Origin of the sequence: Sphingobium scionense (genome assembly GCF_014197035.1) — a bacterium.
Classification (GTDB): Bacteria; Pseudomonadota; Alphaproteobacteria; order Sphingomonadales; family Sphingomonadaceae; genus Sphingobium; species Sphingobium scionense.
In genome coordinates this window covers 1-56219 of record NZ_JACIEU010000002.1, presented here as the reverse complement: position 1 = coordinate 56219, position 56219 = coordinate 1, and the positions used below count along the sequence as shown (strand labels likewise).

The window sequence follows — 56219 nt, the reverse complement described above, 5'->3', positions numbered from 1 at the left end:
ATCGACCGGCGGGCTGGCAGGATCGGCGACGGCGGGATTAGGCGCAGGCTGAGCCGCCTGCGCGAACGCAGTGCCGGCGGTGCAAAGCGCCAGGGGCAAGAGACACAGCCCTGCGGCGCGCGGATCAACGGGAAAGCGGCGCCCTGTCCGCAAGCCATGGGTCATGCGACCGGTCTAGACCAAGTCGGGGCGATTATGCCAGCCAAGAGATGGCGATGGCCCGATGGTCAGAAGGCGGTGTTCAGCCGATCCAGCAGTGCGCGGGCCGGACTGTCGACCAGTGGCGCGTCCGGGGACAGCATCCGCTCCTCCAGCCGGGCGACCCGTCCATAAAGTTCCTGGCTCGCCTCGATCAGCGCACGGGCGGCGAAGGGGAAATCGCCCGCAATGCCCGATTCCGTCGCGGTGGCGCGGCCGAGGCGATATTTTTCCTCGACAACCTCCGCGTCGTTGATCTCGCCGCGCTGCCAGGCGCGCTGGCTGAGCAACCAGGCAATGATGTGCATCAGCCGGGTCGTGACCTTGAGCGATTCGCAGGCGAAGGATACGCGGCGCAGCGGATCGTCCGCCGCAAACTGTCCGGCCTCGCCCGCGTCGAAATAGGAGCGGGCCTCGTCCGCCATCACCATCGCCTCCATATAGAGGCCATCGACGAGGCGGCGATGAAGGCCAGGATCAAGGGCGGCTGCGTTGCGCATAGGCCTAGCTGACATATCGCGGTGCGATTGTCAGGGCCGTGAAACGCGCCGGAAGCCCGCCTGTCCCATTTGGGATCGCTTTACGCCGCTGCCACGCATTATTGCGACGCAGCGGGCGCATCAGGCGATGATGTCCGGGACCAGCGCATCTTCCAGCGCGGCAATCTCGTCGCGCAGGCGCAGCTTGCGCTTCTTGAGGCGCGCGACCTGCATCTGGTCCCCCGCCCCGCCGTCGACCAGCGCGGCAATGGCGGCATCGAGATCCCGATGCTCGACCCGCAGCAGCTCCAACCGGCGCATAATGTCTTCGCGGCTCACCAAGCCCCCGCCTTCCGAACCCACCATAGCCTCTCCTGATAGCCCGGCGCGGACGCGCGGGCCATCGCAATTTTACCGACGGCCCATCGCAAAGCGCGAATCATCGCGAGACAGGTCCGCCGAATCATGATCTACTTCGTCATCCATCACCCTCGTAAGGAGAATGTCATGGAAAATTCCCACATTTCAGCTCTTTCCGCAAAGCACGCCGGTCTCGAGGCCCGAATCAAGGCCGAGACGAGTCGACCGATGCCCGACGATATTCTCGTCGCCTCGCTGAAAAAGCAGAAATTGCGGGTGAAGGAAGAAATGGGCGGTCGCCACTAAGCCCTCTTCTTCCAGGAAAAGGCCGGGGCCGGATCACCGGACCGGCCATTTTCCTGCCAGCGGGACGCACAGCATCGATCCAGCCGGAACCCCGGCCAGATTTTCGACATAGTGCAACGGATGACGCCTAGCTGGGGAAGATGACCTGACGATGACAGGGGCCACCCCGAGCCGGATCAGCGGGCATGAAAAAGCCCCGCGCGGCGAACCGGCGGGGCCTTATCAGCATTCCATCATCAGCAAGGTTCAACGACGCGTGATCGAACTCGTCCGCAGATAGTCCGGCAGCGCCTGACGCGACACGCCCTTGGCCACAGGCTTACGCGCCAGTTGCGGATCGATCGGTGCATCGAAAGCGACACCGATCTTGTCATCGCGCGACCAGGCGACAGCCCCTTCGACGGCGCCGACGCCGCGCAATTCGAGGCAGAGACGCGTCCCCGCGGGGATGGCGCGTTCGCAATCCGCCATCAGGCCGGTGGCCGACAGATTGCGCACACGCGCCTTGCCCAGATCGACACCGTCCGGCGTGCTGAGGCTGGTGAGCAGGAACAGACTGTCGCGCGGCGCGGAACGAGCCGGTCCCCGATCAGAATTCCCCGTTACCTTGTCCATGACTATTCCCGCAAAATGACACTTGGCCAACAGGATAGTCATGCGACGTGGAGAAAGGGTTAATCGTCGCGGGAGACTTTTTCCTGACGCTCGTGCCGCTCCTGCGCCTCGACCGTCATGGTCGCGATCGGGCGGGCTTCCAGCCGGCCCAGCGAGATCGGCTCGCCGGTGACTTCGCAATAGCCATATTCGCCTTCGTCGATACGGCGGAGCGCCGCGTCGATCTTGGAGATCAGCTTGCGCTGGCGGTCGCGGGTGCGCAGTTCGATCGACCAGTCGGTCTCGCTCGACGCGCGGTCGTTGAGGTCGGGTTCACGCAGCGGCTCATTCTGCAGCACCGCCAGCGTGCCTTCCGCTTCCGACAATATCTGTTTCTTCCAGTCCCAGAGACGCTGCCGGAAATATTCCTGCTGCAGGGGGTTCATGAATTCTTCGTCAGCCGACGGACGATAATCGTCCGGGAGTGTTACGGTCGATTTTGGCGGCTTCACACCGTCTTTATCGGAATTCAGTACCGATGCCATCTGGCTCTCCGACTCGAGAGGCCCCGGCGCTGTAAGTTCCGGGCGCCCATGACTTTTGTTTGAGCGCGCCTCATAGCCACCACGACGAGGCGATACAAGCGGGCAATGCGCACCCCGGCGCATGCGCCCGACCGCTGGGCGCACGCGAAAGGTGCATCGCGACTCCATCCGGGTTTTCCCCGAGCCACCCCTCGTCATCTTCATGCAGGCTGCCATGAGCGTACCACAATGACACGTTAACTATCCCGATTGACTCAAACGCCCGGTTTTTCTGAACTTTGACACCATCAACATGGTTAATGCTCTTGCAGTTAACGCTTTATTTTGCGTTGTTATGCAGTAGGGAATGGCTCGGTTCACGCTACGGAAGGTCCGCTGGCGGGAATGGGATAACAGGACTAGAGAAGATCCTATGTCGGTTCGGATGGCTTTGGCAAAATTGTGCGCCTGCACTTGCGGCGGCGCCATCATTGGCGGGGGCGCCGTCCATGTGGCGGAAAATGCGCGCCCGGCAACGGTCTACAGCACCAAGAGCGTGAAGGCCAAGCCGCGCCAGCGCGTCCTGGCCACCGCCAAGCGCCCGCCGGCCAAGAAGCCCGCACCGATCCGCGTGACCGTGACCACGCCCTCGCCCCCCATCCCCCTGCCCCCGCCGCCGGTTCAGGCCGCCCTGCCGCTTATGGCTGGTGGCCCCGCGCCGACTCCGGTGCCGGTTGGCGGCAGCGGCGGCTTTGGCGGCAGCAGCGGCTTCATCGGTGGCTTCTTTGGTGGCGGCAGCAGCGGCGGCGGCACGGTGGTTATCTCCACCACAGGTTCGACCGGCTCGAGCGGCTCCGGCGCGCCGACTCCTCCAACCTCGACGACCAGCGGATCGGATTCCCCGACCCCGCCGGGTGGAACCACCACCACAACGTCGACATCGACATCCACCTCGACATCGACGTCCAGTTCGACGTCCACGTCGACATCCTCTTCATCGGGGGCGACGTCGACCTCTACGTCCAGTTCGACCTCGACCGGGTCGTCGAGCTTCGGCAGCACGTCGACAAGCAGTTCCACCAGCAGCTCGACGTCCTCCTCGACCTCGTCGGGGACATCTTCGGGGACGCCGCCCGGCCCGCCGCCGCCGACCGACGTGCCGGCGCCACCTATGGTGCTGCTGTTCGGTGCCGGCGCCGCCGCCCTGCTGGTCCGCAAGCGGCTGGCCGATCGCAATGCCGAACTGTCGATCGAGGGCCATGGCCCGGCCCGGCCGATCCCGATCATCCGCACCGGCAATATCTGATAGCGAACAAAAAAGGGCGGCCCAGGGGCCGCCCTTTTTCCTTTTCCATGCCGGCCCGCTCAACTGCGGGCGATGATCTTCTCGATCTCGGCCACGGGATGATTGGCCAGATCCTTGGCAATTTCGCCGACCAGCCGGTCCTGCACTTCCTTGTGATAATGTTTGCGCATCTCGCCCAGCGCGGTCGGCGGGGCGACGATGATCAGCTTTTCATATTCCTGGGCGAAGGCGCGGCGTTTCAGCAGGTCTGCCGCCTCTGCCGCGAAACGCTGCTCTTCCAGCTCGTGAAAATTATTCTCCCCCATCGTGCCCGATGCCGTGCCGGTCGACGACGCCCGGCCAGCCTTGTCGGATGCCTGCGCCAGATGGGCGGGATTATCCTGCTGCCTGACCGATTCCGCCTCCAGATTGGGATATTGCGCATCGCCCTTGTTGCGGAAGAACAGCAGCTTGCGGCCATCGGCCACCAGCACCATCGCATCATGATCGATCTGCATCATCGTCTCCTTGGCTGTTTCGCTCAATATCGGACCAACGGTCGGCGAGGCGCAGGGTTGCATGGCCGGGGCCGCAGCGGCATAGGGCAGCGATGCACGACATCCGCTTCATCCGCGAAAATCCCGCCGCTTTCGACGCCGCACTGGCGCGCCGTGGCCTGGCCCCGCTGTCCGCCGACATATTGGCGCTGGACGAGAAGAGCCGCGCGCTCAAGACGGAGTTGCAGCAGGGGCAGGCCCGCCGCAACGAGGCGAGCAAGGCGATCGGCCAGGCGATGGCGGCCAAGGACATGGCAAAGGCCGAGGCGCTGAAGGCCGAGGTCGCGGCGCTGAAGGAAGGCACGCCGGCGCTGGAAGCGGCAGAGGCCGAGGTCGGCGCCACGCTCAATGCCATGCTGGCGGCGATCCCCAACCTGCCCGCCGACGATGTGCCGCAGGGCGAGGATGAAGCCGGCAATGTCGAGCTGAGCCGCTGGGGCAATATCCGCGAGTTCGATTTTACGGCCCAGGACCATGCCGATTTCGGCCCGGCGCTGGGACTGGATTTCGAGGGCGGCGCGGCGCTGTCAGGCGCGCGCTTCACCGCGCTGCGTGGCCAGATGGCGCGGCTGCACCGCGCGCTGGCGCAATATATGCTGGACACCCAGACCGGCACCAACGGCTATGAGGAAACCAATCCGCCGCTGCTGGTGCGCGACGAGGCCTTGTTCGGCACCGGCCAGTTGCCCAAATTCGCCGAGGATCTGTTCCGCACCACCGATGGCCGCTGGCTGATCCCGACCGCCGAAGTGTCGCTGACCAATCTGGTCGCCGAGCAGATCGTGCCGACCGACACCCTGCCGGTGCGTCTGACCGCACTGACCCCCTGTTTCCGGTCAGAGGCCGGATCGGCCGGGCGCGACACGCGCGGCTTCATCCGCCAGCATCAGTTCGAGAAGGTCGAACTGGTCGCGATCTGCGCACCCGAGGATTCGGACGCCGAGCATGAGCGGATGGTGCAGGCGGCCGAGGGCATTTTGCAGGCGCTGAACCTGCCCTATCGCAAGATGCTGCTGTGCAGCGGCGACATGGGCTTTGGCGCGCGCAAGACCTATGACCTGGAAGTCTGGCTGCCGAGCCAGGCGACCTATCGCGAGATCAGTTCCGTCTCCAACTGCGGCGATTTCCAGGCGCGGCGGATGAACGCCCGCTACAAGCCGGAGGGGGAGAAGGCGACCCGCTTCCTCCACACCCTCAACGGATCGGGCCTGGCGGTGGGGCGCACGCTGGTCGCGGTGCTGGAAAATTACCAGCAGGCCGACGGCAGCGTGATCGTGCCCGAGGTGCTGGCGCCCTATATGGGCGGCATCACGAAGCTGGAGCCGCGATAAGCAAGGGACTTAAGGGCGATGCGCATCCTCCTCACCAATGACGATGGCGTCCATGCGCCGGGGCTGAAGGTGCTGGAGGCGATCGCCCGCACCCTGTCCGACGATATCTGGATCGTCGCGCCCAGCGAAGAACAGTCCGGCGCGGGCCACAGCCTGACGCTGACCCGCCCGCTGCGCATCCGCAAGCATGGCGACAAACATTACAGCGTCACCGGCACGCCGACCGATGCGGTGATGATGGCAGTCGGCCATCTGATGAAGGAGGCGAAACCAGACCTGGTGCTGTCGGGCGTCAATCGCGGGGCCAACCTGGCCGAGGACGTGACCTATTCGGGCACCGTCGCGGCCGCGATGGAGGGCGCGATTTCCGGCATCAAGTCGATCGCGCTGAGCCAGGTCTATGCCCGTGAGGCGATGGGCGACGCGGTGCCCTTTGCCGCCGCCGAAGCCTGGGGCGAGCGGGTGCTGCGCCCGCTGATCGCGATGCCGGCCAGCCCGCGCCTGCTGTTCAACGTCAATTTTCCAGCGATCGACCCGGACAGGGTCAAGGGCGTGCGCGTCACCCGGCAGGGCTTCCATGACATCGACCGCACCAAGATCATCGAGGGGACCGACCCGCGCGGCTATCGCTATTACTGGTTTGGCCTCGGCCGTAGCGATTCCGCGCCCGAGGGGACCGATCTGGCGGCGATTGCAGAAGATTATATCGCGGTGACGCCACTCCATTATGATCTGACGCAGGATGGCGCGCTGGCGGCGACGGCGCAGGCATTTTCGGACTGATACTCGCTCCGGGGGGAGACCAAATGGCTGGACATGACAAGGGGCGGCGCTGGCTGCCCATGGCGCCGCTGCCGCTGCTGCTGGCGGGCTGTATCCCCGCCCCGGTGCAGGACAGCGCCCCCTATGCCGCGCCCCTGCCCCCTTCGGCGACCTCCATTCCGCCATCGCCCAGCATGCCGCCGCAGCCGGCCAAGCCCGAACCGCAGATGATCGAGCGCAAGCCGGTCTGGACGGCGCAGCAGGTGTCCGCGAACGCCCGAACCGTCACCGCCAGCAGCTACAGCGTGCAGCCTGGCGACACGCTACGCGGCGTCGGCAACCGCACCGGCGCAGGGTCGGAGGCGATCGCGCGGGCCAATGGCCTGCAGCCGCCCTATGCGCTGCGGCCGGGCCAGAGCCTGTCGATCCCCGGCGGCCGCTATCATGCGGTGGCGGAGGGCGAGACCGGCATCGCCATCGCCGTCGCTTACGGTGTGCGATGGAGCGACATTGTCGACATCAACGGCCTGACCGAACCCTATGTGCTGCGGCGCGGGCAACGGCTGCTGCTGCCTGGTGGCGAGATGCCGGCCGCGCCGGTGGCGACGCAGCCGGTCCGGGCGCCCGCATCCAGCCTGGAGCAGCGCGCCGCCGCCTTCCGCATCGACATCGACGATGTGCTGACCGGCGGCCAGCCGGCCGTCATCGAGGAAAAGCCGCGCACGGTGGCCAAGGCGCAGCCCCGCCCCCTGCCCTCCAATGTACCGATCGCCCAGCCCGATGGCTTTTCCGGCCAGTTCGCCTGGCCGCTGAAAGGCGCTATCCTCTCACGCTTCGGCCCGGGCGAAAGCGGCGCCAAGAATAACGGCATCGACATTGCCGCGCCGATCGGCACGCCGATCAGGGCGGCGGCCGACGGCGTCGTCGCCTATGCCGGCGACAGCATCGCGGTGTTCGGCGGCCTGGTCCTCATCACCCATGGCAGCGGCTGGGTCAGCGCCTATGGCCATGCCAACCGGATCGACGTGGTGCGCGGGCAGAAGGTGACCAAAGGTCAGGTGATTGGCCTGAGCGGCGACACCGGCTATGCCAGCAAGCCGAAGCTGCATTTCGAACTGCGCAAGGACCGGGTGCCGATCAATCCCATGACCCAGCTGCCCAGCCCATGAACATCCGCCGGCAAAGCCACGCCGCCCCGACCGCCGGCTTTCTGCGCCGGCAATCGTCGCTGCCGGTCTGGGCGGACCTGTGCTGGCGGGTGGTGCTGGTGTTCGGCCTGATCGCGCTGGTGCTGCTGATCCACTGGGTCGGGCGCGATGGCCTCAAGGACAATCTCGACAATCAGATCAGCTTCGTCGACGTCCTCTATTTTACCACGGTTACAGTCACGACCGTGGGCTATGGCGACATCGTGCCGGTCAGCCCGGAGGCGCGCCTGTTCGAGGCGTTGCTGGTGACACCGATCCGGCTGTTCGTCTGGGTCATTTTCCTGGGCACAGCCTATAATCTCTTCTTCCGCAACATCCTCTACAGGTGGCGCATGGCACGTATTCAGGCCGATCTGCACAATCATATCGTCGTCACCGGTTTCGGCACCAGCGGCCAGGAGGCGGTGAACGAACTGCTGGCGCGCGGCACCGACCCGCGCGAGATCGTGGTGATCGACGGCAGCGAAAAGGCGCTGGACCTGGCCGAGGGGCTGGGCTGCAACGTGCTGTGCGGCGACAGCACGCGCGACAAGACGCTGAAGGATGTCGCGATCCACCGCGCCCGCAGCATGATCGTGTCCGCCGGGCGCGACGACACGTCGATCCTGATCACGCTGACCGCCCGCCACCTGGCCCCGCGCCTGCCGATCAGCATCGTCGTGCGCAACGAGGATAATGAGCTGCCCGCGCGCCAGGCCGGCGCCACCACCGTCATCAATCCGGTCAGCTTTGCCGGGCTGCTGCTGGCGGGCAGCACCAGTGGCAAGCATATTGCCGATTACATGGCCGATCTCGCCGCATCGGGCGGCCGGGTGAAGCTGAACGAACGGCCTGTCCTGCCGCAGGAAATCGGGCAGCCTTTGTCCGCGATCGGCACCGGCCTTGGCCTGCGCATCTATCGCGGCGACCATCCGATCGGCTTCTGGGAAGACGGCGCGCGAGCGCTCCAGACCGGCGACTGCATCATCGAGATCGTGGAAGAAACGGACGCCAGAGCAAAACCCGACGATCAATAGGTTCAAACCAGCGACAGACCGAACATGTTTGTTGCGTCACAGCAACATATGGCAAAATTCGTGCTACCCACGGTGCAGCGCAGCATGAGGCAGATTGCCTTGCTGTCATAGAATGGCAACACTCCCCCTCAGGTCTGATTTCTGAGGGGTGAAATATGCGCTTGAAAGAGTTCCTGAAAACCGGCGTCCTGCTGTCCGCCTTCCTCCATAACGCACCGTCTTTCGCCCAATCCACCGCACCGCAGGCCGGTGATGCCGGGGCCATCATCGTTACCGGATCGCGCATTCGCCAAAATCCGCTGGATCAGGACAAGCCGATCGTCACCGTCGATCAGGAAGCGATCGCGCGGACCGGCCTCTCTTCCATCGCCGACGTGCTGCAGCGCATCCCGAGCGCCGCCGGCGGCCTCAATACCAAGGTCAACAATGCCGGCAATATCGGCGGTCCGCCCGACGGCACAGGCGTCAGCTCCGGCTCGGCCGAAGTCGATCTGCGCTATCTGGGCGCCAAGCGCACGCTGATCCTGGTCGATGGCATGCGCTATGTGAACGGGTCGGCGGCCGGCGGCATTCCCGCCTCGGTCGACCTCAATTCGATCCCCGCCAACATGATCGAACGGGTCGAGGTGCTGCAGTCGGGCGCCTCCCCGCTTTATGGTTCGGACGCAATCGCCGGCGTCGTCAACATCATCACCAAACAGTCGCAGAAGGGGCTCGACCTTTCGGCCCAGTTCGGCACCTATGAACAGGGCGATGGCGACACCTGGGACATCAATGCCAGCTATGGCGTCCAGAGCGAGCGCGTGTCGATCGTGTTCGGCGCCAATTATGTGAACCAGGGCAGCGTCGGCACCTCGGCCCGCTCGATCTCGCAATGGCCTACCCCCGGCGCTACCAGTTGCGCCGCCGGTGGCTGTTCCAGCGCGACGCCCAATGGCCGCTATGACGTGCTGGGCCAGAGCCTGACGCTCAGCAACCCGGTCATCGGCCGTGCCCCGGTGCTGTCGGACTATCGCAACTACAGCTCGGCGACCGACTCCTTCAACTTCCAGCCCTATAATTATCTGCTCACCCCGTCCGAGCGCTATGGCGGCTTCATCAATCTGAAGGCGGAACTGAGCGACAATATCAACCTGCGCACGCGCATGGTCTATCAGCATCGCGGATCGACCACGATCGCCGCGCCGCTGCCGCTGTTCATCGGACCGGATGCCGGCAACGGCAATCTGCTCGACACCATCTCGATCGATGCCAGCAACCCCTATAACCCGTTCGGCGTGACGCTCTCGTCCGGGGCGGACGGGTCGCCGGCCAATTATTCGACCGTCCGCCGCCGCTTCATCGAAGGCGGCCCGCGCACCTTCACCCAGAGCGTCGATACCATGACCATGGCCGCGACGCTGGACGGTTCCTTCGATGTCGGTTCGCGCACCTGGTATTGGGACGTCAACGGCATCTATGGCAGCAACAATGCGCACCAGACCTTCACCGGCAACCTGAACGCATCCAAGCTGGCCCAGGCGCTGGGTCCGGTCGGCAACTGCACCGGCGAATGCGTGCCGTTCAACATCTTCGGCGGCGCGGGATCGATCACCCAGGCCATGCTGGATTATGTGACGTTCGACGAGCATGACCGCAGCACCCAGGAATTGTGGGACGCCACCGCCAACCTGTCGGGCGAATTGTTCAACCTGCCCGGCGGCGCGGTCGCCTTCGCGGTCGGCTATGAACATCGTAACCAGCGGGCGAGCTACACCCCCGACCCGATCATCACGGCGGGCCTTGGCGCCGACGTGCCGACCAGCCCGGCGGCGGGCAGCTTCAATGTCGATGAAGTCTATGGCGAAATCCGCATCCCGATCCTCGCCGACGTGCCCTTCTTCCAGAAGCTGGAGCTGGACGGCGCGGTCCGCCATTCCAACTATAGCAGCTTTGGCAGCAACACGACCTTCACCGCGTCGGGCCTGTGGAAGCCGGTCAAGGATCTGCTGTTCCGCGGCGGCTATGCCGAAAGCCTGCGCGCGCCGAGCATCGGCGAACTCTATGCCGGCCGTTCGCGCACCGACGCGACGATCGACGACCCCTGCACCAGCGCACCGGGCGGCGCCTTCCAGACCAATGCCACGGTCCGCGCCAACTGTATCGCCAACGGCGTGCCGGCCAATGGCAGCTATGCCGAACCGACCGGCGGCCAGCTCGGCATCTTCTCACAGGGGTCGACCGCGCTGAAGCCGGAAACCGCCAAGACCTGGACGCTCGGCGGCGTCTACAGCCCGTCCTGGGCCCGCGGCAATTATGCCAGCACCCTGACGCTGGAGGTCAATTACTATAATATCAGCCTCAAGAACGCGATCGACTCGGTCCCGGCCTCGCTGACCCTGTCGCGCTGTGCCTATGAAGCCGATCCGGTGAGCTGCGCCGCCATCAGCCGCACCGGCAGCGGCAGCGTCGCGGGCATCAACGGCGTGTTGCAGAACCTGAACGCCATCAAGACCGACGGTATCGACGCCTCGTTCAACTATCGCTCGCCGGTGATTTCGAACGGCACGATCGGCCTGAACGTCAACGCAGCCTGGCTGTTCAAATATAATGTCGAGCCGCCGGCCGACCTGAATGCGCCGACCCAGAAATATGCCGGCACCGAACGCGGCAGCCCGGATCAGGCCTATCCCAAGTTCAAGGCCAATGCGACGCTCGACTGGTCGACGCCGGGCTATGGCGCGTCCTTCACCGGCCGCTATATCAGCGGTGTCGATGAACGCGACGGCGAGCATTCGCTGGGCCGCACCTTCTATGGTGACATCCAGCTCTATATCTCGCCGGCCTGGATGGACCATCGCACCCGGCTGACCTTCGGCGTCAACAATCTGTTCGATCAGGATCCGCCGGCCTGCTTCACCTGCGACAGCGCCAATTTCGATCCCACCACCTATGATGTGCCGGGCCAGTTCGGTTATCTGCGCCTGACCTACAAGATGTAAGGGATCAGGCACTTAGCCATGGCGAAGGGCGCGTCCATTTGGGCGCGCCCTTTGTCTTTTCGGCTACCCCGTGACATTTGGCGCAAAAATCCCTATGTGCGCGCCGATCATGGCAACCAAAATCCCAGACGCGCCGAAGATCGGCATGGTTTCGCTCGGCTGTCCGAAGAACCTGGTCGACTCCGAACGTATCCTGACCAAGCTGCGTTCCGACGGCTATCAGATGTCCGCCGACTATGCCGGCGCCGACGTCGTGCTGGTCAACACCTGCGGCTTCCTCGATTCCGCCAAGGAAGAATCGCTGGAGGCGATCGGCGAGGCCATGGCCGAAAATGGCCGCGTCATCGTGACCGGCTGCATGGGCGACGAGGCGGACGTGATCCGCGCGAAATTCCCGCAGGTGCTGGCCGTCACCGGCGCGCACCAATATGAGCAGGTGGTCAATGCGGTGCATGACGCGTCGCCGCCCATCCCCAACGCCTTTGTCGACCTGGTGCCCGAAGGCGGCCTCAAGCTCACCCCGCGTCACTACAGCTATCTGAAGATTTCAGAGGGCTGCAACCATCGCTGCTCCTTCTGCATCATCCCCTCGATCCGCGGCGACCTGGTGTCGCGCCGGATCGACGCGGTGCTGCGCGAGGCGGAAAAGCTGGTCGCGGCCGGCACCAAGGAATTGCTGGTCATCAGCCAGGATACCTCGGCCTATGGCGTCGACACGCGCCACGAGCCGCGCATGTGGAAGGGCCGCGAGGTCCGCGCCCATATGACCGACATGGCGCGCGAACTGGGCCAGTTGCGCACGGCGGACGGCGTCGCCCCCTGGGTGCGCCTCCACTATGTCTATCCCTATCCCCATGTCGACCATGTCATCCCGCTGATGGCCGAAGGGCTGCTGACGCCCTATCTCGACATTCCCTTCCAACATGCTTCGCCCAGCGTATTGAAGGCGATGAAGCGCCCGGCCAATGAAGCCAAGGTGCTGGATCGCATCCGCAAGTGGCGCGACATCTGCCCCGACATCGCGATCCGCTCCAGCTTCGTCGTCGGCTTCCCCGGCGAGACCGAGGCGGACTTCCAATATCTGCTCGACTGGCTGGACGAGGCACAACTCGACCGCGTCGGTGCCTTCCGCTTCGAGCCGGTCGAGGGCGCAGCCGCCAATGACCTGCCCGGCGCCGTGCCCGAAGAGGTCAAGGAAGAACGCTATCAGCGGATCATGGAAAAGACCGCCGCGATCAGCGCCGCCAAGCTGCAGGCCAAGGTCGGCCGGGTCATGCCGGTGATCCTGGACGAGGTCGGCGAACCTGACGAGGAAGATGGCAGCATCGGCGCCACCGCACGCAGCCAGGCCGACGCGCCGGAAATCGACGGCAATGTCTTCCTGCGCGACGTCGGCGAAGGCCGCAAGGCGGGCGACATGTTCGACGTGCTGATCGAGGATGCCGACGATCACGACCTGTATGGCGTGCCCGCCTGAACAGGATCGTCATTGCGAGCGCAGCGAAGCAATCCATGGATTGCCGCGGCGCTTCCCGCCTCGCAATGACGGCTATTCTCAGGGCCTGACGAACGCGTCCTGATATTCGGTCTTGATCGCCTTGTAGATCGCCGCATCGACCGGCAGCTTGATGTCATAGCTGCCCTCGGCATAGGGACCGGCGCCATAGGGGCCGATCGTCACCTGAATGCCGTCGATCAACTTGCCGTCGCGTGACGTCGGCGCCAGCACCTGCTTCATCGGATCGATGCATTTGGTGAAGTCGTCATCGCCCGGCACCACCGGTGCGCCGCGCTTCCTGGTCCGCTCGCGATCCAGCGCCTTGCAGAAGCTGTCTTGGATCGCTGTGGCAAAGGCGGCTTCGGACGTCAGCAGCGCGCCGAAATCGGTTTCGCGCCGCCGTTCCTTGTCCCACAGCAGCGCTTCATAGCCGGTCATGCCATGCGCGCCGCCGGTATACATGTAATTGGCGGATTCGAGCGCCAGGAAGCGCGGCGTATCGGCCATCACGCTCCAGCGCGTCTCGCGGCTATGGGCGTGGAAGGGGAAACCCGCCTTCTTTGCCGAGTCCCGGTCCTGCGTTGCCATCTTGAGCGCATCGGCCTTGTTCTCGGCCATGGCTCTGGCAAAGCGATCGACCAGCGGCGGGATCGCCGCCGCCTGCGCCGGATAGGCGTAGAGGAATTCCAGCAGCTCCGTCTTTTCCGACTGCTCGAATGGTTTGGCGGGTGGAGCAGCGGGTCGCGTGGTGCCGGCCATGCGGTCGACAAAGGCGCGCATCGTCGCATTGGCGGGCATGTTGCCGCCGGGCGGATCATCCTCTTGCGATCGCGAACAGCCTGACAGCAACAGGGCTGCGAGCAGCAGCCCCGTCGTCCCGTTCCCCCACCCTGCCCGCATCAGTGCGGCTTGGCCGTCAGGCAGCGTTCGCTGATCGCCTTGCGCGCATAGTCGCCGGCGAGCGCGCGATGGATGTTGGGCCAGCCTTCGGCCACCAGTGCCTGCTCGACCGCATGGGCGTTGGCGAACTGACCGCTTTCGGCCAGCGCATAGGCGCGGGCGCGCAGCGCCTGCAGGCCGCTATTGTCGGAACGGATCATGGCTACTCTCCTTGCCGTTTGTTATGACCTGGAACCTAGGCACTCGGGCCACAATAGGCAAATGCCCTGACGACCGGTGGGGTTTCCCCCGGGACGAAAAACAGCACGAGAAAATGGCCCGTTCCCATGTGGAGTGCTTTCTCCTACATCCCAGTGCATGATCGAATTTGCCGACCTGCTCAAAGCCGATAATGGCCAGCCCGCCCGTTCCATCCAGCTGATCGAAGCCGCAGAACTGGACGCCTGGTTCACCGCCCAGCCCGAACGGGTCCGCGCCCTGATCAGCGCCCAGAAATTCCGCGCCAAGCCGAACGAGCATGCAATCGTCCCCGGCGAGGGACAGAGCGACTGGTCGGTCGTGGCCGGGGTGGCCAAGCGTGACGCGCTGGGCAGTTGGTGCCTGGCCAGGCTGGCCGAAAGCCTGCCCGAGGGCAGCTATCGCCTGGCCGAGGGTAGCACCGGCGCGGCGGCGCTGGGCTGGCTGGCGGCGCAATATCGGTTCGAACGCTATCGCAAGGATGAAGGCGCCGTAGGCCCGCGCGTGCTGCTGACGAGCGACGTCGCCCGGATCGAGACGATCGTGCAGCAGGCCGAGGCGGTGGCGCTGGTCCGCGACCTGGTGAATACACCGGCCGCCGACATGGGGCCGCAGGATCTGGAAGATGCCGTGCGCCAGCTGGCACAGGCCCATGGCGGCGAGGTGCAGGTGACGCGCGGCGACGCGCTGGAGCAGGGTTTCCCGATGATCCATGCCGTCGGCAAGGCGGCGGACAAGAGCTTTGCCCCGCGCCTCATCGAAATGAGCTGGGGCGATCCCAGCGCGCCGCGCGTCGCCGTGGTCGGCAAGGGCATCTGCTTCGACAGCGGCGGCCTGGACATCAAGCCGTCGTCGGGCATGCGCCTGATGAAGAAGGATATGGGCGGCGCGGCCCATGCGATCGCGCTGGCCCGGCTGATCATCGGCGCGCGCCTGCCGGTGCGGCTGCACCTGCTGGTGCCGACCGCCGAAAATGCCATCGGCGGCAATGCCTTCCGCCCCGGCGACATATTGCGCAGCCGGCAGGGGCTGACCGTGGAGATCGGCAATACCGACGCCGAAGGGCGGCTGGTGCTGGGCGACGCGCTGACGCGGGCGGGCGAGGAAAAGCCCGAGCTGATCGTGGACTTCGCCACCCTGACCGGCGCGGCGCGCGTCGCCGTCGGCCCGGACCTGCCGGCACTTTTCACAAATGACGAGACGCTGGCGAGCGACATCGCGGCGGCCGGCACGGCTGTCGATGACCCGACCTGGCGCCTGCCGCTGTGGGACGGCTATTATGACATGCTGAAATCCGACATTGCCGACCTGAACAATGCCGGCGAAGGTGGCTTTGCCGGCGCGGTGACCGCCGCCCTGTTCCTGCAACGCTTCGTGCCGGACGGCACGGCCTGGATCCACCTCGACACCTTCGCCTGGCGACCGGCAGCGCGTCCGGGTCGGCCCAAGGGCGGCGAAGCGCTGGGCCTGCGCGCGGTCTTTCGCCTGCTCCAGCAACGCTATGACAGCGCGCGATAGCCAAACTGCAATATCCTGCGATCCGTTACGCAACCGGATTGGCTATCATGCGTTAGGGGGGAATGAACGCGCTCGCTTCCCCGCAACAGGCCGCCCAGATCGACCGTCCCGGCATACAGCCGCTCAGCCAGTGGATGCGGACCCTGGTGGATTATGTGCGGTCGGGAAAACCCGACCTCACCAACCGCCAGATGGCGCTGATGCTGACCGTCTATATCGGCGATGGCCCGCATACGGTCCGTGGCCTGGCCGAACAACTGCATGTATCCAAGCCCGTCATCACCCGCGCGCTGAACAAGCTTTCGGCGCTCGGCTATCTCCGACGAGAGCGGGATGCGGCCGATCGGCGCAATATTTTCATCACTCGAACGGCGAAGGGCGCGGAATTCCTTGACGCCTTTCACCATTTCATCGCAGGAACCGCGCGCGATGACAGGCCAGATCACCACCGCGCGGAGCGCACCGCCTAAAAGAACCCGGTTCAAGCTGGAAGGCCGATCCGTAGCACTCGATCACCGCGTCCATGCGGCACGCGGCGACCTGGCGGACATATCGCTCGCCGGGGTGCTCTTTTCCGCCCATTATGCGCGCGCGGTCGAACTGACCTGCGTGGCGCCCGGCGCGCCGATCCTCTCCCAGCCTTCGCACAATGCCGAGGCGGTAAGCGAATTGCTGCGCGGCGAGAGCTTCCATGCGCTGGACGTCACGACCGACTGGGCCTGGGGCTTTTGCGGGTATGACGGCTATGTCGGCTATGTCCGCCGCGACGCGCTGGACGTGAAGGAAGCGGTCAGCCATCGTATCGTCAACCAGAGCGCGCCACTGTTCAGCCGTGCCGACATCAAGGCGCCGATTGCCGATCACTGGCCGCTGGGCGCCCGCTTCGGCGGCGAGGCCGAGGACAGCTTCCTCGCGACCGGCGACGGCTTCATCCATGGCCGCCATGCCGCCCCGCTCGACTCGCCGGAAGGCGACTGGGTCTCGGTGGCGCAGCGCTATCTGGGCCAGCCCTATGTCTGGGGCGGGCGTGGCCATCGCGGCATCGACTGTTCGGGGCTGGTGCAGGTCGCGCTGGGCGAATGCGGCATCGCCGTGCCGCGCGACACCGACCTGCAGTGCGAAGGCATTGGCGCGCCGATCGAGGCGAGCGCGCCGTTGCAGCGCGGCGACCTGGTCTTCTTCCCCGGCCATGTCGGGATCATGACCGACGCCACCCATATGCTGCACGCCAACGCCCACTGGATGACGGTGGTGGTCGAACCGCTGGCCGATGTCGTCGCCCGCCTGGCACCCCACCATGAACAGCCGATCATCGCCCGGCGGAGGATTGCCCAGTGACCACGAAGATCTTCATCGACGGCGGCCATGGCACCACCGGCATCGAGATTGCCGACCGGCTGGCCGACCGGCCCGAACTGTCGCTGATCACGGTCGACGAAAAGGATCGCCGCAACATGGCGGCCCGGCGCGATGCGCTGAATGCGGCCGACATCGTGATCCTGTGCCTGCCCGACGATGCCGCGCGCGAATCCGTGGCGCTTATCGATAATGACCGCACCCGCGTGATCGACGCATCGACCGCGCACCGTGTGGCCGACGGCTGGACCTATGGCTTCCCCGAACTGGAGCCGGGCCATCGCGAGCGCCTGGCCAACAGCCGCTTCGTCGCCAATCCTGGCTGCTGGCCGACCGGTTTCCTGGCGCTGGTCCGCCCGCTGATACTGGCCGGCCTGCTGCCGGCCGAGTGGCCGGTGACGGTATCGGGCGCTTCGGGTTATTCGGGCGGCGGTAAGGCGATGATCGCGGAATATGAAGGCGCCGACGGTGCCCCGACGGCCTTCCGTGCCTATGGCCTGAACCTGGCGCACAAGCATGTGCCGGAAATGACCCGCTATTCGGGTCTGTACCATCCGCCGCTGTTCGCGCCGGCCGTCGCCAATGCCTATCGCGGCATGCTGGTGGAAGTGCCGTTGCAGTTGCGCGCCATGCCGGGCACGCCCTCCCCCGCCGATATCCACGCCGCGCTGGCCGCTGCCTATGCAGGGTCGCCGATCGTCAGCGTGACGCCGCTGGCCGACAGCGCCGCCATGGCCCAGGTCGAGGTCGAGCATGTCGGCGCGACCGACCGCCTGTCGCTGTCGGTGTTCGGCAATGCGCAGAGCGGCCAGGCCCGCCTGGTCGCCACGCTCGACAATCTGGGCAAGGGCGCTGCCGGCGCCGCCGTGCAGAATCTCAACATATTGGCCGGCTTGCCGGAAACGGCCGGACTGCGGCTCTAAAACGCCCGCAAGCAGGCAGCAAAAAGGCCGGAGCGTTGGTGACGCTCCGGCCTTTTGGCGTTCAGGCGATCAGTGGATCGTACCGAGCGGCTGGTCATGGGCCAGCAGCACGATCAGCCGCTCTATCTGGCGCCAGTGGCAGAAATGGATGTGGTTGCCGAGGTCGCGGCTGCGGTCGGCCCGCGCCGCGGCCTCATATCCGGCATTGGCACCAAAGGTCGCGATCAGTTCCGTTGCATCCTCATAGCTCTTTCGATCCGAAAGATATGGCATGTTCATGCGACCCCCGATTATTGCGCGCCCTTTCGTCACCCCCAATCAACCTCCATGCCAGTTTGAGGCTTTGGCGCAGCAGGCCGTGGACGAGAGTGAACGGCCAGTTAGGCAAATCCCACAACAGGACAAACGCGCCATTTCGGGACGCCAGCCGTTCCGATCCGGGACAGGAGGGACGCACATGACAAGCATCTGGCCATGCGCGGCGGGCCATGGCAAGGATGGGCCATGAACAAGGCGAAGAATCCGACTGGCGCGGGCGCCATCATTGCATTGCTGATCATGGCCGGCGCGATCGGCGGCGGCCTGCTGGGCCAGCCCAGCATCGGCCTGCTCGTCGGCACCGGAGCCGGCATCCTGATCGCCCTGCTGCTCTGGCTGCGCGAACGAAAGGCCTAAGAACCTGTTTGGAAAATGCGCGGAAGAGCGCATTTTCGATGCGACACCGGCCCGCGCCCCCACCCGACCACCCATAGGGGTACCATGTCTGGGCGGTCGGGTGGGGGTGCGGGCCGGTGCGGATGCGCCAGGGGGGCATTTCCAAACAGATTCTAAGTAACACCCGCGCAACGGAGCGCCTTGCCCGGCGGCGCATCGCCGCATAGATGTGGCGACATGAAGAAGCATTTCATCGCCATCCCCCTCGTCGCGCTGGTCATTGCCGGCGGCGCTTTCCTCTATTTCGCGCAGGGCGATACCGCCCAATTGCCGGCCGGCGCCGATGTCGGAGCGGAACCGCGCTTCACCACGCCGCGGAACGAGTTTTTCCCGACCGTCAACATCGCCGAAGTGAAGCCGTGGAAGGCCGGGGAGAAGCCGGTCGCGGCCAAGGGACTGGTGGTGGAACGCTTCGCCGAGGGGCTGAGCCATCCGCGATCGCTGCTGCGCCTGCCCAATGGCGACATATTGACGGCCGAGACCAACAGCCAGCCGCGCCCGCAGACCGGCATCGTCAGCCGGGTGATGAATTTCCTGATGAACAAGGCCGGCGCCGGCGTCCCCTCGCCCGACCGCATCAGCCTGCTGCGCGACACCGATGGCGACGGCAAGGCGGACACCAAGACGGTGTTCCTGAGCGGCCTCTATTCGCCCTATGGCATGGCGCTGATCGGCGATACCCTCTATGTCGCCAACACCAATGCGCTGATGGCCTTCCCCTATAAGGAAGGCGAGACCAAGATCAGCGACAAGGGCCGCAAGATCCTGAACCTGCCCGCCCAGGCGCCGAACATGCACTGGACCCGCAGCCTGACCGTCGGCCCCAACGGGTTGCTCTACGTCGGTGTCGGATCGAACAGCAATATCGGCGAAAATGGGTTGGAAAGCGAAGCGAACCGCGCCGCCGTGCTGGAGGTCAATCCCAAGACCGGCGATTATCGCATCTATGCGTCGGGCCTGCGCAATCCGGTCGGCCTGGCCTTCGAACCCAAAAGCGGCGTGCTGTGGGGCGTGGTCAATGAGCGCGACATGCTGGGCGGCGACCTGGTCCCCGACTATCTGACCCGCGTCGAATTCGGCGCCTTCTATGGCTGGCCGTGGAACTACTGGGGCGGCTATGAGGATCGCCGGGTGCAACCGCAGCGGCCGGAAATCCGCGAATATACCAAGCGCCCCGACTATGCGCTGGGCAATCATGTCGCGCCGCTGGGCCTGAGCTTCTCGAAGGATGCGCAGCTTGGCGCCACCTATGGCAATGGCGCTTTCGTCGGCCTGCATGGCAGTTGGAACCGCAAGCCCGCCGCCGGCTACAAGGTCGTGTTCATTCCCTTCGAGGACAATGGCGAAGTCGGCAAGGCCAAGCCGGCCGATGTGCTGACCGGTTTCCTGGATGCCCAGGGCGCCGCCCATGGCCGCCCGGTCGACGTGACCGTGGACGCCAAGGGTGCGCTGCTGGTGGCGGACGATGTCGGTGGCGTCGTCTGGCGAGTGACCCGCGCGCAGTAATCGCCGACCGCCCGGCCGATGCGTCGAAAAAACTTGTTCGCAAGACCAGACGCTTAATTTCGGCCGGGCGAAAGCCGGGATATATTGCCTCGTTCGCGCGCTGATGCGCCATGCGACAGGCATCCAAGATGAAACCGATCGAACCGGCGGAGCTATACCAGTTGCGGGCCGACAGCGCGCGACGCTCGCTCCATCACTTGCGCATGGAGGCATTGGGCCAGCCGGAACGACGACGGGGCTATGATTTGGAGCATGATCGCCGGCTGGCTGAAATGTATTTCAATACTTTCGCCGCCCTTGCCCACCGGCAACGTCACAGCGACACGCTGAGCCTGGCCCGCGTCATCAAGACGATGGCCGATGCAGCGCCCCTGTGCGACACCGCCGTCGACCCGCCGCGCTGCCGCACGGAACTGGACCGGCTGGTCGCGGAGTTCCTGAGCCTGGCCGAAAAGGACGGCGCCTGAGTATCAGATTGAGAGAGGATCAGACCGAGAGGCCGTGGCGCCCGGCGAGTTCGACCACATATTGCCAGGCGACGCGGCCCGAGCGGCTGCCGCGCTGGGTCGCCCACTGGATCGCGTCGAGCGGCTCGACGCAGAGACCCAGCGCCTGGGCATAGCCCTCGACAATGGCGACATAGGCGTCCTGATCCAGCGCATGAAAACCGAGGCTGAGGCCGAACCGGTCCGACAGCGCCATCTTGTCATCGACCACGTCGCGCGGATTGATCGGATCATCCTGTTCCGACAGGTTGCGCGGCACGATATGGCGGCGGTTGGACGTCACATAGAGACGGACATTGGCCGGACGCGCGGCGGTGCCGCCCTGGAGCAGCGAGCGCAGCGCACGGGCATCGCCCACCCCCTCGTCAAAGCCCAGATCGTCGAGGAAGAGGATGAAGGGCCGGGTCGTGCTGCGCAGCAGGGTGAAGAGCGCCGGCAAGCTGGCCAGTTCGTCGATCGCGCATTGCAGCAGGGCAATGTCCTGCCCTTCCGCCTGCAGCTTTCCGACCACCGAAGCCACGGTCGCCGACTTGCCGGTGCCGCGCGCGCCCCATAGCAGCACGTCATGCGCGGCATGGCCGGCGGCATGGCGACGGCTATTGTCCAGCAGCGCGCTCTTCTGCGCGTCGATGCCGGTCAGAAGGTCATAGTCCACCGGCGCGAACGCCTCCACCGCGCGGATCGCCACCCCATCCCATACATAGGCGGGCGCAGCCGCAAGGTCGGCAGAGGAAGCCGGCGGCGGCGCAAGCCGTTCCAGCGCTTCGGCGATACGGGTCAGCAGGGCGTCGTTCATGGCGCGGGATTAGCCGGGCCGCGCCATTGCGGCAAGCTTTGCCAACAATGTCATGTCACTGTCGCAATGGCCTTTTACTGCGGCGATCCGGGGTCTATATCGCGGGGGTCGTGACTATCCCAAATCCAGCCTTTTCCACCAGGGTCTGCCGCTATGGCGCGGAAGCGCTTCGCGAGGCAGCATTACTGATCCGAGCCGGCGAGCCTGTCGCCGTTCCTACCGAAACCGTCTATGGCCTGGCGGCCGATGCCACCGATTCCCAGGCGGTCGCCGGCATCTACAGCGCCAAGGGGCGGCCCAGCTTCAACCCGCTGATCGTCCATGTTTCCGACATGGAGATGGCGCGGCGGCTGGCCGACTTCTCGCCCCAGGCCGAGCAGCTTGCCGCCCGCTTCTGGCCAGGCGCGCTGACCATGGTGCTGCCGGTGCGGGCCGATAGCGGCCTGTCGCCGCTGGTGATGGCCGGCCTGCCGACCGTGGCGCTGCGCCTGCCCGCCCACCCGGCGATGCGCGCGCTGATCCGCGAGAGCGGCCGGCCGCTGGCCGCGCCCTCGGCCAATCGCAGCGGGGCGATCAGCCCCAGCCGGGCCGAACATGTGCTGGCCAGCCTCAACGGCAAGATCCGCATGATCCTGGACGAAGGCCCGACCAGCGAAGGGCTGGAATCGACCATCGCTGCCCCCGAAGCGGACCGCATCCGCCTGCTGCGCCCCGGCCCGGTGACGACCGCGATGCTGGAGGAGGCGAGCGGCCTGCCGGTGATTACCGGCCCGGATTCCAAGACAGGCAATGCGAAGATCGAAGCACCCGGCCAGCTCGAAAGCCATTATGCGCCCTCGAAGCCGGTGCGGCTCAACGCGCTGCGGGCGGAAAAGGACGAATATCTGATCGGCTTCGGTCTGATGCCCTGTCATCTCAACCTGAGCGTCGACGCGGACCTGCGCGAGGCGGCGGCCAATCTGTTCGCCGCCCTGCATGTCGCCGATGCGAGCATCCAGGGACGGATTGCGGTAGCGCCCATCCCCGACGAGGGGATCGGCACCGCCATCAACGACCGGTTACGCCGCGCCGCGGCCTGACCGGTCGATCCGGCTCAGCCGCAATTGTCGTAGCCGGCCTTGCGGCATTCGCGGCGGCGCTGTTCGTCGGCCTTCTTGCGCGCCTTGCCTTCCTCGGCCTCCTGCTTGCGCATCTTGCGGCCATAATTGCGGTCGGCCTCGTCCTGGCTGGTGGTCGCCCAATCGGCCGCCTGCGCGCCCGCGCGCACCGGTAGCGTGACGACATCGACCGCCGTTTTCGCAATACAGCCCGGCAGCATCAATAGCATCGCCGGCGCCAGCAGCATGATCGTCTTCGTCATTCAATAGTCCCCCGACTCGTCCGTTGCACCGCATCTGCCATGGCCGACATTAACCATAGGATAAAAACGCGGCGAAACGGGACGAGCCGTCGGGAAATCGGCCAAGCCGAGGCTTATTCCTCGATGCGGGCGGCAAAGCCCTTGCGCAGCTTGGCCAGCTTGGGCGGGATCACCGCCATGCAATAGGGATTCTGGTCGCCGACCCGTTCCCAATATTTCTGGTGATAATCCTCGGCCGGATACCAGGGGGCGTCCGCCTCGATCGCGGTCACCACCGGATCGACCTGATCCACCTGTGCCCGCGCGATGCCGGCCAGTGCCTCGGCCTGCTGCTCGGCCGAATGGGGAAAGATCGCCGAGCGATACTGCGTCCCGATGTCGTTGCCCTGGCGGTTCAGCGTCGTCGGATTGTGCGTGGCGAAGAAGATGTCGAGCAGGTCGGCATAGCTGATGACGGCCGGGTCGAAGGCGATGCGGATCGCTTCGGCATGGCCGGTATTGCCGGTGCAGACCTCCTCATAGGTCGGATCGACCCTGGTGCCGCCGATATAGCCGCTCTGGACCGATTCCACGCCCTTGAGCGTCTGGTAGACTGCTTCCGTACACCAGAAGCAGCCACCAGCCAGCGTTGCGATTTCCTGCGCCATATATCGATAATCCTTATCCAGCTTTGGCGCGCTAGATAGGAGCAATCAGGCTGCGGTTCCAGTCTGCGCCGCATTCTGGGCCATCGCCTGTTCGGCCTTGGCCCGTTCTTCGGCGACCAGTTCCTTGCGCGACAGCTTGCCGACCAGCGTCTTGGGCAGGTTCAACCTGACCTCGACCTCGCAGACCCGCTCATGCTTGCCCAGTTGCGGGTTGAGCCAGTCCTTGAGGCCCGGCCCGTCGATGGTCGCGCCCTCGTTCAGGGTCACGAACGCCTTGGGCTGCTCGCCGCGATAGCGATCGGGCACGCCGATCACCAGCGCCTCCTTCACCGATTCATGATGATAGAGGACCGATTCCACCTGGCTCGGGAAAACCTTGAAGCCGCCGACAGCGATCATGTCCTTGAGGCGATCGACGATCCGCACATAGCCGTCATCATCGACCTCGCCGACGTCGCCGGTGCGCAGGAACTCGCCCATGAACACCTGTGCGTCCGCGTCCGGCCGGTTCCAATAGCCCTTCATGATCTGCGGCCCGGCGAACATCAGTTCACCCGGCTCGCCCTCGGGCGGGGGCTGGGTCGGATCCTCGCGGCTGACGATCTTGACGCGGGTGCCGGGCACCGGCTGGCCGACGGTGCCGGTCTTGTTCAGCCCCTCATAGGGATTGGCGCAGACGATCGGGCTGGTTTCGGTGAGGCCATAGCCCTCGATCAGACGCGCGCCGGTCACCGCCTCGAACTTCTGCTTCACCTCCATCGGCAGCGGCGCGCCGCCCGAGATGCAGGTGCGCAGCGACGAGAAATCGATGTTCGGCAAGGCCGGATGATCGAGCAGCGCCTGATACATGGTCGGCACGCCGGGCAGCGACGTCGCCTTGGTCCGCTGGACGGCCGAGAGCACCTGCACCGCCTCGAAACGGGGCAGCATCACCATCTCGCCGCCATTCATCACGGTCCGGTTCAGCGTGCAGGTATTGGCGAAGACGTGGAAGAAGGGCAGCACCGCGATGATGCGGTCATCGCCCTCGCCCGCATGCGGATCGATCGCCTGCGCCTGACGCGCATTGGCGGTCAGATTCTGGTGGGTCAGCATCGCGCCCTTGGGCGTGCCGGTGGTTCCGCCGGTATATTGCAGCAGCGCAACGTCATTGACGGGATCGATGTCCGCCACGATGCATTCGCCCGCATTGGCGATCAGCCGGTCATAGCGGATGACACGCGGATCATGCGGCAACGCTACCGTCTCGCTGCGCTTGAACAGGCGGAAGAGGATGCTCTTGGCGGTCGGCAGCACCTCGGCGATCGAACCGACAACCAGCTTTTCCAGGCTGCTATTGTCCAGCACCTTGAGCGCGGTCGGCAGCAGCGCCTTGGCCGACAGGGTGAACAGGATCTTGGTGCCGCTATCCTCGACCTGATGTTCCAGTTCGGCGGCGGTGTAGAGGGGGGAAAAGTTGACGACGATCGCGCCGGCCAGCAGCGCGCCATAATAGGCCGCGACATAATGGGGGGTGTTGGGCAGGTAGAGACCGACCCGGTCCCCCTTCCTGACGCCCATGGCCTGCAATCCGCAGGCAATGCGCCTGATGTCGTCCATCATCGCGCCATAGCTGAACTTGCGCCCCATGAAATCGATCATGTGGGCCTGCGGGTGGGCGGTGGCGCTGTGCGTTACCATCTCTCCCATCGACATCGGCGGGAACGTCTGCTCCCACGACGTAGGGTGCTGATAATGCTCGCGCCAGATCTTTTCTCTGCTCTCCATTTACAGAAGTGTAAGTGGCCCGAGCGCTTTACGCAAGCGTCAACCTGTGTCCGGATTGTAGCAAAAAGGCCGCGTCGGAAAACCGGCGCGGCCCTTGAAAATGCTGCATTGCAGCGGGTCAGAAAGAGCGTCGGATGACGCTACGTCTTCAGACCTCGCCCTTGTTGCTGCTGAACGGGTCGAGGATCGTGGCGGCACCCGAAATCAGCTCCGCCTCGCTCTTGAGCGAGGCTTCGATACGGCGCGCATTGTCCTCGCGCTCGCGGCGCAGCTCCTCGATCAGCGCCTCGCGGTCACCGTCCAGACGCGAATCGGTCGGCATCTCGATGCCGGCCTTCTTCGCCGCCTTGCTGACCAGCGCGTCCAGTTCACGCTGCGAGCAGAGACCCAGCGTCACCGGATCCTTGGGCGTGATGTTGCTGATGTTCCAGTGGCTGCGATCGCGGATCGCGGCGATGGTGGTCCGGGTGGTGCCGATCAGCTTGCCGATCGCGCCGTCCGAAATCTCCGGATGGTTGCGCAGGATCCAGGCGATGCCATCGGGCTTGTCCTGGCGCTTGCTGACCGGGGTATAACGCGGCCCCTTGGTGCGGCGGACCGGTTCTGGCCCCTTGAGCATCTTGAGCTTATAGTCCGGGTTGCTCTCGCCCTTGTGGATTTCGTCCATGGTGATTTCATGGGCGCGCACCGGATCGCGGCCGGTATATTTGATGCCGGCAGTGTCATCGGCGATGGCCTGGACTTCCAGGATGTGGAGCCCGCAGAATTCCGCGATCTGGTCGAAGCTCAGCGCGGTATTGTCGACCAGCCAGCTGGCGGTCGCATGGGGCATGAGGGGCTGGGACACGGGGTCTTCTCCGGCTCTAAAAACGATAAGGGCCGCCCAAGCAGGGCGGCCACGACATGTCAGGGATAGAGCATCGCGGGGCCTGCGGCAAGGAAAAGCGTCAGGCGGCGCTGTCCATCACGACCGGATCGATCGGATGCAGACCTGCCAGGAATTCCTGCGCGCTGCGCTCCCAACTGAAGCTGCGACCATAAGAAGCACAAGCCCCCCGATCGCACAGCAGCGCCGCAGCGATGGCATCTTCCAGCCGTTCGGACAGGGCACCGGTTTCCGGCGTGACGATATCGATCGGCCCCGTCACGGGGAAGGCGGCAACCGGCGTACCGGCGGCCAGCGCCTCGATCATCACCAGCCCGAACGTGTCGGTGCGGCTGGGGAAGACGAATACGTCCGCGCCGGCATAGATGGCCGCCAAGTCTGCACCGAACTGCGCACCCAGGAAACGGGCATCGGGATAGGCCCGCTCCAGCACCGCACGAGCCGGGCCGTCGCCGACGATCACCTTCGTGCCGGGATGTTCGCTGGCCAGGAAGGCTTCCAGATTCTTCTCGACCGCGACCCGGCCGACATAGAGCTGGATCGGGCGCGGCAGGTCCGCCAGCAGGGCCGAGGGGGCGACATCCCCGGCAAAGGTCTGAAGATCGACGCCCCTGCCCCATTTGCGGACATTGGCAACGCCATGGGCGCGCAATTGCTGCCGCACCGACCGGGTCGACACCAGCACCGCCTGCGCCGGTCCGTGGAACCAGCGGATATAGCGCCAGAACCAGGCGGCCGGCAGGCCGGTGCGCTGTGACACATAATCGGGAAAATGGGTGTGATAGGCGGTGGTGAAGGGCACATTGCCGCGCAGGCACCAGCGGCGTGCGGCAAAGCAGAGCGGCCCTTCGGTCGCCAGATGCACCGCATCGGGACGGAAGGCAGCGATCGCCTGTCCGACCACGCCCGATCGCACCAGCGCCAGACGGATTTCCGGATAGGTCGGACAGGGAATGGAGCCATAGAGATCGGGCGAGATCACCTTCACTTCATGTCCCATATGCTCCAGTTCGGACTGGATCATCTGCAAGGTGCGGACCACGCCGTTGACCTGCGGCGTCCAGGCGTCGGTGACGATCGCGATCCGCATCCCGCTTCTCCGTGTCAGGCCGCCATCAGCGTCGGCGCCGTCTCGCCGCGCTTGGCGATTTCGTCGGCCCAGTGCAGCACCTCCATCGCGCCGCTGGCGTGCTCCACCAGCGCGGTGCAGCCCTCCACCCAGTCGCCATCATTATAATATTGGATGCCCTCGATCTCGCGCATCTCGGCATTGTGGATATGGCCGCACACCACGCCGTCGACACCGCGCGCGCCGGCCTCATGCGCCACCACTTCCTCGAAGCGGGAGATGAAGGATACGGCATTCTTGACCTTGTGCTTGGCCATCTTGCTGAGCGACCAATAAGGCAGGCCCATGCGTTGACGCACGGCGTTGACCACCACGTTCAGCCGCATCAGGCTGGTGTAGGCCGCGTCGCCGACGAAGGCGAGCCAGCGATGCGCCAGCATGATCGTGTCGAACTCGTCGCCATGCAGCACCAGCAGCTTGCGTCCGTCGGCGGTCTCGTGGATCGCCTTGCGGCGGATCTCGACGCCGCCGAAATTCATGCCGGTGAACTGGCGGAACATCTCGTCATGATTGCCGGGGATATAGACGACACGGGTGCCGCGCTTGGCCCGCTTCATGATCCGCCACAGCACGTCATTATGCGCGGCGGGCCAGTAGAATCGCTTCTTGAGCCGCCAGCCGTCGATGATGTCGCCGACCAGATAGATGGTGTCGCTGTCGACGCTGTCGAGAAAGTCGATCAGCATCGTCGCGTTGCAACCGCGTGTGCCCAGATGGATGTCGGAAATCCAGATGGTGCGATAGCGGCGACGCGCGCCTTCCCGCTCGGGGATGTGGAAGCGGTCGTCAGCCCCCTCTTCCAGTTCGCTCAGGAAGGGCAAGCGCGTGATGGCGTCCATGTCTACGTCCTCAAGGGCTGTTGTCCTTGAGGCCGAATCCCTAGCGCCGCTCTGTTACAACTCCGCACCGAATATGACGGAAATACTACGAATTGGCGGGTTTCCCCGCCACCCCTCACACCGTCAGCACGATCTTTCCGAAATGTTCGCCGGCATCCATGCGGGCATGGGCCTTGGCCGCGTCGGCGAGGGCGAAGCGCTGGTCCATTGCCGGGCGCAGCCTGCCCTGTTCGACGAAGGGCCAGACGGTGCGCATGATCTCGTCCGCGACCAGGCTCTTGAAGCCTGAGGAGCGCGGCCGCAGCGTCGATCCGGTCAGGGTCAGGCGCTTGGACATCACCGTCGGCAGGAAGATGCTGGCCTTGGCCCCGCCCAGCACCGCGATCGACACATGGCGGCCATCTTCGGCCATGCATTCGATGTTGCGCGGGACATAATCGCCGCCGACCATGTCGAGCACCGCCTGCACCCCCTGCCCGCCGGTGATGCGTTTCACCTCGGCGACATAATCCTGGCTCTTGTAATTGATCGCATGGCTGGCGCCCCATTCGAGCGCCTGGGCACATTTGTCGTCGCTGCCGCAGGTGACGATGATCTCTATGTCGAACAGGCGGCAGAGCGAGATCGCCATGGTGCCGATGCCGCTGGTGCCGCCATGGACCAGCACCCGGTCGCCGCCGACCACATAGGCGCGCTCGAACAGGTTGGTCCACACGGTGAACAGGGTTTCGGGCAGCGCCGCCGCCTCGACCAGATCATAGTCCGCCGGCACCGGCAGGCACTGGCCGGCCGGCGCAATCGCATATTCGGCATAGCCCCCGCCCGGCAGCAGCGCACAGACGCGCTGGCCCACCAGCATGTCGGCGGACCGGCCGGCGGCGACGATCGTGCCCGCCACCTCGAGTCCGGGAATGTCGGACGCGCCGGGCGGCGGCGGATATTTGCCCTGCCGCTGCAGCACATCGGGCCGGTTGACGCCAGCGGCGGCCACACGGATCAGCACCTCATCCTCGCCGGGCACTGGCACCGGGCGCTGTTCGGGCACCAGCGCGTCGGGACCGCCGGGCTCCGGGATTCCGATCGCCGTCATTTCGGATGGAATCGTGAAACTGTCGAGGATCATATATGCCCCCCCGGGCCAGAGATATTGCACCGCACCCAAAATCGACGGGCGGAGCTTCGCTCCTTATTGACAGACTAGCCTACAGGGTCAACATTACCCTTTATGGACATGGACAATGATCTGCCGAGAAAGGCCGATGATCCGCTGGCCCAGCTGCTCCGACAGGATCTGGGGCCACTGTCCGTTGCGGAACTGGAAGCGCGCATCAGGGCGCTGGAAACCGAAATCACCCGCACTCGAACAAAAATTGAAAGCGCCGTTAACCATAAGGCAACTGCCGAGGCGTTATTCAAGCGATGAACCCGCGCCTTGCCCCTTTCGGCCCGACCAAGGGCTCCACCGGGCATGGGCAGTCTGGCAATTCCGGCGGTCAGGGCCTCTCCCTTGAACCGTCGTCGAGCAATGCCGACATAAGGTTCAAGTCAGCCCCTCAATGGGGCCAGGAGTAGAAAAGACATGCCATCTTTTGCAGCCGCCCTTGAAACCACCCTGCATAATGCGCTGACCCATGCGTCCGAGCGCAAGCATGAATATGCGACGCTGGAGCATCTTCTGCTCGCGCTGATCGACGATGAACATGCGTCGAAGGTGATGCAGGCGTGCGGCGTGGAACTGGGCGAACTGGCCGATGCCGTCACCCAATATCTCGACACCGAGCTTGACAGCCTGAAGGTGGAGGGCGCCAGCGATCCCTCGCCCACCAGCGGCTTCCAGCGCGTGGTGCAGCGCGCCATCCTCCATGTCCAGTCGTCCGGCAAGGATGAGGTGACGGGCGCCAATGTCCTCGTCGCGCTCTTTTCCGAACGCGAATCCTATGCCGTCTATTTCCTGCAGCAGCAGGATATGAGCCGCCTCGATGCCGTCAGCTTCATCAGCCACGGCGTCGGCAAGGGCACGCCCGCGCCCGAGCGTCAGGAGACCAAGGGCGCGCCGGAGGAGGAGAAGAAGGTGCAGGACGGCAAGGGCAAGAAGGACAGTGCCTTGGAGCAGTTCACCGTCAACCTCAACGAGAAGGCGGAGCGCGGCAAGGTCGACCCGCTGATCGGCCGGTCGTCGGAAGTCGATCGCACCATCCAGATTCTGTGCCGCCGTTCGAAGAACAACCCGCTCTATGTCGGTGATCCCGGCGTCGGCAAGACCGCGATCGCGGAAGGCCTGGCGCGCAAGATCGTCGAGGGCGAAGTGCCCGACGTGCTCAAGGAAGCGGTCATCTATTCGCTCGACATGGGCGCGCTGCTGGCCGGCACCCGCTATCGCGGCGACTTTGAAGAGCGGCTGAAGGCGGTCGTCACCGAACTGGAGAAGATGCCGCACGCGGTCCTCTTCATCGACGAGATCCACACGGTGATCGGTGCCGGCGCGACCAGCGGCGGCGCGATGGACGCTTCGAACCTGTTGAAGCCGGCCCTGTCGGGCGGGACGATCCGTTGCATCGGGTCGACCACCTACAAGGAATTCCGCAATCATTTCGAGAAGGACCGCGCGCTGCTGCGGCGCTTCCAGAAGATCGACGTCAACGAGCCGACGATCGAGGATACGATCAAGATCCTGACCGGCCTGCGCACCGCGTTCGAGGAGCATCATCACGTCAAATACACCCCCGACGCGATCAAGGCGGCGGTGGAGCTGTCGGCGCGCTACATCAACGACCGCAAGCTGCCGGACAAGGCGATCGACGTGATCGACGAGGTCGGCGCGATGCAGATGCTGGTGGTGCCGTCCAAGCGCAAGAAGACGATCACTCCCAAGGAGATCGAACAGGTCATCGCGACCATGGCGCGCATCCCGCCCAAGACCGTGTCGTCCGACGACAAGAGCGTGCTGGAATCGCTGACCACCGATCTGAAACGCGTCGTCTTCGGCCAGGATCAGGCGATCGAGGTGCTGTCGTCCGCGATCAAGCTGTCGCGCGCCGGCCTGCGCGATCCCGACAAGCCGATCGGCAACTATCTCTTCTCCGGCCCGACCGGCGTCGGCAAGACGGAGGTAGCGCGCCAACTCGCGACCCTGCTCGGCATCCCGCTCCAGCGGTTCGACATGTCGGAATATATGGAGCGCCATTCGGTCAGCCGCCTGATCGGCGCCCCTCCGGGCTATGTCGGCTATGACCAGGGTGGCCTGCTGACCGACGCCGTCGACCAGCAGCCGCACAGCGTGCTGCTGCTCGACGAGATCGAGAAGGCGCATCCGGACCTGTTCAACATCCTGCTGCAGGTGATGGACAATGGCCGCCTGACCGATCACCACGGCAAGACCGTCGATTTCCGCAACACCATCCTCATCATGACCACCAATGCCGGTGCGTCGGACATGGCGAAGGAATCGATCGGCTTTGGCGAGCTGACCCGCGAGGATGTGCAGGAAGACGCGGTGAAGAAGCTTTTCACCCCCGAATTCCGCAACCGCCTCGATGCGATCGTGCCGTTCGGCTATCTGCCGCCGGAAATCGTCGCCCGCGTCATCGACAAGTTCGTGCTGCAACTGGAACTGCAACTGGCCGACCGCGACGTCCACATCACCCTGGACGAGGATGCCAAGGCCTGGCTCACCAAGAAGGGCTATGACAAGCTCTATGGTGCCCGCCCGATGGGGCGCCTGATGCAGGAAAAGATCAAGCAGCCGCTGGCCGAGGAACTGCTGTTCGGCAAGCTGGTCCATGGCGGCGAGGTCCATGTCCATATGAAGGATGAGGCGCTCGCCTTCCAGATCACCCCCGCCGCGCCCAAGAAGGGCGGCAAGAAGGGCGGCAAGACCAAGGCGCCCGAAGGCACGAAATAGAGCCTGTCACAGGCACATGGGAAAGGCGGCTCCGAGGGGCCGCCTTTTTTTATTCCTCCCCGATACGGGGAGGGGGAGCGTGCGCAGCACGGTGGAGGGGCACGCGCTACAAAGAGCCGCATCCCGGCCCCGCCACTCCCCTCTCATTTTCCGTCATTGCCGCACAGGCGGTTAGCCGCCCCACCGTCTCCTTACCTCCGCGGCTCCGCGGCTCCGCGCGAAAATGAATCACGCGTAGGCGCGGAGGCACGGAGAAGAAAAGGAAAGGCGAATTTGGGTGGTTTCCCGCCACTCCCCTCCCGCTGGCGGGAGAGGCAGCGAGACTTGCGCGCGCAGCGCGTTAGTCGCAGCGGGGTGGGCTTGTGCGACGTCCAGCCCACCCCCTAACCCCCTCCCGCCTGCGGGAGGGGGAACATGTCCGCAATTGGTCGTTCTAGGCCATCCTCCCCTGTAAGGGGAGGTGGCTGGCCGAAGGCCAGACGGAGGGGTGTCGCCCTCTCGATAGGGCGACACCCCTCCACCACTTCGTGGTTCCCTTCGGCAGAGTCGCGTGCCTCTGCCGAACCTTGCAGGGGAGGAATTTACAGCCGCTTCTAGTGGTCAGCGCCCTCCCCCTACACCCACATGCCCTTGCCCGCGTCAGCGTTGCATGACACCCATGCCATCATGCTGCCCCACACCCAATCCGTCATCCTCCTCCATGGCTTTGGCGGCCATCAGGTGCAGACCGCGCTACTAGCCCGGCGACTGCGCGGGGCGGGGTATGACGTCGCCAATATCGGCTATCCCAGCTGGCGCTGGCCACTGGCCCGCGTCATCGATCATATCCACGCCCGCATCATCGCCAGCCCGGCCTATCATGCCAGGACCGTCCACTCCATCGGCCATTCGATGGGCGGCCTCATGCTGCGCGCCTGGCTCGCGCGCCATCGCCCCGACCATCTGGGCCGTGTCGTCATGCTCGGCACCCCCAATGGCGGCAGTGAGATTGCCGATCTTCTCTACCGCATGCGCCTCCATCCGCTGATCCTGAACCAGGCCGGTGCGCTGCTGCGCACCCGCCGCGACGCGGCCACGCTGGCGGCGTTGGGCGAGGTCGATTATCCGCTCGGCATCATCGCGGGCGACCGGCCGATGAACGGCCTGCTCCCCAGCCGCATCTTCCGCGCACCCAATGACGGCAAGGTCAGCGTCGCCGCCACCCATTGTCCAGGCGAAAGCGACCATATCACCCTGCCCGTCGCCCACACCGCGATGATCTATACCCGCCCCGTCGCCGATCAGGTCGTGCATTTCCTGCGCCATGGGCAGTTCGCGCGGACCTGATCCCCCTCCCCACGGGCGCGCAGCGGCCGTTGCGCAATTATTAGGAAATTGCGGTCAGATCGGCAGGACGGATTGGGTCCGCAGGGATTGGGGAAAACATGGTCATGATAGGGAAATGGGCGGCAGCGCTCGGTGCAGTTGTCGCGTTGAATGGCGCGCTGTTGCCGCATGTCGCCAACGCCAAGGCGCCCGGCCAGATCATCCTCACGCCCCAATCCGAAGAGGCGCTGGTCATCATCAAGACCGACTGGTGGCAACCGGCCCCGTCGATGCACTCGGCGTTCAAGCTGCTGCTCTCCACCTATGTCGATGCGGAAGCCCGGCTTTCCAGTGGCCCGCTCAGCGGCACCGCCCTGTTCGAAGCCAAGCAGAAGAATTTCCTCGACGGCTATCTGATGGTCCCGATCAAGCCGGGGCGCTGGGTCGTGCGCAGCTATTCGCAGCAGGATAGCTGGGCGCTCTGCTTTAATGCCGCCTCGCTCCAGTTCGAGGCGAAGCCGGGCCAGGTCGTCTATCTCGGCCGGTTCGACGCGCTCACCCATCGTCAGCAATTGACCAGGCAGGCGATCGCATCGGGAAATACCAGCATTCGCGGCGGCGGCTTCGTCGATTATTTCGACCTGCCGCAGGGACCGATCTTTGCGCCGGTGGATGCGCCCCAGATCGCCGCCGTGCAGACCATGCTCGCGCGCCGCGCGCCTGGCGTCAGCGCGCCGGTGCAGGCCGTCGCCTTCACCCCGGCGACATTCGGCACCGGCTCCACCCTATATGGCACACGTCGCTGTGGCGGCTATTTTCCGGCCAGCGGCAAGAAGAACTGAACCGGGAATGAGAGGGCAGTCATCAGCGGCTGCCCTCTCCCCGCCGCCGGCAAAAGCTGCTAAGCCGACTCCAGAACAAAAAGGTCGCATGTCTTCCACGCCTTCATAGGGGAATGCATGTCCACTTTGCTTCATCTGCGGCCTGCCGTGCCGCGCGTCGCTGCCCTTACCCTCAGCTTCACCCTTCTCGCCACGCCGGGCGCCAGCCAGCAGGCCGGCGGACCGATCGCCCGCTATTCGATGGATGCCGGCACCATGTCCGGCATGGCCGCGATGGCGGGCGGCGGCGGTATGGGCGGGGCCATGTCGATGATGATGGGCGGCGGTAACCAGCCGATCCATGAACTGGTGCTGCGCCTGGGATCGACCCAGGCCGCGAGCGGTTCGCCGGCGGCCGAACATTATATGCCCGCCGGCGCCCGGCTGGGCGCCTCCGTCCCGCTGGTCACGCCCAAGGTCACGCCAAGCGACGAGCCGGCGCTGCCCGGCGAGAAGCCCAAGGGGCGGCTGCTCATCTATTGGGGCTGCGGCGCGACCGCCGGGCCGAACCAGCCGGTGGTGATCGATTTCGCCAAGGTCGCGCGGGGCCAGTTTCCGCCCGGCCTCTACATGACCGGCGCGGCCATCCCGCAGGAATGGCAGGTCCGCTTCACCAACAGCAAGACCTATGGCGAATGGCCCAATGGCCAGACGCGCAAGACGCTGTCGGGCAATTCATCGCTGATCGGCGACCATCGCATCGCCGGCAATTATGCGCCCGAGATCAAGTTCGCGCTGAACCAGGACTTCATGCCGCCGATCACGGGTCGCGCCAGCCCGGCGGCGGGTGGCGCGACCCAGTTGAGCTGGAATGCGGTGCCCAATGCGACCGGCTATTATGCCTGGGTGTTCGCGGCCAAGCAGGGCGGCGACATGGTGTGGTGGGCCTCCTCGGCCAGCCAGGCGTTCGGCGGGCCGGTGTGGGACTGGCTGTCCCCCGGTGCCGTGCGCAAGCTGATCGGCGACAAGGTCGTGATGCCGCCCAGCCAGACCAGTTGCACCGTGCCCTCGCAGGTGGTGCAGTCGGGCGGCGACATGCTGATGGGCAGCCTTTACGCCTATGGGCCGGAAGCCAATTTCGCCTATCCGCCGCGCCCGGCCGATCCCAAGATCGCCTGGAAACCGGAATGGATCACCCGTGTGCGCTATCGGTCCAACACCATGTGGATGCTCAACGGGCCGGACATGGGATCGATGATGAGCCAGGGCGACGACAGCGCCGATGCCTCGAGCGACAATCCGCCGCCCAGGAAGAAGAAATGCAAGGGCGGCCTTGGCGGGATGCTGGCTGGTGCAGCAGGCGTAGGCTGCTGACATAAAAGGGGCGCGACCCGGCCTGTCGCGCCCCGGCCACGACTTGCACTTGAAACGAAAGGAAAATCCGGCAAGTCTCGCGCCATCCTTCCGTTTCGAGGTTATCATGCGACACAAGATACTTGCCGCGCTGCTGCTCGGCGCCGCCCTCTCCCCCCTGCCGCTCGCGGCCCAGTCGGCCGCGCCTGCCACGAAGTTCGAGGGTCGCGACATCTTCGCGCTGCAGGTCGCCACCGATCCCCAGATCAGCCCCGACGGCAAGAGCGTCGCCTATGTCCGCCGTCAGGGCGACATCATGACCGACCGGCAGAAGGGCGCGATCTGGCTGGTCGACACCGCCACCGGGGCACAGCGCCCGCTGGTCGCCGATGCCAGCCAGCCGCGCTGGTCGCCCGATGGCAAGCGCATCGCCTATATCGCCGCGGATGCGGGCAAGCCGCAATTGTTCGTGCGCTGGCTCGACACCGGCGCAACCGTGCGCGTCACCACCCTGCCGGACGGCCCGCAATCGGTCACCTGGTCGCCCGACGGCAAGTCCCTCGCCTATATCATGCGCGTGCCCGCCGATCCGATGAAGCTGGGCAAGGCCCCCGACAAGCCGGAAGGCGCCGAATGGGCCAAGCCGCTGGAAGTGATCGACCGGGTCGATTATCGCAATGATGGCGGCGGCTATGTCCAGGCCGGATATGACCATATCTTCCTGGTGTCGGCCGATGGCGGCCCGGCCCGGCAGCTGAGCTTTGGCGAGTATCAGGATGGCGGCCCGTTGAGCTGGACGCCCGATGGCCGCGCCATATTGTTCAGCGCGGTGCGCAAGCCCGACTGGCAGCAGAAGATATTCGACCCGGAAATCTATGCGCTCGACATCGCGTCGGGCGCTATCAGCCCGCTCACCAGCCGCGAAGGCCCCGATGTGGCGCCGGTCGTCTCGCCGGACGGCAGCAAAATCGCCTATCTCGGCTATGACGACAAGCGCCTGTCCTACCAGAACAGCTATCTCTACGTCATGAACCGCGACGGCAGCGGCGCCCATGCGATCACCGCCAGTTTCGACCGCAGCATCGACCGCGCTTACTGGGCGGCCGACAGCAAGTCGCTCTACGCCCAATATGACGAGCGCGGCGTCAACCGCCTTGCCCGTATCGGGCTCGACGGTCATGTCACCGAACTGGCGAGTGGCCTTACCGGCACGGCGTTCGACCGGCCATACAGCGGTGGCGATTTCAGCGTCGCGGCCAATGGCACGCTGGCCTTCACCAGCGGATCGGCATTGCGCCCGGCGGACCTGTCGGTCAGCAGCGGCGGCAAGAGCCGCCAGCTCACGCGCCTCAACGAGGATTTCCTGAGCCACAAGGCGCTGGGACAGGTGAAGGAACTGGCCGTGACCGCGCCCGACGGCCGCACCGTGCCGGCCTGGCTCGTCACCCCGCCCGGCTATCAGCCCGGCACCCGCGTGCCGTTGCTGCTGGAAATCCATGGTGGCCCGCACACCGCCTATGGCCCGCATTTCTCGACCGACGACCAGCTTTATGCCGCCGCCGGCTATGCCGTGCTCTACACCAATCCGCGCGGCTCCACCTCCTATGGCGAGGAATTCGCCCAGCTGATCCATCATAAATATCCCGGCGACGACTATGGCGACCTGATGGCCGCGGTCGATGCCGCGATCGCCGCGGGCGTGGCCGATCCCGACAATCTGTTCGTCACCGGCGGCTCGGGCGGCGGCGTGCTGACCAGCTGGATCATCGGCAAGACCGACCGGTTCAAGGGCGCCGCCACGCAGAAGCCGGTGATCAACTGGATCAGCGAGGCGCTGACCATGGACAACACGCTCTTCACCTCGCGCTACTGGTTCCCCAACAAGCCCTGGGAAGATCCGATGGGCTATTGGAACCGCTCGCCACTCAGCCTGGTTGGCAACGTCAAGACGCCGACCCTGGTGGTGGTAGGCAGCGAGGATTATCGCACCCCGGTGAGCGAGGCGGAGCAATATTATGGCGCGTTGCAGATCCGGGGCGTGCCGACCGCCCTCGTCAAGGTGCCGGGCGCCAGCCATGGCGGCATCGCCGCCCGCCCATCGCAATCGGCGGCCAAGGCGGCGGCGATCATCGCCTGGTTCGATCGGTATCGCGACAAGCCGGCGGCGGCACCTGCCGCAAGCCCGGCGCAATGATCGCGCTGGCGGGACCATGTCGTTCATGATATGTTCCCGCCACTTTTCTAGGAGGATGCATGATGGCGGACCCGGTTCTTCTCTATACCAACCCCATGTCGCGCGGGCAGATCGCCCGCTGGATGCTGGAGGAGGTCGGCGCGCCCTATGAGGCGGTGATCCTGGACTATGCCGGCGGGATGAAGACGGCTGACTATCGCGCGATCAACCCGATGGGCAAGGTGCCGGCGATCGTCCATGGCGGCAAGGTGGTGACCGAATGCGCTGCCATCTGCGCCTATCTGGCCGACGCCTTCCCGGCCGCCGGCCTGGCGCCGGCGACCGATGACCGGGCCGATTATTATCGCTGGCTCTTCTTCGCCGCCGGTCCGGTGGAGGCCGCAGTCACCAACAAGGCGATGGGCTTCGTCCTGCCCGAGGGGCGGGAGCGCAGCGCGGGCTATGGTTCGTTCGACGACACGCTCGATACGCTGGAAACGGCGGTCACCGGACGTAGCTGGATCTGCGGCGGTACCTTCACCGCGGCGGACGTCTATGTCGGCGCGCAGATCGACTGGGGGCTCGCCTTTGGCACCATCCCCAGCCGCCCGGCGTTCGAGGCCTATGCCGCCCGGCTGCGCGAACGCCCCGCCTATAAGCGGCAGAAGGAGATCGACAACGCCCTGATCGCCGAAATGCAGAAGCAGGGCTGAGCCTGCCCCTTCCCCACAAAGCAAAAGGCCCGGCGGAGATGTCCGCCGGGCCTTTTCTTGGCTTTCCGTTCAACCGCTATCAGCGGCGATCGCCGAACAGGCGCAGCAGGAACAGGAACATGTTGATGAAGTCGAGATAGAGGTTCAGCGCCCCCATCACCACCGACTTGCCCATCATGTCGGTGCCCGCGACATGGGCATAGATGCTCTTGATCTTCTGCGTGTCATAGGCGGTGAGGCCCGCGAACAGCAGCACGCCGACGGCGCTGATCACCAGATCCATCATGCTGGAACGCAGGAAGATGTTGATCAGGCTGGCGACCAGAAGGCCGACCACACCCATGATCAGGAAGGTGCCGAAGCCCGACAGATCCTTCTTGGTGGTGTAGCCGAACAGGCTGAGGCCGGCGAAGGCCGCGGCGGTCGCGAAGAAGGTCTGCGCGATCGAGGTGCCGGTATAGGCCAGGAAGATGTAGGACAACGACACGCCCATCACCGCCGCATAGGCCCAATACAGCGCCTGGGTGGCGACGGTCGACAGCCGATTGATGCCGAAGCTCAGCACCATGACAAAGGCCAGCGGCGCGAACATCACGATATATTTGAGGATGCCGGGGCCGGCGAACACCTGATAGGCAAGGCCGCTCGATGCGAACAGCAGCGCGACGATGCCCGTCAGCAGCACGCCGCTCGCCATATAATTATAGACCGACAGCATATATTTGCGCAGCCCGGCATCGAACGCCTCGCTGCGCGCGGCGCTGGCACTGCCAAAGCCTGCGATGTCGGAACGGGGGTCGGACCAATTGGCCATGGGTAAAATCTCCTTGGACGGCCTTTCTCGGCCGATCGTCATAGTATCGGCGCTAACGCCTCTCAGTTCAAGTGAAAGCCGAAGCCTAACAGCGATGTCATGCTTGAAGGCAGCATCACAAGATCATGCTGGATCGACTTGCGCGAAGGCCCGCACCGGGAATGTGCCCATGCCGACGATCTTGGGCGGCACGGCGGTGAAGGCGAAGCCGGCATCGGGCAGCGCGCCCAGATTGGTCATATGTTCGCAGATCAGCACACCGGCCCCCAGCAACTCGCGATGGACCGGGCGACCGGTGCCGGGGCGGGTATCGTCGATATTATGGCTGTCGATGCCGACCAGCCGGGCGCCGCGCACCACCAGCATCTGCGCCGCCGCCTCGGTCAGGAAGGGATGATCCTCATAATAGGCCGGCGTGCGCCAGTGCCGGTCCCAGCCGGTGTGGACCAGCACCGCGCGGCCGTCGACGTCGATGCCGTCGAGATGGGCGGCGTCCGTCGCCAGGCCCACCGCGCCGAACGGCCGCCGCACCACGATCGCCGGCAAGCTGGCCAGCCGGCCGAGATCGAGCATCGAGAGGTCGTCGCCTTCCTCGAAGCGATGGAAGGGCGCGTCGAGATAGGTGCCGGTGTTCGACACCATGTCGATCCGCCCCATCTGGAAGGCGCTGCCATCGGCATAGTTGGCGCGCGACTGTTCGCGGGTCCAGTAATCGCAGATATGCGGCGCGGCGACGCCCTTATAGGTGGTCATGCCATGTTCGATGGCATGGCTGAGATCGATGAAGCGGGTCATGACGGGGACATTCTCCGACGGAAGATACGCCACAGGGTGGAAAAGCCGACGACCGCCCAGATGATGTTGAGCACCATCGAGGGAAAGGCGTCATGCCACCAGGTGTTGAGGATGAAGAAGGCGGCGCCGACGGCGTTCAGCCACTGGAATGTCGCCGACCCGCCCGACAGCCGCCCGGTCGAAACGCCGACATAGGCGATCAGCACCAATATCGCGCCGGCCCAGCCGACGATCTCCACGAACAGCGCCACCATCCACCCCCAAGGAAAAAGGGCTCCCTCCTCGCGGAGAGAGCCCTCATTCCTTAGCTCAGCGCGTCAAGCGATCAAGAGCATGGTCCGCCGAAGTTGGACATGCTCCTGCTCTTTGTTTGCCGCGATTTCCAAGTCGTCAGATGTGCCATCTGACTTGAAATCGCTCAGGCCGCCAGCTTGCGCAGCACATATTGCAGGATGCCGCCGTTCAGGAAATATTCCAGCTCGTTGACGGTATCGATCCGGCAGAGCGCGGTGAAGCTGAAGGTCGAGCCGTCGGCGCGGGTGACCTGCACTTCGACATCCTGGCGCGGCTTGAGGTCGGCGACACCGGTAATGGTGAAGCTGTCGTCGCCCTTGAGGCCCAGCGTGTCGCGGGTCTGGCCGTCCTTGAATACCAAAGGCAGCACGCCCATGCCGACCAGGTTCGAGCGGTGGATGCGCTCGAAGCTTTCGACGATGACGGCGCGCACGCCGAGCAGGTTGGTGCCCTTGGCCGCCCAGTCGCGCGACGATCCGGTGCCATATTCCTTGCCACCGATGACGACCAGCGGCGTGCCGTCGGCCTTGTGCTTCATCGCCGCGTCATAGATCGGCATGACTTCGCCATCATAGCTGGTCATGCCGCCCTCGACGCCGTCCAGCATCAGATTCTTGATACGGATGTTGGCGAAGGTGCCGCGCATCATGACTTCGTGATGACCACGGCGCGAGCCATAGCTGTTATAGTCGGCCTGCGCGACCTGATGTTCGCTCAGCCACTTGCCGGCCGGCGACGACGCCTTGATGGATCCGGCCGGCGAGATGTGGTCGGTGGTGATCGAGTCGCCGAAGATGGCGAGCGGCATGGCACCGATGATGTCGGTGACCGGCGCCGGGGTCATGGTCAGCCCCTCGAAATAGGGCGGGTTGGCGACATAGGTCGAACCCGCGCGCCACTGATAGGTGTCCGAACCGGTCACCTCGATCGCCTGCCAATGAGCATCGCCCTTGTAGACATTGGCGTAGCGGGCCTGGAACATCTGACGATCGACAGCGCCCGCCAGGGTGGTCGCGACCTCGTCATTGGTCGGCCAGATGTCCTTGAGGTAGACCGCCTCGCCATCCTTGCTCGTGCCGATCGGGGTGGTGATGAAATCCTCGATCACCGTGCCCTTGAGCGCATAGGCGACGACCAGCGGCGGACTGGCGAGGAAGTTGGCGCGCACGTCGGGCGAGACGCGGCCTTCAAAGTTGCGATTGCCCGAGATGACGGCAGCGGCAACCAGGCCATTCTCATTGATCGCCTTGCTGATCGGTTCGGCCAGCGGCCCCGAATTGCCGATGCAGGTGGTGCAGCCATAGCCGACCAGGTTGAAGCCGATCGCATCGAGATGCGCCTGAAGGCCTGCCTTTTCCAGATAGTCGGTGACGACCTGGCTACCGGGCGCCAGCGAGGTCTTGACCCAGGGCTTGGGCTTCAGGCCCAGTTCGTTCGCCTTCTTGGCGACCAGGCCGGCGGCGATCAGCACATTGGGGTTGGAGGTGTTGGTGCAGCTGGTGATCGCGGCGATGGTGACGTCCCCGTCGCCAATGTCGAAATCCTTGCCCTCGACCGGAACGCGGGTCTGCGCCTTCTTGTAGGTGTTGACCATGTCAGCGTTGAACACGTCATCGACTTCAGGGAGCGCGACGCGGTCCTGCGGGCGCTTGGGGCCGGCGAGGCTGGGGACCACGGTCGAGAGGTCCAGCTCCAGCGTGTCGGTGAAGATCGGCTCGACCGACGGGTCGATCCAGAAGCCCTGCTGCTTGGCATAGGCCTCGACCAGCGCGATATTCTCGTCGCTGCGGCCGGTCAGGCGCATATAGTCCAGCGTCTTGTCGTCGATGCCGAAGAAGCCGCAGGTCGCGCCATATTCGGGCGCCATATTGGCCAGCGTCGCGCGGTCGGCGAGGCTGAGCGTGGCAAGGCCGGGGCCGAAATATTCGACGAAGCGGCCGACCACGCCGCGCGCGCGCAGCATCTGAGTGCAGGTCAGCACCAGGTCGGTGGCGGTCACGCCTTCCTTGAGGTTGCCGGTGAACTTGAAGCCGACGACTTCCGGGATCAGCATCGACACCGGCTGGCCCAGCATCGCGGCCTCCGCTTCGATACCGCCCACGCCCCAGCCCAGCACGCCCAGGCCGTTGACCATGGTGGTGTGGCTGTCGGTGCCGACGCAGGTGTCGGGATAGGCGATGGTCGCGCCATCGGCGCCTTCGCTCGACCAGACGCCCTGGGCGATATTTTCCAGGTTCACCTGATGGCAGATGCCGGTGCCCGGCGGCACGGCGTAGAAATTGGCGAGGCTCTTGCTGCCCCATTTCAGGAAATCGTAGCGCTCCATGTTGCGCTGATATTCGATCTCCATATTGTCCTGGAACGCCTGAGGCGTGCCGAATTCGTCGACCATGACCGAGTGATCGATGACGAGGTGGACAGGCACCTGCGGGTTGATCTTGGCCGCGTCGGCGCCCAGCGCGTTCATCGCGTCGCGCATGGCGGCGAGGTCGACGACGCAGGGCACGCCGGTGAAATCCTGCAGCAGCACGCGCGCCGGGCGATACTGGATCTCGCGCTCCGCCTTGCCCTTGTCATTCTGCCAGTCGACGATCGCCTTGATGTCGTCGGTGGTGACGGTCACACCATCCTCGAAGCGCAGCAGATTTTCCAGCAGCACCTTCATCGAGAAAGGCAGGCGCGAAACATCTCCAAGCTTCGCAGCCGCCTTGTTCAACGAATAATAGGCGATGTCCTTGCCGCCGACATTGAGCGTGTCGCGCGTGCCGAGAGTATCCTGTCCGGTGGCGGTCATAAGATATGCGTCTCCTCGCATAGGCCCGGCCATGCGGAAGGAAGCGTCGCGTTCCCACCAGAAGCCACGAAGACGCGGCAAGGTGGAGGGAGGCGCCCCAACCTATGGTCGAAGCAAGTGTGTCCCGATGAGCGGTGGCATACAGATTGCCACCGCCAAGTCAAAGGGACAAAATGGTCGAAACCGCCTTTATTTCCGCCATTTTCGCTTACTGAAAATCATTCGCAGCAGAGCGCACGAGGGCTGCACTTTTATTGTGCGCGGGGCGTGGAAATCAGTCCCGCCCCGCCCCATATCTTGCCTTTATCGGCGTTCTTGTCAGCGCGCCTTTTCCGCAGCGATCCAGCCGTCTATCTGGCTTTCCAGCACGGTGAGCGGCACCGCCCCCTGCGACAGCACGGCGTCATGGAAGCGGCGCAGGTCGAATTTGGCCCCAAGCTGCTGCTCCGCCCGCGCGCGCAGTTCGCGGATCTTGATCTCGCCCAGCTTGTAGCCCAGCGCCTGCCCCGGCCAGCTGATATAGCGATTGACCTCCGCATCGATATTGGCGTCGCTGAGTGCGCTGTTCGCCTTCATGAAGGCGACCGCCTTTGCCTTGTCCCAGCCCTTGGCATGGATGCCGGTGTCGACCACCAGCCGGCAGGCGCGCCACATCTCGTAGGACAGGCGGCCCATCATCTTTTCGGGCGTGTCGTAGAGACCCATCTCCTCACCCAGATATTCGGTGTAGAGCGCCCAGCCCTCGACATAGGCGGTGAAGCCGGCGAGATATTTGCGGAATGGCGGCAGCGGCAATTCCTGCTGCAGCGCGATCTGGTTGTGATGGCCCGGCACCGCCTCATGCGCGGTCAGCGCCGGCAATTCCCAGAAGGGCCGCTGGTCGAGCTTCGACGTGTTGACCCAATAGGTGCCGGAAATCCCCGCTTCGGGCGCGCCGGGGCCATAATAGGCCGTGGTCGTGCCCTCCGCCTCGGCCGCCGGAATCGGCTTGATGCCATAGGGCAGGCGCGGCAGCGTCGCGAAATAGCGCGGCAGCAGGCCGTCGATCGTCTTGGCCTGGCGCGCGGCGACGCGCAGCAGTTCCTCGGGCGTCTTGGCATAAAAACTGGGGTCGGTGCGCAGATGCCGGATGAAGGCCGCGCGGCTGGGATAGCCGGCCTTGGCTGCGATCGCGTCCATCCGCTTGCCGATGCGCGCGACCTCATCCAGCCCGATCTGGTGAATCTGGTCGGGCGTCAGGTCGGTGGTGGTGTGGGTGCGCACGCGGCTCGCATACCAGGCCGCCCCGCCCGGCAGGGTCGATGCGCTGTCGCTCTTGCGGCATTTGGGCAGATAATCCGCCACGAACAGGGCGTGCCATTTGCCATATTCCGGCGTGATGATATCGCGGATCACCGCCACCGCGCGGGCCTGCAGCGCCGTCCAGTCGGCATCGCTGATGTCGCGCGGCTTGGTACGGGTGAAGGGTTCGTAGAAACGCGTCCCTTCCGGCGGACCCGCAACGATGCCGCTGATCCCCTTGGCAAAGCCGCCCAGCACCGAACAGGGCAGCACATAGCCGCCCTCGATCGCCTGCCGCGTGATCGCCATACCGTCGCCATTCTGCCTGGGGTAGAGGGCGAGGCGCTTCAAATAGCTCTCATAATCGGCGCGCGTGTAGAAAGGCAGGCCGTCGGCCATGCCGGAAAAGCCCTGATGCCAGCTATAATAAGTGGTGAAGAGCATCAGCCGTTCGGCCGGATGCCTGTCGCTGGCGATGTCGTCACGCAGCATCCAGAGCAGCACCGCGCGATTGACCTTGTCGGCGGCGTCCAGTCCGGCCTCCGACACGGCGTCCAGGCGGGTGACGAAGCCCTGCTCCGCCTTGATCTGGGCATCGCGGGCGTCAAGCGACAGGTCGGAAATCTGGTCGTCATAATCGCGCACGCCGCGCGCGGTCGCCTCCACCGGATGGACCGACAGATACCATGTCCAGTGATCGTCGATCACCTGGGTCAGTTGGTCATGGGGAGTCTGGGCGTGAGCCAGAGCGGGCGCCGCAACGGCGAGCATCAGGGAAATGATCTTGCGCATGGGCGCAACTGATCGCGCGGCGCAACGATTCTGGCAAGATAGTCAGATGCCGGCTCAGGCGGCGGCTACGCCATCCGCTTCGACAATGTCGTTGCCGGCATAATAGCCGCGCACCCGGACCCGTTTTTCGACATGATCGACCGGCACGCGCAGCAGCACCAGTCGCCAAGTGCCACCCAGATCGCGCTGGAGCAGGAATCCGGCCTCATCGCGCAGCAACCGCCCGGTTTCATCCACTCCAGCGCCAATCTCGATCATGCGTGTCAGTCTATCGCATCCTTGATGCCCTTGCCAGCCAGAAGGCCCAGCACGAGGAAAATCAGGAACAGGGCGATGGCGATCCCGAACAGCAACTTGGCGATGCCGACGAAGGTGCCGGCGGCGCCGCCGAAGCCAAGGACGGCCAGCACGGCTGCGATCACGAGGGCAATGATGGCAAGACGAATCATGGTGGGCTTCCTTCCGTTTCTCTGAGGTTTCCAAACGGAGGAAAGCGCGCATTGTTCCGCCCGCGCAGCGATCAGACCCAGCCTTCGAGCACCTGATTGGGCGGCCGATGGCCATCGGCCCAGCTGCGGATATTGGCGATGACGCGCGCGCCGGTGGCGTCGCGCCCCTCGAACGTCGCCGAGCCGACATGGGGCAGCAGGGTAACGTTGGCGAGCGCCAGCAGCCGTGGATCGACCGCCGGCTCATGGGCATAGACGTCGAGCCCGGCGCCGGCGATCCGCGCTTCGGCGAGCGCCGCGATCAGCGCCGGCTCGTCGGTGATTTCCGCGCGGGAGGTGTTGATGAGATAGGCGTCGGGCCGCATCAGGCCGATCCGCCGCGCGTCGATCAGGCCGCGGCTGTCGGCGTTGAGCGGGCAATGGATCGAGACGATGTCGCTCTCGCGCAACAACGTTTCGAGATCGTCATGCCAACTCGCCTCCAGTTCCTGCTCCACCTCGAACGGCAGGCGATGACGGTTATGATAGGCGATGGAGAGGCCGAAGGCCCTGGCCCGGCGGGCGACGGCGCGGCCGATGCGGCCCATGCCGATGATGCCCAGCTTCTTGCCGCCGATGCGATGGCCGAGCATGCCCGACGGGCTCCAGCCATGCCATTGGCCCGAGCGCACCAGCTTCTCTCCCTCCGCCAGGCGGCGGGGCACGGAGAGGATCAGCGCCATGGTCATGTCGGCGGTGTCTTCGGTCAGAACGCCGGGTGTGTTGGTGACGATCACCCCCCTGGTCCGCGCGGCGGCGAGGTCAATATGGTCGACGCCGCTGCCGAAGCTGGCGATCAGTTGCAGCCGGTCGGGCGCGCCGGCGATCAGATCTGCATCGATCTGGTCGCTGATGCAGGGCACCAGCACGTCGCACTGCGCCATGGCGGCGGCGAGTTCGGCCCGATTCATGGGAATGTCGCCGGTGTTGAAGCTGGCGTCGAACAGTTCGGCCATGCGCGCCTCCACATTGGGCGGCAGGCGGCGCGTCACGATGACGCGCGGCGTTGCGGGGCGCGGTTTCCTGGCCATAGCAAGGCCGCTATTCCCGCCTGCACCGCCGGTCAAGCGGATATGCTTCTGCCTGCGATTGAAAGCTTGTCGCGACCGGCAGGACGCGCGTATGGAAAGACCATGGGTGATATGGGCAAAGGGTCGGGCATGAAGCGCCTGCTGTTGGGCGCGGGCATGATCGCGGCCCTGACCAACATGAGCGGCGCGGCGGCGGCCCCGGCCAAGCCCGTGCCCTATTGGGCGTCGCTGTCGCATGACGAGGCCCGGATGCGCGTCGGCCCCAGCCTCGATTACCCGTCCAACTGGGTCTATCAGCGCCGCGACCTGCCGGTGAAGGTGGTGCAGGTGCTGGGCCTGTGGCGCAAGGTGGAAGATCCCGATGGTGCCCAGGGCTGGATGCATGTCCGCCTGCTGAGCGATACCGCCACCGCGATCGTCACGGCTGCGCAAGCACCGATGCACGAGGGCGCGAGCGACACCAGCCGCACCCTTTTCCGCGCCGAAAAGGGCGTGGTCGGCCGGATCGGTTCCTGCTCAGGCGGCTGGTGCGCGTTCGACGTCAAGGGCCAGAAGGGCTTCGTGAAGGCGAGCGACGTCTGGGGCGCCACCAGCGGCTGAGTCCGGCGCGGCAAAAATAGGACATGCCGCGCTTAACTTCGCATATTTCCCGCACATCCTGACATTTTCATGCCGATGATGGAAATTATCCTGCGAGGCCATGTATGGGCGCGGACGATGGGAAAGCGCCGGGGCCAGTATAACGGAAAGCGGGCGCTGTAGGACAGACGCCACTGTCCCGGCGCCATCGCCCCTAAGGGCTTTCCGCCATCGGCCATCCGGAATAGCCCGATTGTTTCGGACCCGACATCGTCATAGCAATCCGTCTGTCGCAGCTTGCCGGGGTTAGTCCCGGCGCCTGCCTGGACATGGGGGACGGCGATGGCTTGGAGCAGGCGCGCATTCATCGGCGCAACGGCAGCATCGGTCGCAGGCCTGCCCCTGATGCCTGCAGGGACGCGTGCGCAGGCAAGCCGGGGGAAAACCTATGGCGTGGTCGAAATCCGACGGGGCGGAATGAGCGTCTCGGCCTACCGGTTCGACCATGACCGACTGGGCCAGCGATCGCTTTCGGGCTTCGAGCGCATGGCACCGGAACCCACCGGCAAGGCCTTCGTGGAAAGAGAACTCGCCAGTCCGCTCGGCCCCGCAGCGGATGACGCCATGGCAGCCCAGAGCGTGGAGATCGTGGCCGGCCACATCGATCGCCTGAAGTCCCTGCAGGGATTGCAGACCGGCGACATTGGCGTGCTGGTTTCGGGCGGCCTCATCGATTTCGCGCCGGGTCGGGTGGAGCAGTTCATCGCCGGCCTTCCCGCACGAACGGGCATCACGCCCGAAATCATCTCGATCAAGGATCAGGCGCGGCTGGGCTATGACTGGATCGTGCGTCCCGCCGACCGCCGCAGCGTGATGCACGTCGACATCGGCAGCGGCTATATCAAGGGCGGCTATTATGACCAGCGTGGCCAGTTTGTCGCCCTTTCGGCTCCCTTTGGGCCGAAGACGATGGCCGGCGCGGTCAAGCTTCGCTGGCCGGACGTGCGAACCGCCACCGTCGGCCAAAGGGCATTGGAATTTTACGGCGATACGGTAGCGCCGGTGCTGGCGCCACAGATTGCGACGGAACCCCCGCCCCGGCAACGCCCCTACCTCTATCTGACCGGGGGTATCGTGACGGCAACCGCCGCGATCTTTCGCCCGAAGGCCGTTCTCCGCCCTCATCAATGGGTGGAGCTGCAACCCGATGACTTTGCGAACCTGCTCGGCCTGATCGCAAGCGGAACCCCTTATGGCGGGCCATTACCCGCGCCCCTGACCGGCGATGAAGGCGACCGCGTGCGCGACGCCCTGCGCCGGGTGCGGAACAGCTTCAATCCGCATGAACTCGCCGCCGGGGCCGCCATCGGCGATGGGCTGGCCCGGCAATTGCGGTTTGACCAGCGCACCAGGCTGGCGCTGCCCCATCTGGCCGGCACCCAGATCTGGGTTTCGCAATATCTGCTCGAAAAATTCGGCTGATGCCCCCGGCCCGATCTACCATCAGAGCAAGGAGAGGTTGATGATGCTGGAGCATATCATGCGTGCCTCGGTGCAGCGGTCTGCGGCCATTTTACTGGCCCTGGCCACTGCGCTGCCGGCACAGGCCCAGAACCGGCTCGACAATTTCGACCAGCGCGTCCTGGCCGCCCATAATGCGGAACGGGGACAGATCGGGGTGCCCAATCTCAGCTGGAGCCCCGCGCTCGCCGCCGACGCCGCGCGATGGGGCGCCAATCTCCAGACGCTGAGCTATCTCGAACATGATGGTTCGCTGGTCGCCGAGGGCGAGAATCTGTGGCGGGGCAGCAAGGGCGCCTATACGCCCGAAGACATGGTGACGATGTGGATCGACGAGAAAGCGGCGTTCAAGAACGGCGTGTTCACCGACGTCAGCACATCGGGCCAGTGGGAAGATGTGGGGCATTATACGCAGATGATCTGGCGCAACACGGCGCAGGTCGGATGTGCGCTCGTCACCGTCGCCAGCGGGGAGGATGAGATACTCGTCTGCCGCTATCTGGACGGCGGCAATGTCACCGGCCAGACGACCTACTGATGCGTTGCTGAAATCGCGCCGCCCTCCCCGCACCTGTCGCGCAGGGAGGGGCAGCTTATCTTGTCAGAAGTCGACCGTGGCCGAGAGCCAGAGGCGGCGCCCTTCCTGGTTGATCGAATAGGCCGGGGTCCAGGCGGTCACATTGGCCGCAGTCTGATAGGGCACATAGACCGCATAGTCGGTGTCGAGGATATTATAGAGCGTCGCCGACAGGCGGAAGGCCGGCGCGACCTGGTAGGAACCACCCAGGTGGAAGACTTCATAGCTGCGGAAGTCACCCACGGCCGTCTGCTGGACATTGGCGCCGCGATAACGGCTCGACCGCACTTCCGCCCGCGCCCAGACGCTGGCCTTGTCGCCCAGCTTCCAGCGCAGATTGCCGTTCAGCATATGCTTGGGCATGCCGATCAGCGGCAGCCCCTCTTCCGATCCGCTGAGCTGCTCGGTCTCGGTATAGGTATAGTTGGCCGACAGCGACAGGGCGGAGGTCAGGGCGAAACGGGTTGCCAGCTCGATGCCGCGGGTGCGGGCCTTGTCGATGTTGATCGACTGGCTGAACATCTCGACATTGGGGAAATTGCCCACATCGACGCAGCCCGGCAGGTTGGGCGCGGCCGAGAACTGGCAATTGGGCACCCCCGGCCCGCTGGCGATCTTGTCGGTGAAGTCATTGTTGAACAGGGTGACATTGCCGCTGAAGAAACCGTCGCCGTCATAATAGAGGCCCGCCTCATAGCTGGTGCTGGTTTCCGGCGTCAGGCCCGGCGATCCCAGCAGCGGCACCCGGCCCTGGCTGCCAAAGCCGATGATGCCATCGGCAATCTGTTCGACCCGCGGCGTCTTGAAACCGCGGCTGACGCCGCCCTTCAAAGTCAGCGCATCATTGATGTTCCACACCGCATAGGCGCGCGGCGACCATTTGTCGCCGAAGGTCGAGTGATTGTCATAGCGCGCGCCGCCGGTGATGTTGAAGCCGTCGGTCACGGTCAGCGTCGCTTCGGCAAAGCCCGCCCATTGGGTGAATGTGAACGGTTCGGGGGCAACGCCCTCGACCATCCGCGCCTTCCAATATTGGCCGCCCACGGTGAAGGCGATCGCGCCGACCTTGCCGGCGAAGCGGGAATCGAGAATGTCGTTGCGCGCCTCCAGCGTGCGCGGACTGCCCGGCACCGCGCCCGGCGTGCCATTGGGGATCAGGCGACCGATCGTCTCGGTCTCGTTGCGGGTCAGGGTGGTGTCGAGCTGGCCGAACCCCATGCGCCAGCTATGCGCGATCACATAGTTGCTGCGGTTGAACCGCTGTTCGGGGGCATAGCCGCCCGACCCCAGCGTGCCGAGCTGGCCACCGCTATTGTCATAGCGTTGTTCGTTGCGATCATATTCGAACCACAGGTCATGATCGGCATGGGGCGTCAGCGTCAGCCGGCCGCCATAATTGTAGATGTCGGATTCCACCGGGTTCCGGCCCAGCGTCAGCGCCGGATCGCCGGGGATCTCGATGTCGGAGCCGGCGCGGTGGAAGACGCTGCCGCGCAGGGTCAGGCCGGCCAGACCCTTGATAATCGGTCCCTGGGCAAAGCCGTTGACCGACTGGATATTGCCGAAGCGGTCGTCGCCCTGGATCGTGCTTTCGGCTGTGGCGGTGCCGACCCAGCGATCGCCGACCTTGCGGGTGATGATGTTGACGACGCCGCCCATCGCGTCCGATCCGTAGAGAGTGGACATCGGGCCGCGCACCACCTCGATCCGGTCGATCGCGGAAAAGGGCGGCAGGAAGCTGGTGGAGGTTTCGCCAAAGCCGTTGGGCGTGACGCCGCCGGGCGCATTCTGGCGCCGGCCGTCGATCAGCACCAGCGTATAGTCGCTGGGCATGCCGCGGATCGAGATGTTGAGGCCGCCGGTCTTGCCCGCTTCGCCGCCGACATCGACGCCCTGCACGTCCTGCAGCGCTTCGGCCAGGCTGCCGAACCGCTTTTCCTGCAATTCCTCGCGCCCCAGCACGGTGATGCTGGCCGGCGCCTCGATGATATTCTGCTCATAGCCGGCCGCGGTGACGACGATCGCGCTGGACTGCGCATCGGTGTCGGGCGCGGGCGCCTGCGCCTGGGCGGCGAAGGGCAGCGCGAGCGCGCCGATAAGGGCCGCCCCACCCAGCAGATAAGCGCGCGTCGAGAAGATTGCAGGAAATGGCATGTCAGACCCCCGTTGAAATAATAGTGCGACTTAGTCGCATTAGAATTGCAGCGGCTGATGTGGAGGAAGAGGAAAGCGGTCAATCATCGATGGCGCCGCGGACCGACCGCGCAACAATTTCTCACAATTGCGACACCGGCCGAGCGCATGCCTCTTCTTCACGGGACATGTTGGAGCCGCTTGGGCAACATAAGATGGGTTGCGGACATCATGGCGGCACCCAATATCCGCTTTGGCCCCTGCCCGCCGCTACGGATCGGGGCCAGCCCTTGCGCAGCCACCGCCGGAGCGATCCGCACAGGCACATCCGGGTCTATCGGGCAGCTTGCAAGCCGGGCGATCTTCGCCTACGCGCGACCCGTCACCGCCCCAGGTCGGTCCATAAAGCCGTCCGATGGTGCTGCGCCCGGATTCATACACTTTATGGCATTGGATATATAATGAGCATCTACCTGGATTATCTGGCCGAAATCGACAGCAGGAAAGTCCAGGGGCTCGCGCCCAAGCCGATCGACGACGGCGCCCTCGTCGCCGAACTCATCACCCTGATCCAGGACGCGGGCAGCGAACATCGCGCCGACGCGCTCAAATTCTTCATCTACAACACCCTGCCCGGCACCACGAGCGCTGCCGGCGTGAAGGCCGACTTCCTCAAGAAGATCGTGCTGGGCGACGTCACCGTCGCGGAAATCACCCCGGCCTTCGCGCTGGAACTGCTCAGCCACATGAAGGGCGGCCCCTCGATCGCCGTGCTGCTCGACATCGCGCTCGGCGATGACGCCGCGCTGGCCGTTCAGGCGGGCGACGTCCTGAAGACCCAGGTCTTCCTCTACGACGCCGACATGTTCCGCCTGCGCGACGCGTTCGCGGCCGGCAATGCCGTCGCCAAGGACGTGCTGGAAAGCTATGCCAAGGCCGAATTCTTCACCAAGCTTCCCGAGGTCGAGGACGAGATCAAGGTCGTGACCTTCATCGCGGGCGAAGGCGATATCTCGACCGACCTGCTCTCGCCGGGCAACCAGGCCCACTCGCGCTCGGACCGCGAACTGCACGGCCTGTGCATGATCTCTCCGCAAGCGCAGCAGGAAATCGTCGCATTGAAGGCCCAGCATCCCGACGCGCGCGTCATGCTGATCGCTGAAAAGGGCACGATGGGCGTCGGCTCCTCGCGCATGTCGGGCGTCAACAATGTGGCGCTGTGGGCCGGCAAGCAGCAGAGCCCCTATGTCCCCTTCGTCAACTATGCGCCCGTAGTCGCCGGCACCAACGGCATCTCGCCGATCTTCGCGACCACCGTGGACGTGACCGGCGGCATCGGCCTGAACTTGAAGAACTGGGTCAAGATGACCGGCCCGGACGGCAAGGCCATCCTCAACAATGACGGCAATCCGGTGCTGGAGGAGACCTTCTCGGTCGCGACCGGCACGGTGCTGAAGATCGACGTCAAGAACAAGAAGCTGACCGACGAGGCCGGCAAGGAACTGGTCGACGTCGCCGCCGCCTTCACCCCGCAGAAGATGGAATTCATGAAGGCGGGCAGCAGCTACGCCATCGTCTTCGGCAAGAAGCTCCAGACCTTCGCCGCCGAAACGCTGGGCGTCGAAGCGCCCAAGGTGTTCGCGCCGAACAAGGAAATCACGGTCGAGGACCAGGGCCTGACCGCCGTGGAGAAGATCTTCAACCGCAACGCCGTGGGCGTGACGCCGGGCAAGATACTGCATGCCGGCTCCGACGTGCGCGTGAAGGTCAACATCGTGGGATCGCAGGACACCACCGGCCTGATGACCGCGCAGGAACTGGAGGCGATGGCCGCCACCGTCATCTCGCCGCTGGTCGATGGCGCCTATCAGTCGGGTTGCCACACCGCATCGGTGTGGGACAAGAAGGCCCAGGCCAACATCCCCAAGCTCATGAGCTTCATGAACAATTTCGGCCTGATCACCGCGCGCGACCCCAAGGGCGTCTATCACGCGATGACCGACGTCATCCACAAGGTGCTGAACGACATCACCGTGGACGACTGGGCGATCATCATCGGCGGCGACAGCCACACCCGCATGTCGAAGGGCGTGGCGTTCGGCGCGGACTCGGGCACGGTTGCGCTGGCGCTGGCCACCGGTGAAGCGACCATGCCGGTCCCGCAGTCGGTCAAGGTCACCTTCAAGGGCCAGATGGCGCCCTATATGGACTTCCGCGACGTCGTCCACGCCACCCAGGCGCAGATGCTCCACCAGTTCGCTGGCGAGAACGTCTTCCAGGGCCGCATCATCGAAGTCCATATCGGCACGCTGCTGGCCGACCAGGCCTTCACCTTCACCGACTGGACCGCCGAGATGAAGGCGAAGGCGTCGATCTGCATTTCCGAAGACGAAACGCTGATCGAGTCGCTGGAAATCGCCAAGTCGCGCATCCAGATCATGATCGACAAGGGCATGGAAAATGCCGCCGGCACGCTGCGTGGCCTGATCGCCCTGGCCGACAAGCGCATCGCCGAGATCCGCTCGGGCGAGAAGCCCGCTTTGTCGCCCGACGCCAACGCCAAATATTATGCCGAAGTCGTCGTCGACCTCGACCTGATCGACGAACCGATGATCGCCGACCCGGACGTCAACAATGCCGACGTGTCGAAGCGCTACACCCATGACACCATCCGTCCGGTTTCCTACTATGGCGGCACCAAGAAGGTGGACCTGGGCTTCATCGGATCGTGCATGGTCCACAAGGGCGACATGAAGATCCTGGCCCAGATGCTGAAGAACATCGAAGCCGCCGAAGGCAAGGTCGAGTTCAAGGCGCCGCTGGTCGTCGCCCCGCCGACCTACAACATCGTCGACGAGCTGAAGGCCGAAGGCGACTGGGATGTGCTCAAGAAGTACGCCGGCTTCGAATTCGACGACAGCCACCCCAAGAACGCCGCCCGCACCGAATATGAGAACACCCTCTATCTGGAGCGTCCGGGCTGCAACCTGTGCATGGGCAACCAGGAAAAGGCGGCCAAGGGCGACACCGTCCTCGCCACCTCGACCCGCCTGTTCCAGGGCCGCGTGGTGGAAGACACGGCGAACAAGAAGGGCGAATCCCTCCTCGCCTCGACCCCGCTGGTGGTGCTTTCGACCATCCTGGGCCGCACGCCCAATATGGACGAATATAAGAAGGCCGTGGTCGGCATCGACCTCACCAAGTTCGCCCCGCCCAAGGCGGCCTGATCAAAACTGCCGCCCGATCGCATGGTCGGGCGGCGGCATCAGGACAGGACAGCGATTATCAGAAACGGCGCGGGAACGACCCCGCGCCGCTTTTTTATGGGCGTGTGGTCAAGGTGAGGGGATAGCGGTCGGCCATCGGCCAATACCGGCGCTACTATCGCTTCGCTTTGCAGAAGCTCCAACAGCTCGTAAAGGCAGATCGTCAGGATCTTGAGTCACAATGAATTATCGCCATTCCTTCCATGCCGGCAATAGCGCCGACGTCGTCAAGCACAGCCTCCTGATCGCCTTGGTGCGGGCCTTGCAGCACAAGCCGGGCGCGCTCACTCTGATCGACACTCATGCCGGCTGCGGCCTGTACGACCTTGGCGGCGACCAAGCTCAACGCACCGGTGAGGCGACGCAGGGCGTGCTGCGGGCTTTTGCCGACCCGAACCCCTTGCTGGACGACTACCGCGCCGCCGTGCAGGCGGTGAATGTGGGTGGAGAACCGCAGCTTTACCCCGGCTCGCCGCAGTTTTTGGCACAGCTTTTGCGCCCGCAGGATTGCCTGATCCTCAACGAAAAGCACCCGGAAGACGCTTATACCCTGCGCGGCGCGATGCGCGGCACCAACGCGGCCATACATGAACGCGACGCCTATGAACTTTGGCTGGCTATGGTGCCGCCCCGCACCGCGCGCGGCGTGGTGGTGGTCGACCCGCCCTACGAGCAGACGAACGAACGCGCCCGCATCACTGCCACCCTCGCCGCAGCTCACCGCAAATGGGCGCATGGCGTGACGGTGATCTGGTATCCGCTAAAAGACCGCGCCACGCATTGGCATTGGAAGAAGCAGCTATGCAAGCTCGGCATCCCGAAATTGCTGCTGGTGGAGCATTGGCTATACGATAGCGAGCAACCCGGCATCTATAACGGCGCAGGCCTCTTTATCGTCAACCCGCCCTACGCTTTCACGCAGGCACTTCCGCCACTATTGGAAGCGTTGCGCGCGGCGCTGGCGCCCGAAGGGCATAAGGGCGAAATTATATCCGATTGGCTGGTCGATTAAGATACCCCCCATCCCCCCTTCTTCCAGGAGGGACTTGCCGCGTTTCAGGTTGCCAAAAAATTGGGTCACGCTGATTTTTGAAACACGGTTTCACGCGGGGTAGCCTTGCTCCAGACGATTGTGCTGATTCGCCCGCTGGCGACGACCTCGATCATATGATCCACTCAGGGAATTTCCGGCACCCAAGCGCCTGATGAAAGGGGCGCGTGACCGGCATGTTCCGGTCGCTTCGCTGTCGCCTGACGCGCGCATGGGGGATGCCTGGGCGTGACCGGTCCCGCCGTTCGACAGGCGCGTTATACCAACCTGCGCATTGTCTGACTCACGGAGGATTCCCAAGGCGGTGAAAATCTGAATCAATGGGGCCGCGACTTTGGAGTGTGGCACCATGGG

55 protein-coding genes (1 of these 55 running past the window's edge) are annotated in these 56219 nt (G+C 64.8%); 28 read left to right on the top strand and 27 right to left on the bottom strand.

What is annotated here, in order from left to right; translation table 11 throughout:
- The 3 genes from GGQ90_RS02140 to GGQ90_RS02130 all read right to left on the bottom strand — a co-directional run.
- A protein-coding gene (locus tag GGQ90_RS02140) for an autotransporter assembly complex protein TamA (RefSeq protein ID WP_188080614.1) crosses the window boundary here: on the bottom strand, positions 1–99 show its beginning. It extends 1926 nt beyond the left edge of the window; only the first 99 of its 2025 coding nucleotides appear in the window; it begins with the start codon at positions 97–99; the stop codon falls past the left edge of the window.
- Between the two features lie 128 nt (positions 100–227).
- A complete protein-coding gene (locus tag GGQ90_RS02135; RefSeq protein ID WP_188080613.1) occupies positions 228–698 on the bottom strand; it encodes a DUF1465 family protein in 471 nt (156 codons plus the stop codon).
- A 120-nt stretch (positions 699–818) separates the two neighbouring features.
- Entirely contained in the window at positions 819–998 is a 180-nt protein-coding gene (locus tag GGQ90_RS02130) for a YdcH family protein (RefSeq protein WP_188080866.1), read from the bottom strand.
- A 186-nt stretch (positions 999–1184) separates the two neighbouring features.
- Between GGQ90_RS02130 and GGQ90_RS02125 the strand changes: the two genes are divergently transcribed.
- Positions 1185–1343, top strand: a complete 159-nt coding sequence (locus GGQ90_RS02125; RefSeq protein ID WP_188080612.1) for a YdcH family protein — start codon at positions 1185–1187, stop codon at positions 1341–1343.
- Between the two features lie 246 nt (positions 1344–1589).
- Here the strand turns inward: GGQ90_RS02125 and GGQ90_RS02120 are convergent, their stop codons facing one another.
- The 3 genes from GGQ90_RS02120 to GGQ90_RS02110 form a co-directional block, all read right to left on the bottom strand.
- Entirely contained in the window at positions 1590–1958 is a 369-nt protein-coding gene (locus GGQ90_RS02120; protein WP_188080611.1) for a PilZ domain-containing protein, read from the bottom strand.
- Positions 1959–2017: 59 nt separating this feature from the next.
- Positions 2018–2482 (bottom strand): RNA polymerase-binding protein DksA, encoded by a 465-nt coding sequence (dksA, locus tag GGQ90_RS02115; protein ID WP_004211401.1) that lies wholly within the window; start codon positions 2480–2482, stop codon positions 2018–2020.
- Positions 2483–3142: 660 nt separating this feature from the next.
- The gene (locus tag GGQ90_RS02110) at positions 3143–3679 is read right to left on the bottom strand and encodes a hypothetical protein (RefSeq protein ID WP_223178052.1); all 537 of its coding nucleotides are present in this window, start codon (positions 3677–3679) and stop codon (positions 3143–3145) included.
- Here GGQ90_RS02110 and GGQ90_RS29630 point away from each other — a divergent pair.
- Complete coding sequence (locus GGQ90_RS29630; protein WP_281391415.1) at positions 3633–3767, top strand: hypothetical protein; 135 nt, start codon at positions 3633–3635, stop codon at positions 3765–3767. The two genes, GGQ90_RS02110 and GGQ90_RS29630, sit on opposite strands and share 47 nt — an antisense overlap.
- 59 nt (positions 3768–3826) lie before the next feature.
- On the opposite strand, the gene GGQ90_RS02105 is transcribed toward GGQ90_RS29630, so the two are convergent.
- Entirely contained in the window at positions 3827–4264 is a 438-nt protein-coding gene (locus GGQ90_RS02105; protein ID WP_188080865.1) for a host attachment family protein, read from the bottom strand.
- Positions 4265–4356: 92 nt separating this feature from the next.
- On the opposite strand from GGQ90_RS02105, the gene serS reads away from it, so the two are divergent.
- The 6 genes from serS (at position 4357) to rimO (ending at position 13078) form a co-directional block, all read left to right on the top strand.
- A complete protein-coding gene (serS, locus tag GGQ90_RS02100) occupies positions 4357–5634 on the top strand; it encodes a serine--tRNA ligase (RefSeq protein ID WP_188080610.1) in 1278 nt (425 codons plus the stop codon).
- Between the two features lie 18 nt (positions 5635–5652).
- The gene (surE, locus tag GGQ90_RS02095) at positions 5653–6417 is read left to right on the top strand and encodes a 5'/3'-nucleotidase SurE (protein ID WP_188080609.1); all 765 of its coding nucleotides are present in this window, start codon (positions 5653–5655) and stop codon (positions 6415–6417) included.
- 23 nt (positions 6418–6440) lie between these two features.
- Entirely contained in the window at positions 6441–7565 is a 1125-nt protein-coding gene (locus GGQ90_RS02090; protein ID WP_380767352.1) for a peptidoglycan DD-metalloendopeptidase family protein, read from the top strand.
- Positions 7562–8620: a potassium channel family protein gene (locus GGQ90_RS02085; protein ID WP_188080608.1), complete on the top strand. Its 1059-nt coding sequence runs from the start codon at positions 7562–7564 to the stop codon at positions 8618–8620. The genes GGQ90_RS02090 and GGQ90_RS02085 overlap by 4 nt, the downstream gene beginning before the upstream one ends.
- 155 nt (positions 8621–8775) lie before the next feature.
- Complete coding sequence (locus GGQ90_RS02080; RefSeq protein ID WP_188080607.1) at positions 8776–11601, top strand: TonB-dependent receptor domain-containing protein; 2826 nt, start codon at positions 8776–8778, stop codon at positions 11599–11601.
- 94 nt (positions 11602–11695) lie between these two features.
- Complete coding sequence (gene rimO / locus GGQ90_RS02075) at positions 11696–13078, top strand: 30S ribosomal protein S12 methylthiotransferase RimO (protein ID WP_188080606.1); 1383 nt, start codon at positions 11696–11698, stop codon at positions 13076–13078.
- Between the two features lie 78 nt (positions 13079–13156).
- Here rimO and GGQ90_RS02070 read toward each other — a convergent pair whose 3' ends face one another.
- The gene (locus GGQ90_RS02070) at positions 13157–13999 is read right to left on the bottom strand and encodes a DUF4163 domain-containing protein (RefSeq protein WP_188080605.1); all 843 of its coding nucleotides are present in this window, start codon (positions 13997–13999) and stop codon (positions 13157–13159) included.
- The gene (locus GGQ90_RS02065; RefSeq protein WP_004211387.1) at positions 13999–14199 is read right to left on the bottom strand and encodes a hypothetical protein; all 201 of its coding nucleotides are present in this window, start codon (positions 14197–14199) and stop codon (positions 13999–14001) included. The genes GGQ90_RS02070 and GGQ90_RS02065 overlap by 1 nt, the downstream gene beginning before the upstream one ends.
- A gap of 157 nt (positions 14200–14356) precedes the next feature.
- On the opposite strand from GGQ90_RS02065, the gene GGQ90_RS02060 reads away from it, so the two are divergent.
- The 4 genes from GGQ90_RS02060 (at position 14357) to argC (ending at position 18033) form a co-directional block, all read left to right on the top strand.
- Positions 14357–15754 carry a leucyl aminopeptidase family protein gene (locus tag GGQ90_RS02060; RefSeq protein WP_188080604.1) on the top strand — a complete coding sequence of 466 codons (1398 nt, stop codon included), beginning with the start codon at positions 14357–14359 and terminating at the stop codon, positions 15752–15754.
- Between the two features lie 62 nt (positions 15755–15816).
- On the top strand, positions 15817–16224 hold the full coding sequence (locus GGQ90_RS02055; RefSeq protein WP_188080603.1) for a MarR family transcriptional regulator: 408 nt from the start codon (positions 15817–15819) through the stop codon (positions 16222–16224).
- Positions 16184–17092 (top strand): C40 family peptidase, encoded by a 909-nt coding sequence (locus GGQ90_RS02050; RefSeq protein ID WP_188080602.1) that lies wholly within the window; start codon positions 16184–16186, stop codon positions 17090–17092. The genes GGQ90_RS02055 and GGQ90_RS02050 overlap by 41 nt, the downstream gene beginning before the upstream one ends.
- Positions 17089–18033 carry an N-acetyl-gamma-glutamyl-phosphate reductase gene (gene argC / locus GGQ90_RS02045; RefSeq protein WP_188080601.1) on the top strand — a complete coding sequence of 315 codons (945 nt, stop codon included), beginning with the start codon at positions 17089–17091 and terminating at the stop codon, positions 18031–18033. The genes GGQ90_RS02050 and argC overlap by 4 nt, the downstream gene beginning before the upstream one ends.
- Before the next feature lie 69 nt (positions 18034–18102).
- On the opposite strand, the gene GGQ90_RS02040 is transcribed toward argC, so the two are convergent.
- Positions 18103–18306 (bottom strand): hypothetical protein, encoded by a 204-nt coding sequence (locus tag GGQ90_RS02040; RefSeq protein WP_188080863.1) that lies wholly within the window; start codon positions 18304–18306, stop codon positions 18103–18105.
- 231 nt (positions 18307–18537) lie between these two features.
- On the opposite strand from GGQ90_RS02040, the gene GGQ90_RS02035 reads away from it, so the two are divergent.
- The 3 genes from GGQ90_RS02035 (at position 18538) to GGQ90_RS02025 (ending at position 20720) form a co-directional block, all read left to right on the top strand.
- Entirely contained in the window at positions 18538–18708 is a 171-nt protein-coding gene (locus GGQ90_RS02035) for a hypothetical protein (protein ID WP_010337933.1), read from the top strand.
- A 216-nt stretch (positions 18709–18924) separates the two neighbouring features.
- Entirely contained in the window at positions 18925–20253 is a 1329-nt protein-coding gene (locus GGQ90_RS02030) for a PQQ-dependent sugar dehydrogenase (RefSeq protein ID WP_188080600.1), read from the top strand.
- A gap of 128 nt (positions 20254–20381) precedes the next feature.
- Positions 20382–20720 carry a hypothetical protein gene (locus tag GGQ90_RS02025; protein ID WP_246428097.1) on the top strand — a complete coding sequence of 113 codons (339 nt, stop codon included), beginning with the start codon at positions 20382–20384 and terminating at the stop codon, positions 20718–20720.
- A 19-nt stretch (positions 20721–20739) separates the two neighbouring features.
- Here the strand turns inward: GGQ90_RS02025 and GGQ90_RS02020 are convergent, their stop codons facing one another.
- Positions 20740–21555, bottom strand: a complete 816-nt coding sequence (locus tag GGQ90_RS02020) for an ATP-binding protein (protein WP_188080598.1) — start codon at positions 21553–21555, stop codon at positions 20740–20742.
- A 110-nt stretch (positions 21556–21665) separates the two neighbouring features.
- On the opposite strand from GGQ90_RS02020, the gene GGQ90_RS02015 reads away from it, so the two are divergent.
- Positions 21666–22634, top strand: coding sequence for an L-threonylcarbamoyladenylate synthase (locus tag GGQ90_RS02015; RefSeq protein ID WP_188080597.1), 969 nt, complete (start codon positions 21666–21668; stop codon positions 22632–22634).
- 14 nt (positions 22635–22648) lie between these two features.
- Here the strand turns inward: GGQ90_RS02015 and GGQ90_RS02010 are convergent, their stop codons facing one another.
- The 7 genes from GGQ90_RS02010 to GGQ90_RS01980 form a co-directional block, all read right to left on the bottom strand.
- Positions 22649–22915 carry a hypothetical protein gene (locus GGQ90_RS02010; protein WP_188080596.1) on the bottom strand — a complete coding sequence of 89 codons (267 nt, stop codon included), beginning with the start codon at positions 22913–22915 and terminating at the stop codon, positions 22649–22651.
- 113 nt (positions 22916–23028) lie between these two features.
- Entirely contained in the window at positions 23029–23562 is a 534-nt protein-coding gene (msrA, locus tag GGQ90_RS02005; RefSeq protein WP_188080595.1) for a peptide-methionine (S)-S-oxide reductase MsrA, read from the bottom strand.
- A 45-nt stretch (positions 23563–23607) separates the two neighbouring features.
- A complete protein-coding gene (locus GGQ90_RS02000; RefSeq protein WP_188080594.1) occupies positions 23608–25329 on the bottom strand; it encodes a long-chain-fatty-acid--CoA ligase in 1722 nt (573 codons plus the stop codon).
- Between the two features lie 148 nt (positions 25330–25477).
- Positions 25478–26161, bottom strand: coding sequence for a DUF1013 domain-containing protein (locus GGQ90_RS01995; RefSeq protein WP_188080862.1), 684 nt, complete (start codon positions 26159–26161; stop codon positions 25478–25480).
- A 115-nt stretch (positions 26162–26276) separates the two neighbouring features.
- Positions 26277–27305 carry a glycosyltransferase family 4 protein gene (locus GGQ90_RS01990; RefSeq protein ID WP_188080593.1) on the bottom strand — a complete coding sequence of 343 codons (1029 nt, stop codon included), beginning with the start codon at positions 27303–27305 and terminating at the stop codon, positions 26277–26279.
- 14 nt (positions 27306–27319) lie between these two features.
- Positions 27320–28183, bottom strand: coding sequence for a UDP-2,3-diacylglucosamine diphosphatase (locus tag GGQ90_RS01985; RefSeq protein WP_188080592.1), 864 nt, complete (start codon positions 28181–28183; stop codon positions 27320–27322).
- A 115-nt stretch (positions 28184–28298) separates the two neighbouring features.
- Positions 28299–29306, bottom strand: coding sequence for an NAD(P)H-quinone oxidoreductase (locus GGQ90_RS01980; RefSeq protein ID WP_188080591.1), 1008 nt, complete (start codon positions 29304–29306; stop codon positions 28299–28301).
- Positions 29307–29408: 102 nt separating this feature from the next.
- Between GGQ90_RS01980 and GGQ90_RS01975 the strand changes: the two genes are divergently transcribed.
- The 7 genes from GGQ90_RS01975 to GGQ90_RS01945 all read left to right on the top strand — a co-directional run bounded on the left by GGQ90_RS01975 (position 29409) and on the right by GGQ90_RS01945 (position 38449).
- Positions 29409–29606, top strand: a complete 198-nt coding sequence (locus tag GGQ90_RS01975; RefSeq protein WP_004211362.1) for a DUF1192 domain-containing protein — start codon at positions 29409–29411, stop codon at positions 29604–29606.
- A 156-nt stretch (positions 29607–29762) separates the two neighbouring features.
- A complete protein-coding gene (gene clpA / locus GGQ90_RS01970; protein ID WP_188080590.1) occupies positions 29763–32084 on the top strand; it encodes an ATP-dependent Clp protease ATP-binding subunit ClpA in 2322 nt (773 codons plus the stop codon).
- A gap of 666 nt (positions 32085–32750) precedes the next feature.
- Positions 32751–33410: an esterase/lipase family protein gene (locus GGQ90_RS01965; RefSeq protein ID WP_188080589.1), complete on the top strand. Its 660-nt coding sequence runs from the start codon at positions 32751–32753 to the stop codon at positions 33408–33410.
- A 104-nt stretch (positions 33411–33514) separates the two neighbouring features.
- Positions 33515–34231 carry a hypothetical protein gene (locus GGQ90_RS01960; protein ID WP_188080588.1) on the top strand — a complete coding sequence of 239 codons (717 nt, stop codon included), beginning with the start codon at positions 33515–33517 and terminating at the stop codon, positions 34229–34231.
- A 117-nt stretch (positions 34232–34348) separates the two neighbouring features.
- Positions 34349–35584: a hypothetical protein gene (locus GGQ90_RS01955; protein ID WP_188080587.1), complete on the top strand. Its 1236-nt coding sequence runs from the start codon at positions 34349–34351 to the stop codon at positions 35582–35584.
- 106 nt (positions 35585–35690) lie between these two features.
- The gene (locus GGQ90_RS01950; protein WP_188080586.1) at positions 35691–37757 is read left to right on the top strand and encodes an alpha/beta hydrolase family protein; all 2067 of its coding nucleotides are present in this window, start codon (positions 35691–35693) and stop codon (positions 37755–37757) included.
- Between the two features lie 62 nt (positions 37758–37819).
- Positions 37820–38449: a glutathione S-transferase family protein gene (locus GGQ90_RS01945; protein ID WP_188080861.1), complete on the top strand. Its 630-nt coding sequence runs from the start codon at positions 37820–37822 to the stop codon at positions 38447–38449.
- Between the two features lie 79 nt (positions 38450–38528).
- On the opposite strand, the gene GGQ90_RS01940 is transcribed toward GGQ90_RS01945, so the two are convergent.
- The 8 genes from GGQ90_RS01940 to GGQ90_RS01905 form a co-directional block, all read right to left on the bottom strand.
- Positions 38529–39263, bottom strand: a complete 735-nt coding sequence (locus GGQ90_RS01940; protein ID WP_188080585.1) for a Bax inhibitor-1/YccA family protein — start codon at positions 39261–39263, stop codon at positions 38529–38531.
- Between the two features lie 123 nt (positions 39264–39386).
- The gene (locus GGQ90_RS01935; RefSeq protein WP_188080584.1) at positions 39387–40058 is read right to left on the bottom strand and encodes a cyclase family protein; all 672 of its coding nucleotides are present in this window, start codon (positions 40056–40058) and stop codon (positions 39387–39389) included.
- Positions 40055–40312 carry a CBU_0592 family membrane protein gene (locus GGQ90_RS01930; RefSeq protein ID WP_037511247.1) on the bottom strand — a complete coding sequence of 86 codons (258 nt, stop codon included), beginning with the start codon at positions 40310–40312 and terminating at the stop codon, positions 40055–40057. The genes GGQ90_RS01935 and GGQ90_RS01930 overlap by 4 nt, the downstream gene beginning before the upstream one ends.
- 164 nt (positions 40313–40476) lie before the next feature.
- The gene (gene acnA / locus GGQ90_RS01925; RefSeq protein ID WP_188080583.1) at positions 40477–43146 is read right to left on the bottom strand and encodes an aconitate hydratase AcnA; all 2670 of its coding nucleotides are present in this window, start codon (positions 43144–43146) and stop codon (positions 40477–40479) included.
- 318 nt (positions 43147–43464) lie between these two features.
- The gene (locus tag GGQ90_RS01920) at positions 43465–45219 is read right to left on the bottom strand and encodes a DUF885 domain-containing protein (protein ID WP_188080582.1); all 1755 of its coding nucleotides are present in this window, start codon (positions 45217–45219) and stop codon (positions 43465–43467) included.
- Positions 45220–45273: 54 nt separating this feature from the next.
- Entirely contained in the window at positions 45274–45477 is a 204-nt protein-coding gene (locus GGQ90_RS01915; protein ID WP_188080581.1) for a DUF5818 domain-containing protein, read from the bottom strand.
- Positions 45478–45482: 5 nt separating this feature from the next.
- The gene (locus GGQ90_RS01910) at positions 45483–45668 is read right to left on the bottom strand and encodes a DUF1328 domain-containing protein (protein WP_004211340.1); all 186 of its coding nucleotides are present in this window, start codon (positions 45666–45668) and stop codon (positions 45483–45485) included.
- 71 nt (positions 45669–45739) lie between these two features.
- A complete protein-coding gene (locus GGQ90_RS01905; RefSeq protein WP_188080580.1) occupies positions 45740–46738 on the bottom strand; it encodes a 2-hydroxyacid dehydrogenase in 999 nt (332 codons plus the stop codon).
- A gap of 102 nt (positions 46739–46840) precedes the next feature.
- On the opposite strand from GGQ90_RS01905, the gene GGQ90_RS01900 reads away from it, so the two are divergent.
- The 3 genes from GGQ90_RS01900 (at position 46841) to GGQ90_RS01890 (ending at position 49376) form a co-directional block, all read left to right on the top strand.
- Positions 46841–47338 (top strand): SH3 domain-containing protein, encoded by a 498-nt coding sequence (locus GGQ90_RS01900; RefSeq protein WP_188080579.1) that lies wholly within the window; start codon positions 46841–46843, stop codon positions 47336–47338.
- A gap of 456 nt (positions 47339–47794) precedes the next feature.
- On the top strand, positions 47795–48799 hold the full coding sequence (locus GGQ90_RS01895) for a hypothetical protein (protein WP_223178051.1): 1005 nt from the start codon (positions 47795–47797) through the stop codon (positions 48797–48799).
- A 40-nt stretch (positions 48800–48839) separates the two neighbouring features.
- On the top strand, positions 48840–49376 hold the full coding sequence (locus GGQ90_RS01890; protein ID WP_188080577.1) for a CAP domain-containing protein: 537 nt from the start codon (positions 48840–48842) through the stop codon (positions 49374–49376).
- A gap of 63 nt (positions 49377–49439) precedes the next feature.
- Here GGQ90_RS01890 and GGQ90_RS01885 read toward each other — a convergent pair whose 3' ends face one another.
- The gene (locus tag GGQ90_RS01885) at positions 49440–51569 is read right to left on the bottom strand and encodes a TonB-dependent receptor domain-containing protein (RefSeq protein WP_188080576.1); all 2130 of its coding nucleotides are present in this window, start codon (positions 51567–51569) and stop codon (positions 49440–49442) included.
- 440 nt (positions 51570–52009) lie between these two features.
- On the opposite strand from GGQ90_RS01885, the gene GGQ90_RS01880 reads away from it, so the two are divergent.
- Positions 52010–54775 carry a bifunctional aconitate hydratase 2/2-methylisocitrate dehydratase gene (locus GGQ90_RS01880; protein ID WP_188080575.1) on the top strand — a complete coding sequence of 922 codons (2766 nt, stop codon included), beginning with the start codon at positions 52010–52012 and terminating at the stop codon, positions 54773–54775.
- 220 nt (positions 54776–54995) lie between these two features.
- Entirely contained in the window at positions 54996–55826 is an 831-nt protein-coding gene (locus GGQ90_RS01875; protein ID WP_188080574.1) for a 23S rRNA (adenine(2030)-N(6))-methyltransferase RlmJ, read from the top strand.
- Positions 55827–56219: the final 393 nt, after the last annotated feature.

Bases quoted from the DNA above. Each gene is read 5' to 3' on its own strand.
- GGQ90_RS02135 (WP_188080613.1), bottom strand. From the start codon at position 698: ATGCGCAACGCAGCCGCCCTTGATCCTGGCCTTCATCGCCGCCTCGTC.
- GGQ90_RS02130 (WP_188080866.1), bottom strand. From the start codon at position 998: ATGCGCCGGTTGGAGCTGCTGCGGGTCGAGCATCGGGATCTCGATGCC.
- GGQ90_RS02125 (WP_188080612.1), top strand. From the start codon at position 1,185: ATGGAAAATTCCCACATTTCAGCTCTTTCCGCAAAGCACGCCGGTCTC.
- GGQ90_RS02120 (WP_188080611.1), bottom strand. From the start codon at position 1,958: ATGGACAAGGTAACGGGGAATTCTGATCGGGGACCGGCTCGTTCCGCG.
- dksA (WP_004211401.1), bottom strand. From the start codon at position 2,482: ATGGCATCGGTACTGAATTCCGATAAAGACGGTGTGAAGCCGCCAAAA.
- GGQ90_RS29630 (WP_281391415.1), top strand. From the start codon at position 3,633: ATGGTGCTGCTGTTCGGTGCCGGCGCCGCCGCCCTGCTGGTCCGCAAG.
- GGQ90_RS02105 (WP_188080865.1), bottom strand. From the start codon at position 4,264: ATGCAGATCGATCATGATGCGATGGTGCTGGTGGCCGATGGCCGCAAG.
- serS (WP_188080610.1), top strand. From the start codon at position 4,357: ATGCACGACATCCGCTTCATCCGCGAAAATCCCGCCGCTTTCGACGCC.
- surE (WP_188080609.1), top strand. From the start codon at position 5,653: ATGCGCATCCTCCTCACCAATGACGATGGCGTCCATGCGCCGGGGCTG.
- GGQ90_RS02090 (WP_380767352.1), top strand. From the start codon at position 6,441: ATGGCTGGACATGACAAGGGGCGGCGCTGGCTGCCCATGGCGCCGCTG.
- GGQ90_RS02085 (WP_188080608.1), top strand. From the start codon at position 7,562: ATGAACATCCGCCGGCAAAGCCACGCCGCCCCGACCGCCGGCTTTCTG.
- GGQ90_RS02080 (WP_188080607.1), top strand. From the start codon at position 8,776: ATGCGCTTGAAAGAGTTCCTGAAAACCGGCGTCCTGCTGTCCGCCTTC.
- rimO (WP_188080606.1), top strand. From the start codon at position 11,696: ATGTGCGCGCCGATCATGGCAACCAAAATCCCAGACGCGCCGAAGATC.
- GGQ90_RS02070 (WP_188080605.1), bottom strand. From the start codon at position 13,999: ATGCGGGCAGGGTGGGGGAACGGGACGACGGGGCTGCTGCTCGCAGCC.
- GGQ90_RS02065 (WP_004211387.1), bottom strand. From the start codon at position 14,199: ATGATCCGTTCCGACAATAGCGGCCTGCAGGCGCTGCGCGCCCGCGCC.
- GGQ90_RS02060 (WP_188080604.1), top strand. From the start codon at position 14,357: ATGATCGAATTTGCCGACCTGCTCAAAGCCGATAATGGCCAGCCCGCC.
- GGQ90_RS02055 (WP_188080603.1), top strand. From the start codon at position 15,817: ATGAACGCGCTCGCTTCCCCGCAACAGGCCGCCCAGATCGACCGTCCC.
- GGQ90_RS02050 (WP_188080602.1), top strand. From the start codon at position 16,184: ATGACAGGCCAGATCACCACCGCGCGGAGCGCACCGCCTAAAAGAACC.
- GGQ90_RS02040 (WP_188080863.1), bottom strand. From the start codon at position 18,306: ATGCCATATCTTTCGGATCGAAAGAGCTATGAGGATGCAACGGAACTG.
- GGQ90_RS02035 (WP_010337933.1), top strand. From the start codon at position 18,538: ATGAACAAGGCGAAGAATCCGACTGGCGCGGGCGCCATCATTGCATTG.
- GGQ90_RS02030 (WP_188080600.1), top strand. From the start codon at position 18,925: ATGAAGAAGCATTTCATCGCCATCCCCCTCGTCGCGCTGGTCATTGCC.
- GGQ90_RS02025 (WP_246428097.1), top strand. From the start codon at position 20,382: ATGAAACCGATCGAACCGGCGGAGCTATACCAGTTGCGGGCCGACAGC.
- GGQ90_RS02020 (WP_188080598.1), bottom strand. From the start codon at position 21,555: ATGAACGACGCCCTGCTGACCCGTATCGCCGAAGCGCTGGAACGGCTT.
- GGQ90_RS02010 (WP_188080596.1), bottom strand. From the start codon at position 22,915: ATGACGAAGACGATCATGCTGCTGGCGCCGGCGATGCTATTGATGCTG.
- msrA (WP_188080595.1), bottom strand. From the start codon at position 23,562: ATGGCGCAGGAAATCGCAACGCTGGCTGGTGGCTGCTTCTGGTGTACG.
- GGQ90_RS02000 (WP_188080594.1), bottom strand. From the start codon at position 25,329: ATGGAGAGCAGAGAAAAGATCTGGCGCGAGCATTATCAGCACCCTACG.
- GGQ90_RS01995 (WP_188080862.1), bottom strand. From the start codon at position 26,161: ATGCCCCATGCGACCGCCAGCTGGCTGGTCGACAATACCGCGCTGAGC.
- GGQ90_RS01990 (WP_188080593.1), bottom strand. From the start codon at position 27,305: ATGCGGATCGCGATCGTCACCGACGCCTGGACGCCGCAGGTCAACGGC.
- GGQ90_RS01985 (WP_188080592.1), bottom strand. From the start codon at position 28,183: ATGGACGCCATCACGCGCTTGCCCTTCCTGAGCGAACTGGAAGAGGGG.
- GGQ90_RS01980 (WP_188080591.1), bottom strand. From the start codon at position 29,306: ATGATCCTCGACAGTTTCACGATTCCATCCGAAATGACGGCGATCGGA.
- GGQ90_RS01975 (WP_004211362.1), top strand. From the start codon at position 29,409: ATGGACATGGACAATGATCTGCCGAGAAAGGCCGATGATCCGCTGGCC.
- clpA (WP_188080590.1), top strand. From the start codon at position 29,763: ATGCCATCTTTTGCAGCCGCCCTTGAAACCACCCTGCATAATGCGCTG.
- GGQ90_RS01965 (WP_188080589.1), top strand. From the start codon at position 32,751: ATGCTGCCCCACACCCAATCCGTCATCCTCCTCCATGGCTTTGGCGGC.
- GGQ90_RS01960 (WP_188080588.1), top strand. From the start codon at position 33,515: ATGATAGGGAAATGGGCGGCAGCGCTCGGTGCAGTTGTCGCGTTGAAT.
- GGQ90_RS01955 (WP_188080587.1), top strand. From the start codon at position 34,349: ATGTCCACTTTGCTTCATCTGCGGCCTGCCGTGCCGCGCGTCGCTGCC.
- GGQ90_RS01950 (WP_188080586.1), top strand. From the start codon at position 35,691: ATGCGACACAAGATACTTGCCGCGCTGCTGCTCGGCGCCGCCCTCTCC.
- GGQ90_RS01945 (WP_188080861.1), top strand. From the start codon at position 37,820: ATGGCGGACCCGGTTCTTCTCTATACCAACCCCATGTCGCGCGGGCAG.
- GGQ90_RS01940 (WP_188080585.1), bottom strand. From the start codon at position 39,263: ATGGCCAATTGGTCCGACCCCCGTTCCGACATCGCAGGCTTTGGCAGT.
- GGQ90_RS01935 (WP_188080584.1), bottom strand. From the start codon at position 40,058: ATGACCCGCTTCATCGATCTCAGCCATGCCATCGAACATGGCATGACC.
- GGQ90_RS01930 (WP_037511247.1), bottom strand. From the start codon at position 40,312: ATGGTGGCGCTGTTCGTGGAGATCGTCGGCTGGGCCGGCGCGATATTG.
- acnA (WP_188080583.1), bottom strand. From the start codon at position 43,146: ATGACCGCCACCGGACAGGATACTCTCGGCACGCGCGACACGCTCAAT.
- GGQ90_RS01920 (WP_188080582.1), bottom strand. From the start codon at position 45,219: ATGCGCAAGATCATTTCCCTGATGCTCGCCGTTGCGGCGCCCGCTCTG.
- GGQ90_RS01915 (WP_188080581.1), bottom strand. From the start codon at position 45,477: ATGATCGAGATTGGCGCTGGAGTGGATGAAACCGGGCGGTTGCTGCGC.
- GGQ90_RS01910 (WP_004211340.1), bottom strand. From the start codon at position 45,668: ATGATTCGTCTTGCCATCATTGCCCTCGTGATCGCAGCCGTGCTGGCC.
- GGQ90_RS01905 (WP_188080580.1), bottom strand. From the start codon at position 46,738: ATGGCCAGGAAACCGCGCCCCGCAACGCCGCGCGTCATCGTGACGCGC.
- GGQ90_RS01900 (WP_188080579.1), top strand. From the start codon at position 46,841: ATGGGTGATATGGGCAAAGGGTCGGGCATGAAGCGCCTGCTGTTGGGC.
- GGQ90_RS01895 (WP_223178051.1), top strand. From the start codon at position 47,795: ATGAGCGTCTCGGCCTACCGGTTCGACCATGACCGACTGGGCCAGCGA.
- GGQ90_RS01890 (WP_188080577.1), top strand. From the start codon at position 48,840: ATGATGCTGGAGCATATCATGCGTGCCTCGGTGCAGCGGTCTGCGGCC.
- GGQ90_RS01885 (WP_188080576.1), bottom strand. From the start codon at position 51,569: ATGCCATTTCCTGCAATCTTCTCGACGCGCGCTTATCTGCTGGGTGGG.
- GGQ90_RS01880 (WP_188080575.1), top strand. From the start codon at position 52,010: ATGAGCATCTACCTGGATTATCTGGCCGAAATCGACAGCAGGAAAGTC.
- GGQ90_RS01875 (WP_188080574.1), top strand. From the start codon at position 54,996: ATGAATTATCGCCATTCCTTCCATGCCGGCAATAGCGCCGACGTCGTC.